This is a genomic window from Rickettsia endosymbiont of Oedothorax gibbosus, from assembly GCF_936269705.1.
Lineage (GTDB): Bacteria > Pseudomonadota > Alphaproteobacteria > Rickettsiales > Rickettsiaceae > Tisiphia.
Map to the genome: position 1 here is coordinate 1590172 of NZ_OW370493.1, position 57671 is coordinate 1647842.

A 57671-nucleotide genomic window follows, 5' to 3' on the forward strand; every position below is an offset into this window, starting at 1 on the left:
AGCAAAAAATAGTATGCACTTGGTGCAAGTCGATCAAAATGGCAAAAAAATAGGTTATCAAAAAGTTACAAGAGATGAGTTAATAGCCTATTTAAGCAATCTCGATAAAAGTTCATTGGCAGCTATGGAAGCATGTGGAGGAGCTAATTATTGGTCACAGGAAATTGCTAAGCTTGGTTTGCAAGTCAAACTAATGAAAACAAAAGATGTAAAAGTTTATGCTACATCGAAACAGAAAAATGATTATAACGATGCGTTAGCAATATGCAAAGCGGCTCGTGATCCAGAATTAAAAACTATGCTGCCAAAAAGCAAAGAGGAACAAGATATAAAATTTTTGCATAAAATTAGAAGTAATACGATCAGAGATCGTGTGCAAAAAACTAATTCTACAATATCAAGTTTATGTGAATATGGCTATAATACAAAATTAAGTAAAAATAAATTTTGCAAATCATGTAGGCTGGAGGTAGAGTTAGCGTATAGTAAAGGTTATATAAATTCTGGGATACGGTCAATTTTACTTTTAGAATGTAAAGAAATTGAGGATTTATGTGACAAAGAGAAAACTTTAGAAAAGCTGATTATCAGCAATAATAAGCAAAGTGAGAAAGCTACTAGGTTGCAGACAATTTTTGGCATTGGAGCAATCAATGCTAGTTGTTTGAGTGTAGCCCCAATGGAAAGTTATCCAACCCCGAGGGATTTTGCTGCTTCGCTTGGTTTGGTACCAAAGCAACATAGCTCAGGAGATAAGATAGTTTTAGGAGGGATTACCAAACAGGGAGATAGATATGCCAGAACTATGTTGATTCAAGCCGCAAGGACAATAGCAATAAGAGCAAAAAGTGGTAAGGAATCAAAGATAAACTAGTGCAGTGGGCAGTGAAGAAACTTGCTGAAAATAAATCATATAATATTATATGTGTTGGTTTAGCAAATAAGTTAGCAAGGATTGCTTATGCAGTAGTCACCAATGGTAGCGAATATGTTGCAAATTAGTTTAGTTGAGAAAAAAGAAGAAACTATGTCAACTAAATAAAAATTGGTAATTGATAAATATTGCGAGTAAAGAATAGTAACAATAAAGAGAACGAAAGTTAAAGAGTTAATGAATAAGTATTCTGAATAAAATCCGTAATTATGTCGAGGCTCTAGAAGCCGTGAGAATGAGAGGTCACTCAAGGATATTTATAAGAATGCAGAAACCATTATGGCACTCGATGCCGAATATATGACCGCTTCCTTTGTGGCTCTATTTTTTTATTTTCTTTGTTGACAAATTCACTCGTCCATATATGACAATTGTCATTGTAAGGAACCGCTTTGTTGTGGCGAAGCGGTTTATAGAATTAGTAAATTAAAGATATGAAACATTATATTTGGTTAACAATCATAAGTTGTTTAGTAATTAACTACGGCTCAACTATTTATGCGTCTGATACTAATGTTGGCAATAGATTTGACGCAAAAATTGCTATTGTAGACGTACAATCAGTTTTAGAACATTCTGCAGCAATCCAGTCTATAAGAAAGGCTGTAGAGCAGATAGGTAAACAAATTCGACAAGATTTATCAAAAAAGGATATAGAACTTAAAAAAATAGATAATTTATTAATGGAAAAACGTAATTCTGTAAGTGAGTCAGCTTTTGAACAAGAAGTTAATGCTTTTAATAAAAAAGTAAATATAGCACAAAAAGAAATACAAGATAGGAAAGCCCGCCTTGAACAGTCTCATGCTGAGGGCATAGGTAAGGTACAAGAAACAATCATAAAAATTATAAATGATTTAGCCGAAAAGCATAATCTTGATTTGGTTATACCTAATACTCAAATTTTATTTGCTAAAAATACCTTAAATATTACCCAAGAAGTAATAGCGGAGCTAAATAATCAATTAAAACATGTTATAATTAAATACGAATAATATAACTAGTATAGGTATATGCATCTCAAGCGTCATTGCGAGGAACCGCAAAGCGGTGACGCGGCAATCCATATTATATTAATTTTTATGGATTGCTTCGTCGGCTACGCCTCCTCGCAATGACGTATAAACCTACAACCCGTCATCCTCGTAATGACGTTTTGGTAAAAATGCTCGTCATTGCGAGCGAACGTATGTGAGCGTGGCAATCTACATTCATTAGATTGCTTAGTAGGCTAACTCCTCCTCGCAATGACGTCAGTTTGATACGAATGAATGTTAATCTAATTTGATAGAGGCTATAATGAAAGAATTAACGCCTATTACAGTGGCTTATGGTGATGGTATAGGTCCAGAAATCATGCAAGCGGTATTATATATTTTAAAGGAAGCTTCTGCTAGAATACGTATAGAAGTAGTGGAAGTAGGAGAAAAATTATACCAGAAGCATTATACTTCAGGGATAGCACAAGATACTTGGCAATCATTGGCAAGAACTAAGATACTTCTAAAGGCACCTATTACCACCCCTCTAGGCGGCGGGTATAAAAGCTTAAATGTAACTCTTAGAAAAGCCCTATCTCTTTATGCTAATGTTCGCCCTGCTATTTCTTATGCTCCTTTTGTTAAAACACTACATCCACATCTAAACGTAGTGATAGTACGGGAAAATGTTGAAGATTTATATGCAGGAATTGAATATCGCCAAACTCACAATGTTTATGAGTCTCTTAAGCTAATCAGCCGAGTTGGTAGCGAAAGAATTATTAGATATGCCTTTGAGTATGCAATAAAAAATAATCGTAAAAAGGTCACATGTTTCAGTAAAGATAATATTATGAAAATGTCTGACGGGATTTTTCATAAGGTTTTTGAGGAAATTGCTAATGAATATAAGCAGATTCAAGGTGACTATTATCTTATAGATATCGGCACTGCCAGGCTAGCAGCTCAGCCAGAATTATTTGACGTCATTGTAACTTCAAATCTGTATGGTGATATTATATCTGACGTATCTGCAGAAATTTCTGGTTCAGTAGGACTCGCTGGCTCTGCTAATATAGGGCAGAATTATGCTTTATTTGAAGCTGTACATGGCTCTGCCCCGGATATTGCCGGTCGTAATATAGCTAATCCTTCTGGTTTGCTTAACGCCGCAATTATGATGCTAGTTCACATCGGACAACATGATATTGCTGCATTAATAGAAAATGCCTGGAAAAAAACCATTGAGGATGGGGTTCATACTGGAGATATCTACAATGACAAAATATCTAGCAGAAAAGTTGGTACTACGGAATTTGCCGATGAAGTAGTGAAAAGGCTAGGTACTGAACCTTCTACCCTCAAAGCAGCCGCATATTCCTCAGTAGTTGCTCAACAACAAACTATTGAACAGATATATTCGATTAATAATAAAGAAGTTAAAGAATTGGTAGGTAGTGATGTATTCATACAGATGGTGGCATTGACTGCCCATGAGGTAGCAGAAAAAATTCAAACTATCAGTTTAGGTGACTTAGAATTAAAAACCGTATCTTCCATGGGACTTAAATTATGGCCCAGAGATGAGAGATTTGAATTATTATCTGATCATTGGTGTTGTCGCTTTATGGCAAGGAAGGATGGAGAAAGAATAACCCATTTATCTATAGCCCATTTACTTGAATCTTTAAGCAAGGCAGAAATAGATTTTATTAAAATTGAGAATCTCTTTGAATTTGATGGGAAAGCAGGGTATTCGCTTGCTCAAGGAGAATAGCATTTGTTGATATAGCTAAACATTATTCTATCATTACTAAGGGACGTGAAGCCACAACTGTTGAAAGTTAGAAGAGGAAGCAGTTTTAGACAGGGAAGTTTAAAAGTTGTATGTGATCAACGTCTATTAGCGAGGAAGACCGTAGGTCGACGAAGCAATCCAGAAAAGTGATTAGAAAATTATTTATAAGCTATGGTATATGAAATGAAGAAGAGTGGCTTAATTAAACTAGTGCATTTGGTCATTATATCTTACGATAATAAGATTCTTTTGATGAAGCGTATGAATACAATTGCCTTTGCTGGTTATTTTGCCCTTCCAGGAGGCAAGATAAACAAAAATGAATCTCCAAAAATTGCCGCACAAAGAGAAGCCAGAGAGGAAATTGGAATACTAACACAATTAGATAATATGAATTTAATTTTAAATCCATATTATAGTCAAAATTTAGATAATAAAGAAACGTATTTAAATTATTGTTTTAAAATAAATAAATTTAAAGGTATTATTTCAAATAAAGAGCCTCATTTATCTGAAAAACTTGATTTTTTTTCTTTTGATAATATGCCAGAACCTGTTGTGCCTTTTATAAAACCCTATTTAAAAAAGTTAATGCACATACTATAATACTGACGAGGAATCAAATATAGTTCCTAGGCTCTGTGAACAAAATTTAAATTCTGAGGATATTTATGATATTTATTATTGGTTATGGATTAACCCTACTTGGAATTATAGCAATATTTTCCGGCATTGTTGGGCTTTTTCGATTTCCTGACTTTTATACAAAAATTCATGCTGCCAGTGTAATTGAATGTTGTGGAGTACCTTTATCACTTGTTGGGCTTGCTTTTTTACAACATGATTTTACTAGCTCTTTTAAATTAGTTTTTGCAGCTATATTGATTTTAATATTAAATCCGGTATCTACTCATGCAATTGGCAAGGCTTCCCTATTAAGCCCAAATAACTCAAAAGAATTAAAATGATTGATCGCTTATTTGTTATACCAGACATAATAAATTTCCAACTAGCTAGCTGGTTGCTTGTGGGAATCTTGATATTACTTGTTGTCGTATCAATTAAGCTGATATTTTGTAACTCTTTATTAGAAACAGTAATAATAAACTCTATGTTTAGCTTACTTATTGGTTTATCTTATCTACTGATGGATGCTCCCGACGTAGCAATGACTGAAGTCGCTCTTGGTGCTTGTTTATCTAGCTGTGTATTTTTAGGATTTCTAAGCAAATTACCAGCCATACAAAACGACAATCTTAAACCAACACGAGTAATAAGTTCATCAATTATATGCATAATTTTTATAGTAGTACTCGCCTTCGCAGGGATTGATTTATTAGAATATGGAGCGATAGATTCTCCATTGCAAAACCATCTAACCAAATATTATATTGAACATACTAAAAGTGACATTGGCATTCCATCTTTTGTTGCAGCCCTATTGGCTAGCTATAGAGGGTATGATACTCTTGGAGAAACTGCCGTTATTTTAATTGCTGGAATATCGGTATTATTACTATTCTCACAAAAAAATACTAAAGATGCTTAAAAATTTTGTTATTATAAAACATATTACTCTTTTTATCTTACCTTATATATTTTTATACGGTTTATATATTCAAATTAATGGTGATGCATCACCAGGGGGCGGATTCCAGGCTGGCACTATATTTGCTTCTACGATAATTGGTTTTGATTTAGTTCATGGTCAATTTAAATTACGGCAATATTTCTCTACTGATTTACTAGTTGGTATGGCTACTATCGGAGTATTGATCTATGCCCTAACCGGTATGGTATCAATATTATTTGACGATAATTATTTAAATTATTATTCTTTGGCAGATGATAAATTGCTAGCTCAACATATTGGTATTTTTACCATTGAGATTGGTGTTGGACTTTGTGTTGCATCGGTTATGTGTTTGATATATTCTATTATTACTGCAATATAATGGTTCCAATATTTTGGACAGAAAAATAAGAAAAATGAGATAGAATTCTTTAGCAAACAAGGAGAGCTAGAGATGAAAAAACAAGTAAGGCAATATAGTGCTGAGGAGAAAGCCAAAATTGTCATAGAAGCAATTAAGGGAGAGCTAACAATAGCCCAGATAACCAGTAAGTATGGTGTTCATGCAACACAGATAAGTAACTGGAAAAAACAAGGTCTTGAGTTGTTAGTACAAGGTTTTAAGAATAAAACACAGAGTGCTGATCCAAATCAGCAGGGGTTAATCAAGAATCTATATGAGCAAATTGGTCAGTTAAGCGTTGAGTGTGACTGGCTCAAAAAAAAATCTGCATTGTTTGGAATTAAAGGTTAGGTGTAATATGATAGAGCCTAATCATAATAAGTTAACAATTGTACAACAGTGTAAGTTATTGGATATTAGCAGGTCAACCTATTACTATCAACCTACTGGTATTAGTGAACAAGATATCAAGATTATGGCAATAATTGATGAGACCTATACTATGCATCCATATTATGGTATGCGGCGGATGGCTAAATATTTACAAGCCCAAGGTTTTTCGGTAGGTCGTAAAGCTGTTAGACGTTACTACAAGATAATGGGTCTTGAAGCTGTTTATCCTAAAATAAATTTAAGCAAGAGGAATCAAGCGCATAAAATATATCCTTATTTACTAAAAGGATTAGAAATAGTATTGCCAAACCAGGTTTGGAGTGCAGATATAACGTATATAAGACTGAGCCAAGGGTTCGTATATTTAGTAGCTATTATTGACTGGTATAGTCGTTATATTCTAAGTTGGCGAATCTCCATTAGTTTGGAAAGTGAATTTTGTGTAACAGCCCTTGAAGACGCTATAGAAAAATATGGTATGCCAAAAATATTTAATACTGATCAAGGAGTACAATTTACCTCGGAGAATTTTATTAGTATGCTAAAGCTACATAATATCTTGATTAGTATGGATGGTAAGGGACGAGCCTTAGATAATATTTTTATTGAACGTTTTTGGCGATCATTAAAACAGGAAAAAATTTATCGGATTATTCTAACAACAGTAAAGGAGGCAAAGACAGCAATTAACGAATATATGGACTTTTATAATAGACAAAGGATGCATCAAGCTTTGGATTATAAAACTCCAGAATGTGTATATTTTGAAAAAAATATTGTATAAAAACAACAATTTAATTTTTGTGAATTATATCTCTATTTATCTAAATTTTTGTCTAGACAAAGGGGACCACCTTAAAACCCTTGTAATACTATATAATATCAGTGTTAAAAGAAGATTACATAGAGGGTTTTGCCATGACAAATTGTACAGGATTAATTTACCAATCGAAAGTAAAAAATCGTCAAATAGAAATAAATTTCACAGGAGGTAATATTAGTAGCGATGGAGGTGTATTATTGCTAAGAGAAGCAGATAAAAGACTTGGTCTAACTAATGAACTGGCTAAGATTTTTCCTGATAAGCGAGATTCTGATAAAATTACTCATACTATTTTAACAATGCTCAAACAGCGTATTTATGGTATTGCTCTTGGTTATGAAGATTTAAATGATCACGATAATTTAAGAAAATGTCCAGCTTTGCAAACAAGTATAGACACACTGGACGATATGGCTAGTAGCTCTACTTTATGCCGTTTAGAAAATAAAGCAGATCGTGGATTTGCTCTTAAAGCTCATAAGGTGATGATTGACAAGTTTGTCGAATCTCATAAAACCGTGCCGAAACAATTAACACTTGATTTTGATGCCACTGATGATGAAATTTATGGCAATCAAGAGGGGAAGTTTTATCATGGATATTATCGTCATAATTGCTTTCTACCTTTATATGTTTTTGTGGAAAAAAGCTGTTAGTAAGCAATCTTCGCAGCTCAAAGCTAGAACAAGCAAAGCATAGCTGGGCAATATTATCTCTATTAGTCAAGCGTTTTTGTCAATCGTGGCCTGAAGTAGAGATTATTTTTCGTGGTGATGGTGGATTTTGTCGTCATCAGATGCTGGATTGGTGTGATGAAAATAATGTAAAATATATAGTCGGAATAGCCCAAAATACTAGACTCAACAAGCTGCTTGAGCCATTGATGCAACAATCTAACGAAGCCTTCACAATTAGCAAAGAGAAGCAACGCTTTTTTAGTGAATTTAAATATAAAGCTGATAGCTGGATAGTACAATACATAATTGTACTATAGTACTCGGGAATACACTGCTTATAGCTTCTGGAAAGCCCTTTAAACCCCACACAAGCAACATAAATTTGTTCAATTCCTCGATTCTTTAACTCAGTAACTACTTGCATCCAAAATTTAGCACCTTCATTTTTGCCTATCCAAATGCCAAGTAACTCCTTTTTCCCTTCTATATTTACAGCAAGTGCTAAATATACTGCTTTATTTATTACTATGTGATTGTCTCTAGATTTTACATAGATACAGTCCAAGTATAATATTGGATACACCCTATCTAAACAACGATTTTGCCACCTAGTTACTTCTTCTATTACCCCATCTGTTATGGTGGATATCAAGTCACCAGATACATCAGTTTGATATATTTCTTCTAAATGCCCTCGGATCTCGCTGACTGTCATACCGCGACCATAAAGGGATATCACTTTCTCATCAAATCCATTAAATCTCCTCAGCCCTTTTGGTATTAATTGAGGATTATACTCTCCTTCCCGATCTCTTGGTACTTCTACTGTCAGCTTACGACCATCCCCATCAATTACTGTCTTCTCATAGCTACCATTACGACGATTATTATCTACTTTTGGCATCTTGCTATGTTTTGAATATCCTAATTCATGATCCAACTCACTTGCTAATATTTTCTCAACTATTTGCTTCTTTAGCTGTTGAAATAAACCATCTCGACCAAATAACTCCGATGGATCTGCTTTTGATAATAATTCTTCTACTAGCTGATTACTGATGTTTAATGTATCTTTATCTGTATCTAATTTTTTAGCCATAATTCCTCCTTGCTTGCTTAAGTTACTTTTTTTACAGTAATCTCTTACTGCTTTCTTTGCAACTTACACAAACTATAGGACAGACTCATTAGATTAGGTTATGCAAGAGGTCTATTCTATTATTACTGTTAAAACATAATAAGATAGTGAACAGAATTCTTTATAGTGCATTCTCTGCCATTAATGGAACATTTATATCATTATTTTGATTAGTTGATACGTCACCATTTATTACACCGCCATTTATAAGTTGTAAGGGAACTTCTGCTAACTGATCCAGCCCTGCTTCAGTATGGACCAGTGTTAAGAACAAGCTCTTTTGCCGCCACTTACAGTTCCTAAAAAAATAATGTTTACACTTTTTTATTGTTAGAGCAAAAAATATATTGCAAAATAATTGTAATATGAATAAAATCGAGTAAATCAATACCGACACTGTGATTTCTAGGAACAGATAAAAATGCAATATAATTTATCATTAGAGGATTTAAATTTATGCAAGAAAAAGAAAGGTCAATCAAATCAGTTAACTTTTGCAATAATGTTAGTGTATTTCAAAAAATACATACAATTTCCCTCTAATAAAGCTAACACAGTTTCGATGCAATTATTGTTACAGGTTGCCAAACATTTAGATATTGATCCAACACAAATTATTACATTTGACTGGGATACACGTACTGGAGAAAGGTATCGTCAGGATATCAGACAGTATTTAGGATATCGTGTAGCAAATGCCAAGGATATTACATTAATAATGAATTATCTTGTAGATGACTTGATACCGCGTCATTTCTCAGATTCAGTGCTACTTGAACAAATACGTACATATTTCATCAAAGATAGAATAGAAATTGTTAATACCAAACAATTAGAAAATTACATTTCGTTAGCTAAACAAAAATTTGAACAACAATTTTTTAGAAAAATATTTGATAATTTAAGTCAAGGAAATCTTCTTTTAATAGATCGCATTCTTAGTAAAAATAGTGATGAGGATAATAACATTATAGAATTATCAGAACTTAAAAAAGATATCTCTGGAGCTAAAATTAAGAATATTCAATGTGCCATAAATAAAATCAATTTACTAGGTCAAATCAAATTATCTGACTGCATAATAGAGTCAGTAGACAGAAAATTATTATTAAAATATTATGAACGTGTGATGGTTTTTGCACCTAGCAATATTCTAGATTTTGCCCCGACTATAAAATATGCCACCATGGCAATATTCTGTAGTGTAAGACTGGAGCTATTGTTGGATGCCTTAATAGATACCATGATTAAACTAATTAAAAAGATGCGAGCCGGAGCAGAGAAGCATGTAGACCGTCATATTCTTCAGGAAGTTAAGCGTGTTGACGGAAAGTTTGATATTCTAGAAAAGTTGGCTATACTAAATGCAAAAAATCCTAAAAGCATTATTGAGGACAAAGTTTATCCGGTAGTGCCTCAGGAGAAGCTGGAAGAAGTAATTGAAGATCTACAACATCGTGGTAGTAAGTGGTATCAGGCTCAGGTGCGAGAAAAAATGCATACCACCTATGCTTATGGCAATAGAGGTAGTCTACTTGCGATAATAAGAATATTACAAATTTCTGAAGATCATATTGATTATCAACCTATCTTAAAGGCAATTCGTTTTATCAACCAATACTGGAATGAATCAGATTTAGCTTACTATATTAATATCCCACCAATCAATAGAGCTATCCCACAGAACTGGTATAGCATGATCTTTAAAATAGAAAAAGGTCAATTGCGAATAAATAAATATAATTATGAACTAGCCATATTAGAACAGATTAAAGAACTTCTTGGTTTTAAAGCTATTTGGGTTAATAAAAGTTACCGTTATAGAGATCCGAATAAGGACTTACCGAAGGACTTTATTGAGAAACGAGAATCATATTATGAGTTACTTGGGTTACCGCTAAAATTCGAGGAGTTCGTAGAAAAATTAAAGACTTCACTTACTAACAGCTTAGATGCATTAAATGCAAATATTCCTAATAATCAGTTTGTAAAGATCCAACAAAGTAAAGTTGGTAACAATATAAAGCTTACTCCCTTAGACTCACAGGATGAACCTGATAATATTATTAAGTTACAGCAAGAAATCAATAATAAGTGGTCAAGTATACACTTAATTGATATTTTAAAAGAGTGCGATCTAAGAATCAATTTTACTAAGGAACTTGAAACTGTTGGTAAAAGCAGCAATATCAATAGTTCTGATCTACAAAGAAGACTATTACTATGTATATTTGGCATTGGTAGCAACACCGGATTAAAAAGAATCAGCATTGCTAATGATAATGTTAATTATAGTGATTTACGTTATGTAAAAAAACGCCATATTAATGCTACAAACATTAGAAATGCTATTCGTACAATGGTTAATAACGTTTTAAAAACACGAAATCCTGATGTTTGGGGAGAGGCTACTACAACAGTGGCCTGTGACTCAACTCATCTGTTTGCTTGGGATCAAAATCTAATGAGCGAATGGCATTTTCGTTATGGTAAGAAAGGAGTAATGATTTATTGGCATGTTGACAAGAAATCATTATGTATTTACTCGCAGTTAAAGGATTGCACCTCATCAGAGGTAGGTAGCATGATAAAAGGCATTATTGACCATGATACGGACATGGACATGAATCGTGTATTTGTCGATACCCATGGACAAAGTGTAATAGGTTTTGCCGTGAGTTATTTACTAGATTTCTCCTTATGCCCGAGACTAAAGGCAATCAATAAGCAAAAATTGTATTACGTTGATTCTAGAGATAGAAATAAATATAAAAATATTTCAGAGATCCTAAAGGGAAGTATAAATTGGGAGTTATTAGAAGATAATTACGATGAGACTGTCAAACATATGGTTGCCCTAAAACTAGGAATAGTTACACCATCCGTATTAATCAAAAGATTTAGTAATAATAATTACGCTCATCCGGTATATAAGGCACTGGTAGAACTAGGCAAAGCCAATAAAACCATATTTTTGTGTAAATATTTATCCTCGGAAGAATTACGTATTGAAGTCAGAACGCCCTCGCAAAGCGAGGGGCTTGACGGTTATGAGCAGCCCAAAGGGCTGCCATTGTTAATTAAAATTCTCCTGATTCGTCAGAGCCTAAACTATCAAGTTGCTCTTGATTCTTAATGTAGTGTTTGATCTGATTCTCTTCAAATCCTACAGTTGAGACCGCATAACCTCTAGCCCACAACTTTTCTCCATTAAAATTACGTTTTCGTCCACCAAACTGCCTAGCAACGGCTATAGCACTTTTCCCCTTGATATAGCCTATTACTTCAGCTACAGAATATTTAGGAGGAATCTTGATGAGCATATGCACATGATCTTGTACCATATGCCCCTCTATGATCTTGCTCCCACGTTGAAAAGCTAACTCATGGAATACGTTCCCAAGATATTTTCTAACCTTCCCGTACAATTCTTTTTTACGACACTTTGGAATAAACACAATATGATATTTGCAATCCCATTTAGAATGATTTAAACTTTCGTATGTTGTCATATATTTTCTCCTTTGACCGTCAAGCCAAAGAAGTTATATATGATAACTTTTTATTTTATACTAAATCTAAAGGCCAAGCCTTGATGGTCTCACTAGTCAAACTAGTGGCTTACCTATCATTGAGTTAATGAAGGACTAAATATTGTTGAACGCCTTAATAATGTAATGGATTTTATTTTTTACGGTAAACTAGGTCACATTGCAACGAACAATATTGAAGATCAGGAATTATCGGTATTATGTTTACATCTGTTGCAGGTATGTATGGTTTATATCAATACCTTGATTATTCAACAAATATTATCACAGCCACATTGGCAGAACAGGTTTATGCCTGAAGACTATAGAGCATTAACACCGTTATTCTCAGGTCATATAAATCCTTATGGTCTTTTTCCGTTAGATTTTAATAAACGCTTGTTAATCGGGATAACTATTTAATTGCTTATTATGATATTAGAACGTACGCCAGTTAGAGAAAAAGCTAAATATTTTTGCAAACATCTGAAAAAAGAAAAGCCTGATTATAATTACTTAAGAGAATTATTCAGGCATATAAGAAAAAATCTTGATGTAGAAGTAAAGAGTGGTAAGGAAAGGAAGTTGCCGTATGTGCCTACGGAAGAGGAAATAAATAAATATTACAACACGGTATGGAAATCTAGAAATATGAAGCATATAGTAATGATTAAAACATTGCTTTATACCGGGGTGAGAGTTTCTGAGTTAGTAAATATAAAAATATCTGACATAGATTTAGATAATTGTCAGATAAAAGTTGTGCAAGGTAAGGGAAAGAAGGACAGAATAGTTCCGTTTCCTGATAGTTTTAAGGAAATATTAGCTGTTCATCTAGAAAATATGAAAAGAAATGATTCAAAATATTTATTTGAATCAAGTTTGAAGATGGCATATTCTGATCGAGGCATTAGAAAAATATTAATGAACTATACAAAAGAAGCGGGTATTGAGCATTCAATATCTCCTCATACATTAAGACATTTTCTTTTTACTTGGATGAAGAAAAAAGGCGTAGATGACGCATTAATTCAGCCATATTCAGGACATGAGAGTCGTCAATCATTGGAGATGTATTCAAAATTATCACTCGGAGATTGCCAATCTGAGTATGAAAAAAGGATTAAAGATTTTCCAATTTAATTCTAAGTGGCGGCAAAAGAGCTTGTTCTTAACACTAGTCCCTATAACTTTTATAGAAAATTTAAAATTCTTAGCATAGGATGTATGAAACATAATTATTATTGTTAACATTTCACTTAGACTCATGCTACAACAGCGATTTCTTTGCTTATTTGATGGTAATAACTTTCTCTGTTCATACTCCAAATAAATTTTACAAAAATCATCTATAAAACTATATAATTCTGTGATATCTTTTTTCATGCCTGTAGTTTGTTTTTTTGTTTAAAAATATAAATACTGCAGGCACTCCTTTTTGACAATCCTTTTATCTATTACTATTTCATCTATATCTTATCCCGAACTGACGTTACTAGCAAAAAAATTAGATAGTGTTACGCAGTTTTGCTGCAAGTATACGTAGAATATATACGTGATACCAATTGCAATAATTAACACGGTGTGTTTATCCAGTCTCTATACATAATTGATTTTACTAAATCTACATTATGAGCAAATTGATTCCAAGCGTAACAAGCCATAGTGACGATATCTTCATATACACCATAACATTGGTTAGACAAGAAATGATTTTTGATCCATTCCCAAACTTGTTCCATTGCATTAAGTTCCGGTGCATAGGGCGGAAGCGGTATCAAAGTGATATTGCTTGGCACAGTTAGTTTTTTGGCTGTGTGCCAACCTGCATTATCCGTTAGTAAAGCTATATGTCGGTTGCCTTGAATACTGCGAGAAAGCTCTTCTAAGAATTTATTCATTGCCTGTGTGTTTGCATATGGTAAAATTAATGCAAAAGCTTCTCCTGTATCATGGCAAGCAGCTCCATAAATATATGTTGAAATGAATTGCTGTTGCCGAACTTTACGGGGTCTAGTGCCACGCTTAGCCCATATACGAGTTAAGCTACCTTGTTGCCCAACTCGAGTTTCATCCTGAGACCATATATCAACTTTACATCTATCGATATTTTTTGGTAATAATTTTGTTAACATGTCTGGGAAGTTTTTTTATATGTATTTTGAGTCTCTTGATTTGACTTTGGATGCATTGAACGAGAAGTAATCCAGCTAAAACCAAGGCGGTGCATAGTATTGTAGACTGTTTTTAAAGCGCATTTAGCACCATATTCCTCAAGTAACATGATATGTAGCTCCTTTCCAGTTATATACCCACCAGTTTTACTTTCACTGAGCGTATTGATTTTATCAAAAAGAGCAGACTCTTGTATAGTGTTAATCTTCCTAGGGGCACCGCTTCTTTGTGATTCAAATAATCCTTCAAAACCATGATTCCTAAATCTTCTGAGCCATGATTGCACAGTTTTCCAGTGTGACTTCACTATTTCAGATATGGCTTTTAAAGATTTGCCTAATTGAAGGTGATACATCGCCAATAAACGTATACGATTTCGACCATGCGGCTCATGTTTCATCATTTTTATAAAATCATGACCATGAAAACCTTGTGGTAATATTAACCTAGCCATTTGAGTACCTTTATCAGTTAAAAACCCATTTTACACCACTGCGTTAATTATTGCAATTGGTATGATAAGTTTTTACAAGGTACTGAATTAGCTAAAGCCTTGGTAGGAACGGTGCGTTTAAAATTGTTCAAAATTGGAGCAGTAATTATTAGAAATACTAGGAGCATTAAATTCTTGTTGTCTTCATCTTATCCTTACCAACATATATGGGATAGTGTTATGAAAAAATTAGCTATAGAATAAGCTAATATGGTACTGTCCCCGGTACAATAAAAAATGGGGGTAAGGGGGTATAGTACCCTACAATTTTGAGAAGATGAAGAAGAATGGTTGATTTAGAGCGGTGTGAAGTAGTATAAGGTAGGTATTTTTATAACAAAATGCATAATATAATACTTCAAGAATTGATTTTATATATAGACGGAAATAAATCAAGATTAAAATGTTTGGTTGGTATGGTAATTAGTTTGCTGACGGGCAGCTCAATTTATCAAAAAGGTTTAGCACTTGGTATTTTAGGTGATGCTAAAGCGACGTCAAAAACTCATAGAATTTATCGTTTTTTAAAAGATTTTAATTTTGATTATATGAAGGTTGGCTATTTGCTATTAAGCTTTTTTGCTTCAAAAAATTATGTCGTAGCAATGGATAGGACAAGTTGGAAATTTGGTAAATCCGATATTAATATTTTATTTTTAGTAATGGTAATTGGTAAAATATCGGTGCCAATATTCTGGAAGACTTTGTCGCATGGTGGTGGGTGTTCTGCAGAATTTATGAAGGAATTTTTACAGAAATTTATTAATAATTTTGGCGTTGAAAGAATAAAATATTTGCTTGCTGATAGAGAATTTATGAATAAAGAATGGTTAGACTTTCTGATAAATAACCATCTAAAGTTTGTTATTCCATTAAAAATGGATCATAAAATTCGTCTTACAAAAGGTTTAAGAACTTTAACCATTGAAAGAATATTTAGTGATGTTAAAGCCTTAGAGTATAGGGCTTGTAGTGGTATATTATGGAATAGAAAGGTTAATTTTACCGCATATAGAAATGATAAGAGCGAGCTGATGGTTCTGGTGTCTTCAATTGAAATAGAGCAAGATATTTTTGCTTTATATAAATTTCGTTGGAGTGTTGAACGACTATTTTTGCACCTAAAAAGCGGTGGTTTTGATATTGAAAAAAGTCACATTGTAAAATTGGATAGATTTGAAAAATTATTAGTGATAACTGCTATTGCTTCAGCTTTAATAGTCAAAAATGGAATAATACAAAATGCCTTAAATCCCATCCGAATAAAACGGTACAAAACCATTGAAAGACAATTGTTTTCATTATTTACCTATGGCTTTGATCATATCAAAAATGCTTTTTATCAATCTACAACAGCCATAACGCAGCTAATATCCACATTATTAATACCTCCCAAACAAAAACTTTTTTCTATCCTAATACCATCTTTACAAAAATTGTAGGGTACTATGGGTAATGTCACTGATGATATAATCAATAACTACATTAACAATCATTCAGATGCACATCAGCCTAATAATGTAATGAATATCTCTTTAGAGTAAATCCGTGACTTCTAGTCGCAACTTCAACCTACCAGCTTCAGCTGGTTAGTTATTGAGTTTCTTTGTTGACAAATTCACTCGTCCATATATGACAAATTTTGCGTTTAAAGATAGATGTTGTGACTCGGATATATTCAAATTTCCTTCAAACAACCTACTATTTATAAGCTCTGCAAAAAACTTGATTATCGAGTATAAGTATTAAACAGCATAAAACGTCATTGCGAGAGGTGCGGAAACCGCCCGACGAAGCAATCCATCTAGTCTTGATGTATCATACTAATTCTTATGAGTTGCTTCGTTGTGCTTTAGCACTCCTCGCAATGACGTTTGGGGTGCATATACGTCATTGCGAGACCATGTAATGGTCGAAGCAATCCGTTTTTAATTACTTTCTGGATTACTTTGTCGGCTCATGCCTCCTCGCAATCTGATGTATCCCCACGAAATTAAGCACGACAAAGCTCCGTCTTTATAATAGATGCCAGGGGTTCTACCAATGGTTTTATGGCATGCAAATAATTAAATTCAATAATAAATTTCCCAAGGGTAAAATACGAATAAATCTTTTTATCTTTTACTGTGTTAGGTTGGAAAATTCTTTGCATACCTTGGCTATAGCCTACCACACCTATAACCCAATATGTTATAATAACAATGGCAGATAGTAACATTAAAACTCCCCATCTATTCACATCTAAAGTTCGAATATATCTTCCAGCAAGACCAAATTGATGACTTTTTATCCATAATACCCTACAATTTTTGTAAAGATGGTATTAGGATAGAAAAAAGTTTTTGTTTGGGAGGTATTAATAATGTGGATATTAGCTGCGTTATGGCTGTTGTAGATTGATAAAAAGCATTTTTGATATGATCAAAGCCATAGGTAAATAATGAAAACAATTGTCTTTCAATGGTTTTGTACCGTTTTATTCGGATGGGATTTAAGGCATTTTGTATTATTCCATTTTTGACTATTAAAGCTGAAGCAATAGCAGTTATCACTAATAATTTTTCAAATCTATCCAATTTTACAATGTGACTTTTTTCAATATCAAAACCACCGCTTTTTAGGTGCAAAAATAGTCGTTCAACACTCCAACAAAATTTATATAAAGCAAAAATATCTTGCTCTATTTCAATTGAAGACACCAGAACCATCAGCTCGCTCTTATCATTTCTATATGCGGTAAAATTAACCTTTCTATTCCATAATATACCACTACAAGCCCTATACTCTAAGGCTTTAACATCACTAAATATTCTTTCAATGGTTAAAGTTCTTAAACCTTTTGTAAGACGAATTTTATGATCCATTTTTATGGAATAACAAACTTTAGATGGTTATTTATCAGAAAGTCTAACCATTCTTTATTCATAAATTCTCTATCAGCAAGCAAATATTTTATTCTTTCAACGCCAAAATTATTAATAAATTTCTGTAAAAATTCCTTCATAAATTCTGCAGAACACCCGCCACCATGCGACAAAGTCTTCCAGAATATTGGCACCGATATTTTACCAATTACCATTACTAAAAATAAAATATTAATATCGGATTTACCAAATTTCCAACTTGTCCTATCCATTGCTACGACATAATTTTTTGAAGCAAAAAAGCTTAATAGCAAATAGCCAACCTTCATATAATCAAAATTAAAATCTTTTAAAAAACGATAAATTCTATGAGTTTTTGACGTCGCTTTAGCATCACCTAAAATACCAAGTGCTAAACCTTTTTGATAAATTGAGCTGCCCGTCAGCAAACTAATTACCATACCAACCAAACATTTTAATCTTGATTTATTTCCGTCTATATATAAAATCAATTCTTGAAGTATTATATTATGCATTTTGTTATAAAAATACCTACCTTATACTACTTCACACCACTCTAAATCAACCATTCTTCTTCATCTTCTCAAAATTGTAGGGTACTATAGTAAGGGGGAGTCAATCATTTAAAAAGCATACCCCTTTACCAGAGCCATGTGGTGCTAGTAATAAAATATGTTGATAACCTTCGGCATATAGAGGTTTGCCATTTTCATGGTTACCTAAAAATATTGCATTTTCAGAGGATATTTTGTAAACCGGAATTAAAGATTGCAAGTAAGTAAAAATATCATACGAATTTTATTCGTCTATCCAAATATCTTAGGATATAAACTCGGGGGATAAAAAGCAATCATAATCATGATCATGATATATCACGATTTAATGATTTGATCTTCCTTATTTTTTATAGTTTTGACTGCTGATATTGGAGTTATTTTTTTTATATTACTATTATCATTCTTTACTTGATAATCTTTGCGGAGTTTTTGTAATTCAGTTATAATATTCTTGTCATTTAATATATTTTTAAATTTTTGTTCTCTCTTGTTAAAAAAGATTTTTGGCAATGCGTCCTTTATAATATCACCTATTTCTGCAATTTTCTGTTTCCAATCTAATTTTTTATCAGCAATTTTAGCAGACTTTCTAACTATCGATCCGGCAACTTCTGTAATATCATCATATTTTCCATTTTTTGTAATCATAGGGGATAATATCGCTATTACATCCTTTCTCATTTCATTCTGATGAGCCGTAGTAATAACTTCCTTACCTTCCATCTGTGTTTTAAAGTATTTTGCTAATTGTTCTTTAGCTGATTCAAAATATTCTTTCTCTAGAATATTAGCTGCTAAATTGTTGCCACGTCTGTTAGCAACTTCTAAAGGAGTATCACCGTTAAAGTCTTTTTTGGTTAAAAGCTCACGTCCTACAGGATATTTTAGTATTTCAGTTATTATATCAGTATTACCAAATGCGGCTGATATATGCAAGACAGTCGGTATTAAGTTAGATGGTTGTTGTTTTAAAGATTCCTGCATATTAGGATTATTAAGCATTGTTTTTACAATATCTGTTTTACCTTGAGAAACGGCATAATCTAAAGGTCTCATTTCATAAAATTCTTTTCTATTGGTAATCCCAGAGTCCAATAATTTTTGCATAGAATCTGCTCTACCAGAATTTAGAATCGAAATTGTTAGCTCAGATACACTATAAACTTTAGGCTTCTGTTCAGAATCGATCACGGATAGGTTAACCATTGGCTGCTTTAGCCCTTCTACTAATTCTTGTTGTTTTTCTTTAGTTAAGTTTGCTATAATATTTGGTAAATTCGCTTCATCACTAACAATCTTTATAGAAACAGCATTTTTTAGATTTTCTGTATATTCTTTTATTTGTTTAATTCTTTCATTTCTAAGTTCTTGATTTAGCGGTATACCATTAATAGTAGGTTTCTCCATCATTTCTAAAAATTCACTCATTTTCATATTATGAGTAGTTTTATCATAATAGTTAATTTTAGAATCTGGAGTAAAAATTTCTGGCATTAATTTTTGTAATTTTTTAATTCCTCGGTACATATCTAATGGTTCAGGGGCATAATGACCACTATCGCTACTAATCATATCTATCTTACCATTCTCATTAATACTAATCATTCCTGCCAATTCTGCTGGTCTACCACCTAAAAATGAAGCATGCGTTAGAGTAGGCTCTATTGGACTATATTGTCCTTTGTGGGTACCAATATAAAGCGATCCATCTTTTGCCATTACAAAAGCTTGAATGTTTTTAGTATGTTTACTTTCCTTACCAAGGGTAGTGGCGGTTTGATTGCTATTATCAACTAAACTATTCGATTGTGTATCATAAAATAGTTGATGATTTTTTAACTCAGTTTTGTTCATTCGTAGAATTGGATATTCATTACCACCAAGAGTTTGCTTAGCTTGAGCAATTTCTTCAAGATATGGTTTAATACTATCTTGCTGTATAGTACCTGACACCCTTACTCTAACACAGTCAACTAATCCATTGTGATCATGTTCCTCAGGTATTATTGCTCGTTTAAACTTCCCTATTGCATCTTTCCAGCGTTGTTTAGGATTTGTTTTAATAGTATCTGCCATATTGTACCTGTTAATCAGTAATTATATTAGGCCTCTTGCATAACCTAATCTAATTGGTAATTTTGTTGTCAAAACTCGTCTCCATTCCTCACGTACATCTTAGTACGCTGCGGTACTCGACTTCGTTTTTCCTAAAAATTCCTCAATTATCTTTAGGTTATGCAAAAGGTCTATTGAATTAAGTATAGCTAACCCGATTAGGGTTGTACCAAGTTCACAAACTTTATTGTGAGGAGGCACAAAGCTAGAGCTAAGCACTCCATAAAAGTGACTAGAAATGGACTGCCACGCTCACATACGTTCGCTCGCAATGACGAGTTATAGGCTTATACTTCATTGCGAGGAGACCGTAGGTCGACGAAGCAATCTATAAATTGTCATTTCCATTCGTCCCTTTGTTATTCCCGCATAGGCGGGAATCTGGATCCCACACCGAAGCAGAGATGACATCTTTTTATAAAAATATAAAATCTAATTTGTTACCGGTAAAGCTATAAACATAGAAACGCCCCTTCTCTGTACCAATAAGATTATATTTTGTTTCTTCATAGTTCTGGCATTTTCATACAACAAATTTAATTGCTCTACTGAAATTATTGGTTGTTGATTGCATGCTATTACTAAATCACCAACTTTAAATTTATAATTTTTTCCATTATTTACAATGTCCGTTACAATAATACCATTGGCTTTACTGCCAATGGTAAATTTTCGTTTTAAATTGTCAGTTAAATTACTGAAAGTAATATTATTCTTTACAACAGAAGTTTTATTATCATAAGCTTTATCACTCGCCTTATCATTATCACCTAGTTTTTCAGACTCTATATCCTCTTCTTTAATCTTACCACTTAGCTCATGGTTTTTGCCATCGCGTACAACGACAATTTTTACTTCTTGCTCAACGGCAGTTTCAGCAACCATTACCTGTAACCTTCTTGAACTCTTTACTGGCTGTCCAGCAAACTCTATTATTACATCTCCAGGCTTTATACCAAATTTCTCACCTGAGCCATCTTTTTGCACTTCCACTACTAATGCTCCCGAGGTTTCTTTTAGCCCAAATCCTTCAGCTATTTCATTAGTTACTTCTTGAATTATTACCCCAAGACCACCACGATTAATTTTTCCATTTTGCCTTAGTTGGTTGATAATTGATTTGGTGGTATTAGATGGAATGGCAAATCCAATACCAATATTAGTCCCAGAAGGAGAGAACATTACGGTATTGACTCCTATAACTTCACCATCAATATTAAACATTGGTCCACCGGAATTACCATTATTGATAGCCGCATCAGTTTGTATAAAATCATCTACTATACCACTATCAATATCACGTCCTTTTGAAGATATGATACCAGCAGTGACAGTTCCTCCAAGTCTACCAAAAGGATTACCGATAGCAATAACCCAATCCCCTACCCTAGCTTTACCAGAATCACCAAATTTTACAAAAGGCAAAGGACTTTCTGCCTCAATTTTTAAAAGAGCAAGATCGGTTTTTTGATCACTACCTACTAATTTAGCTAACATTTCTCTATTATCAGTTAATTTTACGTGAATCTCATCTGCATTGGCAACTACATGATGGTTAGTAACAATAAAACCAGCCGCATCTATAATAAAACCAGAACCAAGCGGAACAGATTTAGGGTTTGAATACATTTCATCAAAATTAAAAGGTAAATTAAAACGCTCCAAAAGTTCATTTAAATAATCAAACGGAAAATATTCAGAAGATTTTTTATGAAAATCTTCTGATTTTTGACTATATTGTACGGTATAAACATTTACCACAGCTGGAATAAGTGGCTCAACAATATCTGCAAAACTATATTTATAAGATTCAGGTTTTATTGGCACCAACTGTAAATTACTAGATTCTTCAGGAGTAGCGGCACCCTTAGTTAATGGAATTTGATTTGACGGAATATTTTCAGCAAAAACAGAAGATGCCAGCCATAGGTTCATCAGAAGAGCTATAACCAAATATTTCAGTAAATTATTACACTTAACAATATTTTGAACCATATCATCTATTTAATTAACTGTAAAACGTCATTGCGAGGAAAACGCAAGGTCGACGAAGCAATCCAGGAAAGTGATTTAAAATAGATTGCTTCGACCATTACATGGTCTCGCAATGACATATATAGTAACCCAAACGTCATCAATTAACTATTATTTCCCCAAATTTAAATATTTAAATAACTCGGCTTCTGGAGACAACACAAAAGAAGTATCCTCTTTCTTTAAAGTATTTTTATATACTTCCAATGATCTATAAAATTTATAAAATTCTGGATCAACAGAATAAGCAAGATTATATATCTTGGCTGACTCCCTATCTCCCTCTCCTTTAATGATTTGAGATTGCATGTAAGCTTCAGCAAGCAATATTTTACTTTCTTTGTCAGCTCTTGATCTTATGCGAGCTCCTTCTTCTTGCCCTTCAGCTCTTATTTGAGTTGCCTCTTTTTCACGAGCAGTTTGCATACGGCGATAAATTGCCGCACTATTTTCTTTTGGTAAATCAGCTCTTAAAATTCTAACATCAATTACATCAAGTCCAAAGTTTCTTGCCTCTTGATTAACTTGATTTAAGATATTTGACATTATCTCAGACCTCTCATTGGTAAGAAGGCTAGTTAAAGGTAATCTACCTATAACTTTTCTCATTGAAGATTCTAGGTTTTTATTAAGCCTAATTTTAACTCCCTGATAGTTATGAACAGTTTTATAAAACATCACAGGATCAGTAATACGAAATTTGGCAAAAGCATCAACGATTACCCTTTTTCCATCAGAAGCAGTCAGCTCCTTTGCCTCTGCCTCTACATTTAAGATACGTTTATCAAAAAATTCAACATTTTGAATGAATGGAATTTTGATATTTAATCCAGGGCTTTCAATTGTCCTTACTGCTTCACCGAATTGAAATACCACAGCAGAATAACGTTGATCAACAGTAAACAAAGCACTAATAACTGCTAAGAATAATCCAAGAGCTACAAAACTTATATAATAAATTGTCTTCATCCAGTACTACTCCTTAATTTTATTTTGCTGAATTGCCATATGCGGCAAAACGCCATTAGTACCCATAATAACCTTACTGGTATCCGTTAGAATTTTTTCTATAGCTTCTAAATAAAGACGATCCTTAGTTATCGATTTATTAGCAACATATTGTGTATAGACAGCAGCAAACCTCTTACTATCCCCTTCAGCCTTTGAGATAACTTCTTGCCTGTAACCTTCCGCTTCTTGCAATATTCTAGCAGCTTCACCCCTTGCTTTAGGCAAAATATCATTATTATAGGATAGTGCCTGATTTATTTCCCGTTCTTTATCAGCTTTAGAAGTTTGTACATCCCTATAAGCATCGATTACTTCAATTGGTGGCTCAGCTTTTAGTAGCTGTACTTTTTCAATTTCAACACCAGCATTATAATGAACAAGGATTTCCCTGGTTAAAGCCTCAATTTTATTAGTAATTTCTTGTTTTTGGTCTGATAATATTGAGGAGATAGGGGTATTGCCGATCACTTCTCTTATCGCACTTTCAGCAACTATTTTTACCGACTCTTCTGGATTGACAATATTAAAAATATATTTTTCCAAATCGCTAATATGCCACATTACGTCACAATTTAGTGCAACAATATTCTCATCACCCGTAAGCATAGTGCTTTCAGCCGTTATAGCTTTTGTATTATCAATATTAGATCTAAGGTTATTTGCCGATCTATAACCAATCTCAATTCTCCGAGATTGGTTTACCTTCTCAACTACTACCTGTTCAAATGGTAGAGGAAGGTGATAATTCAAACCAGGAGACCCTTTGCGAACAAATTGACCAAACCTCATTACGGCAGCTTCTTCGCCCTCCTTAACTTCATAAACTCCGGAAGCAAACCAAATGGCAACTAATGATAAACACACTAATATCATTATGTTGTTGTTGAAACCAAACTTATTAAAAAATCCCTGGAAATTAAACTTATTTTTTTTCCTTGGTTTAGTAAATATATTATATTCACTTTTTTCATCCTCTTCAGAATCTCCCCAAGGGGATTTTTTTAAAATTTGATTAAACATTTTATGCTATTGCTATTTTGTTAATTTGTATATTATATCACTAAATATAGTTAGCACTAATACCTTATAAAATAAATCTATGAGATTGTCTGTGATAACTAATTAATTATATCTTGTATCTCTAACTGCGTCAAGTTCGTTACCAAAAAAAACAGCAATTATAAATTCAAAAGTAAAGAGTGGATCATAATATATTTGAAATTAAATCTTGACTTCTATATAAAAAAGCTATTTTATCAATTTTAATAGTTTATGTTAACTGTTTTGTTAAATAAAACATTAATTAGTATTTACAAATAGGACGCGATTTTTATGAAATATTTTTCCCTTAGTTATCTTATCACCTTCTGTGCTGCTGCAAGTGCTTTTGCCGAAAGGCTTTCTAACAATTCTAGTAATTTTACCAATAATACAACCCCAAACAATTATAGCCTTAATGCCATAGCTGAAGCTGCTAATAGCCCTTACTTACCAGTTACGTCTAATAAAACTACTAATAAACCACTTATTAAAGCGAAACCTTCAGCAGATAATGATTGGCTATTTCATCAATCAGGAGATCATACCATAATTATTAGAGAGAGTGGATTTGATATAGATATTTTTACAAAGGAAGTAAAAAATAACACTTTTAATAAGTTGGTTTTATTGGAGAATCGTATACTTGCAGCAAAACTGCGTAACACTATCTAATTTTTTTGCTAGTACGAATTTATTGTATAAATTTGGGTTTCTACTATGCAAATATCACCGATTAATAAAAACTAGTTGAAAAAGTACCAGTTATATTATAACATTTGAAATATTAATAATAATGATAATTAATCAAATGAAAAAACCAAAAGTAGCGACCTTAAGTGCTGAAGAACGAGAAGAACTAATACAACACGTCAAGGAAAGTTCATTAACGGGAGATGAACAGCAAACGATAGTAGAACTTGTGAAATTTTGTAATGAGCTAATAGACAAGCTAGCATCATCAAATATCAGTATAAATAAGCTTAAGGAAATGCTGATTGGTTTTAAGGCAGATAACAAAAAAAAGATAGTTCAGATTCATTAAAAGAACCGCCAAGTGAATCTGATAACGGGAATGGTGGTAATGAAGAAGAGTGCGATAAGCCCAAAAAGATAGATCGTAGTAATTGGCAAGGTAAATATGGGTTTGATGATTATAAGGATGCGAATACCAGCTATTTAACTCCTGAGAATTTTTGTAGTGGTGATAGCTGTCCTCACTGTTGTAATGGCAAACTATATAATAGTGAAGCTAGAAAATTGCTACAATTTACAGGTAATGCTCCAATTACAGTCAACAGATATGTAAAGAAAACGCTACGTTGTAATGCTTGTGATTATATAGTTATGAACAATAAAAATATCAACAAATGGACAAATAGTAGCAGAAGTGCAATAGTGTTACAAAAGACCTATGGCACTCCTTTCTACCGTTTATCTAGGCTGCAAAGTTTAAGTGGTGTTCCTGTGGCATATAGCTCGCTCTGGCAACAATATTTAGATGTTTGGCAAGAAGGTGGTGGAGCTGAAATTTACGGGGTATTATTGGAAATGGCTGCCGAATGTAGTTCACTGAACCTTGATGATACTAGAGCTAGGATTTTAGAAATTACTATAGCCAATAAGAAATTACGTACTCAAAATAAGAAAGGACGCAGCTGTTATACTACTACAATATGTGCTAAGACTGCAAATAATGAGGTGATAGTTTTATATTTTACCGGTAATAGGCATGGTGGAGAAAATATAGGTAACGTACTAAAGAATCGTAAGAATAGAACAGATTCTATCCAATTAATGACTGACGCAAGTAATAATAATAACCCGGTATTATCAGAAGCAGATCAAGAATTACTGGCAATAATAGTGATGATCAATTGTTTGTCACATGGTCAGAGAAAATTTACAGAGAATGAACTATATTACCCTGAAGAATGCGGATATTTTCTCAAACAAACACGAGGGATTTACCACAATGAACATCAATGTAAAGAGATGAGTCCTGAAGAAAAACTTTGGTATCATCAGGAACATAGCAGTAAATATATAGAAAACATCATAGCAATTATCTTTTATCTAAATTTTCAAAAAAATATTTATCTAAATAATAAAACAACGTTTTTGTTGAATAAGTTTATGGCAAACTTCAAGTAGCTTACGCATACAAGCAACTATCGCAACTTTCTTAGGTTTAAAATTATTAACAAGCCTATTGTATAAAGTTTTTAAATATTGAAAACCATTTTTGCCAGTTAATACCGCCATGTATAAAGCATCCCGTGGTATTTTTCTGCCTCCCCTAATAAATCTTCGTCCTTGCTTATTACCACTATCACGGGCGTACGGAGCTATCCCCACAATTGCTGACAATTCATTACTACTATAATTTTTATCCCCTAATTCAGGTACAAAACTAATTAGTTTTGTAGCCAAACATTTACCAATACCAGGTACAGTCTCTAATATTTTTACCTTCTCTTTTAACTCTTCTGACTCATCTATTGTAAGGTGGTCCCCTTTGTCTAGACAAAAATTTAGATAAATAGAGATATAATTCACAAAAATTAAATTGTTGTTTTTATACAATATTTTTTTCAAAATATACACATTCTGGAGTTTTATAATCCAAAGCTTGATGCATCCTTTGTCTATTATAAAAGTCCATATATTCGTTAATTGCTGTCTTTGCCTCCTTTACTGTTGTTAAAATAATCCGATAAATTTTTTCCTGTTTTAATGATCGCCAAAAACGTTCAATAAAAATATTATCTAAGGCTCGTCCCTTACCATCCATACTAATCAAGATATTATGTAGCTTTAGCATACTAATAAAATTCTCCGAGGTAAATTGTACTCCTTGATCAGTATTAAATATTTTTGGCATACCATATTTTTCTATAGCGTCTTCAAGGGCTGTTACACAAAATTCACTTTCCAAACTAATGGAGATTCGCCAACTTAGAATATAACGACTATACCAGTCAATAATAGCTACTAAATATACGAACCCTTGGCTCAGTCTTATATACGTTATATCTGCACTCCAAACCTGGTTTGGCAATACTATTTCTAATCCTTTTAGTAAATAAGGATATATTTTATGCACTTGATTCCTTATAATGGTTCCAATATTTTGGACAGAAAAATAAGAAAAATGAGATAGAATTCTTTAGCAAACAAGGAGAGCTAGAGATGAAAAAACAAGTAAGGCAATATAGTGCTGAGGAGAAAGCCAAAATTGTCATAGAAGCAATTAAGGGAGAGCTAACAATAGCCCAGATAACCAGTAAGTATGGTGTTCATGCAACACAGATCAGTAACTGGAAAAAACAAGGTCTTGAGTTGTTAGTACAAGGTTTTAAGAATAAAACACAGAGTGCTGATCCAAATCAGCAGGGGTTAATCAAGAATCTATATGAGCAAATTGGTCAGTTAAGCGTTGAGTGTGACTGGCTCAAAAAAAAATCTGCATTGTTTGGAATTAAAGGTTAGGTGTAATATGATAGAGCCTAATCATAATAAGTTAACAATTGTACAACAGTGTAAGTTATTGGATATTAGCAGGTCAACCTATTACTATCAACCTACTGGTATTAGTGAACAAGATATCAAGATTATGGCAATAATTGATGAGACCTATACTATGCATCCATATTATGGTATGCGGCGGATGGCTAAATAACCTCAGTTTGATGTAAAAGGAAGGTTGAGATTGTTTAATTTTCCAAAAGCTACAGAAATTTTATTAGGCTTAAAAACATAGGCAAGCAGTCCAGCTAATACGTTAGTTTGAAAATTCATAACAGATCTATGCCTTGTATGGTCTATATGACAAAGGTTTTTTAGTTGATCATTAATGGTTTCAATAATATACCTTTTATTTAAAAACCGCTTTTTAATAGGATCTATTATTCTTTCTTTCATATTACTTTTAATTTTTGTTATTAGTTCTAAACCTTGATTAGCAAGGGATTGAGTGAGTTTTTTACTGATATACCCACGATCACCAAAAAGCCAGCCTTGTAATTTATCTACTAAATTTTCTACCACTGCTCTATCATCAACATTTCCTGGAGTTAAAGAAAAACTCATAATCTCTCCGCAACTGTTAATGACAATATGTAGCTTACAACCAAAGAACCACCCAGTGGAAGTCTTACCTCTTTTTGCTATGTCTTTGAATACTTTATGTCTATTAATTCTTAAATTATGGCAAGCAGGAAGTTTAGTAGAGTCGATATAATATTGACCAGTTTGTTTTCCTGATAGGCTTTTTAGCAGTAATACCATGGGCATGAAGCTCATTGGCATTAACTGAACAAAACGACTATAGCTCACAAGTTTTGGAAATTCCTTTCTATAACTTTGACATAAGCAGCATAAATAAAAATCTTTAAAGGTACGGTAGTGATTCAAGTGAAACATTACTATAATAGTAATAATCTCTGAGAGTCCTATACTGCAAACTACTTTACGCTTACGGTTAGGATTTGGTAATATATATTTATTTTGCTCCGTATCAAAATGCTTGCAAAAATCATCAATTAAGCAGAAAATCTCCGTAAGAGGGATCATAATATATTTTCCAATTTTGTTGTTATTATTCGAGAACTTTATAATCCCTCCCTTCTTACTTTTCAAATATTCTTTCTAACAAACTGGTTTGAAAGAAGGTTTTATTTTTACCATAGCTCACCACCAACAGTTTGTTTATGTTATTACATAATGCTTAGCATTTTGTTTGGTGCTTACGTCAAACTCAGGTTAAATATTTACAAGCCCAAGGTTTTTCGGTAGGTCGTAAAGCTGTTAGACGTTACTACAAGATAATGGGTCTTGAAGCTGTTTATCCTAAAATAAATTTAAGCAAGAGGAATCAAGCGCATAAAATATATCCTTATTTACTAAAAGGATTAGAAATAGTATTGCCAAACCAGGTTTGGAGTGCAGATATAACGTATATAAGACTGAGCCAAGGGTTCGTATATTTAGTAGCTATTATTGACTGGTATAGTCGTTATATTCTAAGTTGGCGAATCTCCATTAGTTTGGAAAGTGAATTTTGTGTAACAGCCCTTGAAGACGCTATAGAAAAATATGGTATGCCAAAAATATTTAATACTGATCAAGGAGTACAATTTACCTCGGAGAATTTTATTAGTATGCTAAAGCTACATAATATCTTGATTAGTATGGATGGTAAGGGACGAGCCTTAGATAATATTTTTATTGAACGTTTTTGGCGATCATTAAAACAGGAAAAAATTTATCGGATTATTTTAACAACAGTAAAGGAGGCAAAGACAGCAATTAACGAATATATGGACTTTTATAATAGACAAAGGATGCATCAAGCTTTGGATTATAAAACTCCAGAATGTGTATATTTTGAAAAAAATATTGTATAAAAACAACAATTTAATTTTTGTGAATTATATCTCTATTTATCTAAATTTTTGTCTAGACAAAGGGGACCACCTTAATTCCTCTTGCTTAAATTTATTTTAGGATAAACAGCTTCAAGACCCATTATCTTGTAGTAACGTCTAACAGCTTTACGACCTACCGAAAAACCTTGGGCTTGTAAATATTTAGCCATCCGCCGCATACCATAATATGGATGCATAGTATAGGTCTCATCAATTATTGCCATAATCTTGATATCTTGTTCACTAATACCAGTAGGTTGATAGTAATAGGTTGACCTGCTAATATCCAATAACTTACACTGTTGTACAATTGTTAACTTATTATGATTAGGCTCTATCATACCAATTGCAATAATTAACGCAGTGGTGTAAAATGGGTTTTTAACTGATAAAGGTACTCAAATGGCTAGGTTAATATTACCACAAGGTTTTCATGGTCATGATTTTATAAAAATGATGAAACATGAGCCGCATGGTCGAAATCGTATACGTTTATTGGCGATGTATCACCTTCAATTAGGCAAATCTTTAAAAGCCATATCTGAAATAGTGAAGTCACACTGGAAAACTGTGCAATCATGGCTCAGAAGATTTAGGAATCATGGTTTTGAAGGATTATTTGAATCACAAAGAAGCGGCGCCCCTAGGAAGATTAACACTATACAAGAGTCTGCTCTTTTTGATAAAATCAATACGCTCAGTGAAAGTAAAACTGGTGGGTATATAACTGGAAAGGAGCTACATATCATGTTACTTGAGGAATATGGTGCTAAATGCGCTTTAAAAACAGTCTACAATACTATGCACCGCCTTGGTTTTAGCTGGATTACTTCTCGTTCAATGCATCCAAAGTCAAATCAAGAGACTCAAAATACATATAAAAAAACTTCCCAGACATGTTAACAAAATTATTACCAAAAAATATCGATAGATGTAAAGTTGATATATGGTCTCAGGATGAAACTCGAGTTGGGCAACAAGGTAGCTTAACTCGTATATGGGCTAAGCGTGGCACTAGACCCCGTAAAGTTCGGCAACAGCAATTCATTTCAACATATATTTATGGAGCTGCTTGCCATGATACAGGAGAAGCTTTTGCATTAATTTTACCATATGCAAACACACAGGCAATGAATAAATTCTTAGAAGAGCTTTCTCGCAGTATTCAAGGCAACCGACATATAGCTTTACTAACGGATAATGCAGGTTGGCACACAGCCAAAAAACTAACTGTGCCAAGCAATATCACTTTGATACCGCTTCCGCCCTATGCACCGGAACTTAATGCAATGGAACAAGTTTGGGAATGGATCAAAAATCATTTCTTGTCTAACCAATGTTATGGTGTATATGAAGATATCGTCACTATGGCTTGTTACGCTTGGAATCAATTTGCTCATAATGTAGATTTAGTAAAATCAATTATGTATAGAGACTGGATAAACACACCGTGTTAATTATTGCAATTGGTATCATATTACACCTAACCTTTAATTCCAAACAATGCAGATTTTTTTTTGAGCCAGTCACACTCAACGCTTAACTGACCAATTTGCTCATATAGATTCTTGATTAACCCCTGCTGATTTGGATCAGCACTCTGTGTTTTATTCTTAAAACCTTGTACTAACAACTCAAGACCTTGTTTTTTCCAGTTACTGATCTGTGTTGCATGAACACCATACTTACTGGTTATCTGGGCTATTGTTAGCTCTCCCTTAATTGCTTCTATGACAATTTTGGCTTTCTCCTCAGCACTATATTGCCTTACTTGTTTTTTCATCTCTAGCTCTCCTTGTTTGCTAAAGAATTCTATCTCATTTTTCTTATTTTTCTGTCCAAAATATTGGAACCATTATAGTTGCTTTATTAATATTAAGATGTTTAGCTATCTCTTGGTAAGAATAATGATGGAGTAATTGGTAAACTAATTCCTTTAGATGGTTTGGTATAGGATCAAACTTATTAGTTTTAGTTTGACGCCAGGCTTTAAATTGCTGAGCTACTTGCTCAATAGTAATTGATGGTATTTGCATAGTATGGAATCCAAATGTATAAAAAATTCATACTAGCAAAAACATTAGATAAAGTTATGCAGTTTTGCTGCAGGTATACAATGAAACTAACAAAATACCAAAGACTGAGATGGTGATATTCTTGTTCTAAAATGCTTGTGAAAAAATTAAGAGTTAATTTGTAGTTTCTCAGGATCATCGCACCGAATAGCAGAGTTATTTTTAAGATACTCTACTATTAGATGCAAATCAAGCAATCTATTCCCTCATTTCACCATGAATATATAAATCATAAGCTATCTGATAAAAACTAATAGCTTCTTCTACTAGACTAGGAATATTATCAATCTCTATTTTATCTTCATCAACTAATTTATAAGTTTTTGGTTGCTCCTGTGGGCGTAAGATAACTAAATGATTATCCTTCATAAATCCAAGCAATTGGTAAGTACTGATAAAAGCCCTGTTTGCTGGCGTGTTCAATATATCTTGACCAAAAAACTTACTATTATACGAAAAATTTAATAATCCCAAAATAGTAGGGGCAATATCAATTTGACTTGCTAAATTATCAACTATCTGTGGTTTTAATATATTAGGAGCATATATTAATAGAGGTATGTGATATTTATTAATTGGTAAATCAGTTTTACCAGCACTTGACGCACAATGGTCAGCCGTGATAACAAAGATAGTATTATCAAACCAAGGGTGAGTTTTGGCTAATTCAAGAAACCTACCTATAGCATAGTCGGTGTATTTAACTGCTGCATTACGCCCACTACCAGACGGCAAATCAATTCTACCTTCGGTGAAAGTATAAGGGCGATGATTAGAGGTAGTCATAATTAATGAGAAAAAGGCTTTGCCTTGATGGTAATTTTGATCAGCTAACTCCAGTGATTTTATTAGTATATCCTCATCAGCTACTCCCCAAATATTAGCAAAACTTATCTCATTGGATTTTAGGTTGCCTCGATCAACTATATTATAACCATTACCGTGAAAATAATTTTGTAAATTATCAAAGTAGCTATAGCCACCAAATAGGAAATTAGTAACATAGCCTTGATTCCTAAAAACAGTAGCTATATTAAATAGTGACTGATTCTCAGGGCGGCGGATAATGGATGAGCCAGGAGTTGGTGGTACTGATAAAGTAATAGCCTCTAAACCTCTTACTGTTCTAGTGCCTACTGCATATAAATTGGTAAAAAATATGCTTTGCTCAGCTAATCTATCTAAATTTGGTGTAATATTTTGTTGATTGCCAAATTTACCCATGAATTCGCTACTAAGACTTTCCACGGTAATAAATATAATATTATATTTTTTATTATTAGAAGAATTAGCTTTGATATAACGTGCTATAGTAGAGTCATCTGAGTATAGTTCTTCATTTTTTGATAAACTGTTGCGAACAATATCTAAAGCCCGTTTTTTATCAATTACTGGATAAAAACTATTATAATCCAAACTATTATTAAAAAAGGCAGAGAAAAACTGATAATGACCATTTCTAGCAAGTTCGATAGCATATTTATTAGAATTTATATCAATTTTATTAGGGTTATAAAAATTAAAAGCCAGTAGGCTAAAGAAAAATAGCATTATCGTGCAGAGAATATATTTCTTACTATTTATTATAGTACTTGCTTGATTAATTATATATTTTCTCAAGTAAAAATTAATCAATAGTGCAATCACTATAATAGCTAGTAATATTTCTATATAGGGTAAAGATTCTTTTACAGTACCAATAATCTCATTGGTATAAATTAAATAATCTACCGCAATAAAATTAAATCTGACACCGAACTCATCCCAAAAAGTAATCTCGGCAATGGTAATAAATATTAATAGAGTAATAGTACAGAAATAACCAATAAAGCAACAGCTTAAATACAACAATTTATGCTGAGCCAATAATTTATGCAAACCAATGATCAGCAGTAAAATTATCGGTAAAAAATAACAAAGAGATATTAGATCATTGAGAGTACCAATAACAAAAATTGACACTAGATCAGATATGGTTATTTGTTGTTGCCATAAAGCGTATGAGCTTAATAGGACGCGGGTAATAAACTGAAATATTAGATAAATTCTAACAATAGGAAAATTGAACAATGTTTTTATCATCTAATAAGAGTAAGAAAGTCTGGGAGGCTTATAAATACTGCTATCCCCTCTGGTTAATTAAATCAGATTTTAATAGTATAGAAAATTTTATTACTTGTCAATTTATAGCTAATCAGATTAGTACCAGGGCTATTTAAAAGACACAACTTTAAGTTGTCATAACCTTAAATATACCCATCTGAAATGAAAAATTATAATGGTTCCAATATTTTGGACAGAAAAATAAGAAAAATGAGATAGAATTCTTTAGCAAACAAGGAGAGCTAGAGATGAAAAAACAAGTAAGGCAATATAGTGCTGAGGAGAAAGCCAAAATTGTCATAGAAGCAATTAAGGGAGAGCTAACAATAGCCCAGATAACCAGTAAGTATGGTGTTCATGCAACACAGATAAGTAACTGGAAAAAACAAGGTCTTGAGTTGTTAGTACAAGGTTTTAAGAATAAAACACAGAGTGCTGATCCAAATCAGCAGGGGTTAATCAAGAATCTATATGAGCAAATTGGTCAGTTAAGCGTTGAGTGTGACTGGCTCAAAAAAAAATCTGCATTGTTTGGAATTAAAGGTTAGGTGTAATATGATAGAGCCTAATCATAATAAGTTAACAATTGTACAACAGTGTAAGTTATTGGATATTAGCAGGTCAACCTATTACTATCAACCTACTGGTATTAGTGAACAAGATATCAAGATTATGGCAATAATTGATGAGACCTATACTATGCATCCATATTATGGTATGCGGCGGATGGCTAAATATTTACAAGCCCAAGGTTTTTCGGTAGGTCGTAAAGCTGTTAGACGTTACTACAAGATAATGGGTCTTGAAGCTGTTTATCCTAAAATAAATTTAAGCAAGAGGAATCAAGTGCATAAAATATATCCTTATTTACTAAAAGGATTAGAAATAGTATTGCCAAACCAGGTTTGGAGTGCAGATATAACGTATATAAGACTGAGCCAAGGGTTCGTATATTTAGTAGCTATTATTGACTGGTATAGTCGTTATATTCTAAGTTGGCGAATCTCCATTAGTTTGGAAAGTGAATTTTGTGTAACAGCCCTTGAAGACGCTATAGAAAAATATGGTATGCCAAAAATATTTAATACTGATCAAGGAGTACAATTTACCTCGGAGAATTTTATTAGTATGCTAAAGCTACATAATATCTTGATTAGTATGGATGGTAAGGGACGAGCCTTAGATAATATTTTTATTGAACGTTTTTGGCGATCATTAAAACAGGAAAAAATTTATCGGATTATTTTAACAACAGTAAAGGAGGCAAAGACAGCAATTAACGAATATATGGACTTTTATAATAGACAAAGGATGCATCAAGCTTTGGATTATAAAACTCCAGAATGTGTATATTTTGAAAAAAATATTGTATAAAAACAACAATTTAATTTTTGTGAATTATATCTCTATTTATCTAAATTTTTGTCTAGACAAAGGGGACCACCTTAGTTTTTAAGCCTAATAAAATTTCTGTAGCTTTTGGAAAATTAGAGCCTTTCTAATTAAGTGTGTAAATTTTTCATAGGGCTTAAATTCTACCTTCAAATTTTATCAAAAAGTGAGCCATAGCTGCGTTCCAGTTCGGAATCGGCATAACCCATTTCTTGGTCATATAATCAATTGCCAAATATAAGGTCTTAAAAACGGCATTATCATTTGGAAAAACCCTTTTATTCTTAGTAACCTTACGTAATTGGCTATTGACAGATTCTATACTATTAGTTGTGTATATTACTTTCCTTATCGCCTCAGGGTATTCTAGAAAAACCATTAAATTTTCCCAATGAACATACCAAGATTTAGCAATTTGTGGATACTGTTTACTCCATTTAGCTTCAAAAGATTCTAAAGCAAGATGTGCTTCTTCCTCTGTGCTAGCAGTATATATAGGCTTTAAATCAGCCGCTAATTCTTTTCGGTCTTTATATGATACATATTTTAAACTATTTCTAATCTGATGTACAATACATAATTGATGTTCGGTTTTCGGAAAAACTGCTTCTATTGCCTCAGACATACCGGTTAAATTATCACTGCAAGCAATAAGCATGTCTTGCATACCTCTGTTCTTCATCTCAGTAAAATTACCAAGCCAAAATTTAGCTCCTTCATTTTCACTGTTCCACAATCCTAAAATATCCTTCCTTCCAGATAAATCAATACCTAATGCTACATATACAGACTTATTGATAATTCGTTTATCTTGACGTACTTTTACTACTAAACAGTCAAAAAATACTATAGCATATACTCGATCCAATGGTCGGCTTTGCCATATCTTGACATCCTCAATTACATCATCAGTAATTTGACTTATCAAACTTTCGCTAACGTCAGCTCCATACAATTCTTGCATTTGAATCTTAATATCAGATAAGCTCATTCCTTTAGCGTATAACGATATTATTTTATCATCAAATCCTTCAATACGTCTTTGACGCTTCGGAATTAATGCAGGTTCAAATGTACTACTTCTATCCCTTGGAACCTCAATCTCTACAACTCCATTATTTGTTACTAGATTCTTTACTTTACTACCATTACGAACATTATTGCTATCAGTATGACAATATTTATCATATCCTAAGTGATTATTCATCTCTGACTGCAATGCCTTCTCTACAAGCCTTTTGGTTAATTGTTTTAATAAACCATCCTCTTTAAATAAAGTTGATATATCTGTATCATTATTTATTAATAAATCTATTGCTTGATTCATTGCTTCATTTTGTTTGTGACGCATTATAATTTCTCCTTTTGTTATATTATATTTTTATATAACCTTTGAAAAATTTACACACTTATTTGTACAGAGCCGAAAATTAAACAATCTCAACCTTCCTCTTACATCAAACTGAGGTTATATATAGATGTGTTTTTTTTTTGATTTTTTTACAGTTGAGTGGTAATTTTTTTCCGGTTGAAGTGAAATATTTTTATGGCTATATTGAATATTTATACAATCAGAGTGATAAGAATTATCATTAGCTTTACGAAAACTTATAAAATTTTTAAGAATTCTGATACATAAAATATTGCGACATTTTAGGTTATGTTTAATCGTAGTAATTAAAGAGTGATCAATGAACCCACTTGTTTGTAATTCTGTTAGACATTGTTTAACCCGTTTTTGACAAACTCCTAGCTCTTTTTCGAAAAAATGATAGCCTTCTTGTAATTCTTCTGATAGTTTATCTTTTTGATAAATTTGTAGGCGAGAAACTATCAAAGACAGAAGTTGACGAGAAGTTTTACTTAATTGCTTACCACAATTATTAGTAAGGTTTCGCCATTCAGGTGGGACGAAATTACCGACTATATTATAAAAGATAGTATCGGAATTTTCAGCTAAACCGTCGGGAAAAATTAACGATTCTGTCATATCCCCCCGTGAAAAACGGTCAAAAACAGACTGTTTTGTAGGTCAAGTTTGGAGGATTTTGGCAAAAAAACACTATAAATGTTATATAGCAACTTTTGAAGGAATGTATAAAGTAGTTGAAACGATAATATATATACGGGTTGGGAAGAATTTTTTAAACCCCACTCTTCACTCTTGCGAGGAGCCGCTAAAAGCGACGACGCGGCAATCCAAGAAAAAGTGAATAGAAATGGATTGCTTCGTCGGTCTGGCGACCTCCTCGCAATGACGGGTTTGTATGGTATAGTCAATTGATGAGAAGTTGGGGACGTCGTCCATAGTACCCTACAATTTTTGTAAAGATGGTATTAGGATAGAAAAAAGTTTTTGTTTGGGAGGTATTAATAATGTGGATATTAGCTGCGTTATGGCTGTTGTAGATTGATAAAAAGCATTTTTGATATGATCAAAGCCATAGGTAAATAATGAAAACAATTGTCTTTCAATGGTTTTGTACCGTTTTATTCGGATGGGATTTAAGGCATTTTGTATTATTCCATTTTTGACTATTAAAGCTGAAGCAATAGCAGTTATCACTAATAATTTTTCAAATCTATCCAATTTTACAATGTGACTTTTTTCAATATCAAAACCACCGCTTTTTAGGTGCAAAAATAGTCGTTCAACACTCCAACGAAATTTATATAAAGCAAAAATATCTTGCTCTATTTCAATTGAAGACACCAGAACCATCAGCTCGCTCTTATCATTTCTATATGCGGTAAAATTAACCTTTCTATTCCATAATATACCACTACAAGCCCTATACTCTAAGGCTTTAACATCACTAAATATTCTTTCAATGGTTAAAGTTCTTAAACCTTTTGTAAGACGAATTTTATGATCCATTTTTAATGGAATAACAAACTTTAGATGGTTATTTATCAGAAAGTCTAACCATTCTTTATTCATAAATTCTCTATCAGCAAGCAAATATTTTATTCTTTCAACGCCAAAATTATTAATAAATTTCTGTAAAAATTCCTTCATAAATTCTGCAGAACACCCGCCACCATGCGACAAAGTCTTCCAGAATATTGGCACCGATATTTTACCAATTACCATTACTAAAAATAAAATATTAATATCGGATTTACCAAATTTCCAACTTGTCCTATCCATTGCTACGACATAATTTTTTGAAGCAAAAAAGCTTAATAGCAAATAGCCAACCTTCATATAATCAAAATTAAAATCTTTTAAAAAACGATAAATTCTATGAGTTTTTGACGTCGCTTTAGCATCACCTAAAATACCAAGTGCTAAACCTTTTTGATAAATTGAGCTGCCCGTCAGCAAACTAATTACCATACCAACCAAACATTTTAATCTTGATTTATTTCCGTCTATATATAAAATCAATTCTTGAAGTATTATATTATGCATTTTGTTATAAAAATACCTACCTTATACTACTTCATACCACTCTAAATCAACCATTCTTCTTCATCTTCTCAAAATTGTAGGGTACTATAATTACTTATAGGCGTCGCTCCATCGCTCCTAGCCCCAAATTCTCTTGAATTGACTATAATTACCCTGAGTTTATATTTATACACAACCTTTAGTTATAATTTAGCTCTCTTTTTAACTTTCAACAGTTATGGTCTAGATTCCGCACCGAAGCGAGAATGATGGTATGGACGAGTGAAGCGAAATATGCTTTACTTGTACGGAGTCAGCTGAAAAATAGTTTTCAGCTGCTCCAAATTAAATAATAATTTAATTAATAGGTCCATACCATGATAAATAATAGCATAAAAAATACTATAATAGGAATAGATTTAGCAAAAAATAGTATGCACTTGGTGCAAGTCGATCAAAATGGCAAAAAAATAGGTTATCAAAAAGTTACAAGAGATGAGTTAATAGCCTATTTAAGCAATCTCGATAAAAGTTCATTGGTAGCTATGGAAGCATGTGGAGGAGCTAATTATTGGTCACAGGAAATTGCTAAGCTTGGTTTGCAAGTCACGTCAATTCGGGATAAGGATATTGTGAACATGTAGATTAAAATCAAATTTTGTTGAAGGTTTATTTTTCTTTAATGAGTAAGCAACAAGAGTAGATAATATATGGACAAAGGCATTTATTGGTGATCTATGTCTAGTATGTTCAAGGTTCATTTTATTTTTTAGATAATCAAAAACTGTTTCAATTAAGTTACGCTTTCGAAGTAAGATTTTTTCTTTCAAATCCATTAATTTATTTTCCATATTCTTCTTAATTCCATGAATCATTTTTAAGCCTCTTTCATATAAATTTAAGAACAAATTTTGCTTAATATAACCTTTATCAGCTGCTATAATTCCAGTTAATCTTTTTGTTAACTCCGGTACTGGAACCCTATCATCTACATTGCCTTTGGTCACTTTTAATGCCATAAACTCCCCTTTATTATTGATTATTACATGTAATTTAAAACCATAAAAATACCCCATAGAGGATTTACTATGTTTGGCTAATCCTTTAAAAACTTTATTGCTATAACGCCTTTTATTGTGACAAGCTTTAATCGTTGTAGAGTCAATAAAATAAATACCTGTTTCCTCACCAAACAACAAATGAATCAACATATTTAGCGGTATGAATAATCGTGCCATTAATTCAACAAATCTATTATAACTCAAGGCTTTGGGAAAATCATCCTTATGCATGCACTCTATATAACTTTTATAGAAAAATTTAAAATTCTTAGCATAGGATGTATGAAACATAATTATTATTGTTAACATTTCACTTAGACTCATGCTACAACAGCGATTTCTTTGCTTATTTGATGGTAATAACTTTCTCTGTTCATACTCCAAATAAATTTTACAAAAATCATCTATAAAACTATATAATTCTGTGATATCTTTTTTCATGCCTGTAGTTTGTTTTTTTGTTTAAAAATATAAATACTGCAGGCACTCCTTTTTGACAATCCTTTTATCTATTACTATTTCATCTATATCTTATCCCGAACTGACGTAAGTCAAACTAATGAAAACAAAAGATGTAAAAGTTTATGCTACATCGAAACAGAAAAATGATTATAACGATGCGTTAGCAATATGCAAAGCGGCTCGTGATCCAGAATTAAAAACTGTGCTTCCAAAAAGCAAAGAGGAACAAGATATAAAATTTTTGCATAAAATTAGAAGTAATACGATCAGAGATCGTGTGCAAAAAACTAATTCTACAATATCAAGTTTATGTGAATATGGCTATAATACAAAATTAAGTAAAAATAAATTTTGCAAATCATGTAGGCTGGAGGTAGAGTTAGCGTATAGTAAAGGTTATATAAATTCTGGGATACGGTCAATTTTACTTTTAGAATGTAAAGAAATTGAGGATTTATGTGACAAAGAGAAAACTTTAGAAAAGCTGATTATCAGCAATAATAAGCAAAGTGAGAAAGCTACTAGGTTGCAGACAATTTTTGGCATTGGAGCAATCAATGCTAGTTGTTTGAGTGTAGCCCCAATGGAAAGTTATCCAACCCCGAGGGATTTTGCTGCTTCGCTTGGTTTGGTACCAAAGCAACATAGCTCAGGAGATAAGATAGTTTTAGGAGGGATTACCAAACAGGGAGATAGATATGCCAGAACTATGTTGATTCAAGCTGCAAGGACAATAGCAATAAGAGCAAAAAGTGGTAAGGAATCGAAAGATAAACTAGTGCAGTGGGCAGTGAAGAAATTTGCTGAAAATAAATCATATAATATTATATGTGTTGGTTTAGCAAATAAGTTAGCAAGGATTGCTTATGCAGTAGTCACCAATGGTAGCGAATATGTTGCAAATTAGTTTAGTTGAGAAAAAAGAAGAAACTATGTCAACTAAATAAAAATTGGTAATTGATAAATATTGCGAGTAAAGAATAGTAACAATAAAGAGAACGAAAGTTAAAGAGTTAATGAATAAGTATTCTGAATAAAATCCGTAATTATGTCGAGGCTCTAGAAGCCGTGGGAATGAGAGGTCACTCAAGGATATTTATAAGTAAGGTGGTCCCCTTTGTCTAGACAAAAATTTAGATAAATAGAGATATAATTCACAAAAATTAAATTGTTGTTTTTATACAATATTTTTTTCAAAATATACACATTCTGGAGTTTTATAATCCAAAGCTTGATGTATCCTTTGTCTATTATAAAAGTCCATATATTCGTTAATTGCTGTCTTTGCCTCCTTTACTGTTGTTAGAATAATCCGATAAATTTTTTCCTGTTTTAATGATCGCTAAAAACGTTCAATAAAAATATTATCTAAGGCTCGTCCCTTACCATCCATACTAATCAAGATATTATGTAGCTTTAGCATACTAATAAAATTCTCCGAGGTAAATTGTACTCCTTGATCAGTATTAAATATTTTTGGCATACCATATTTTTCTATAGCGTCTTCAAGGGCTGTTACACAAAATTCACTTTCCAAACTAATGGAGATTCGCCAACTTAGAATATAACGACTATACCAGTCAATAATAGCTACTAAATATACGAACCCTTGGCTCAGTCTTATATACGTTATATCTGCACTCCAAACCTGGTTTGGCAATACTATTTCTAATCCTTTTAGTAAATAAGGATATATTTTATGCACTTGATTCCTCTTGCTTAAATTTATTTTAGGATAAACAGCTTCAAGACCCATTATCTTGTAGTAACGTCTAACAGCTTTACGACCTACCGAAAAACCTTGAGCTTGTAAATATTTAGCCATCCGCCGCATACCATAATATGGATGCATAGTATAGGTCTAATCAATTATTGCCATAATCTTGATATCTTGTTCACTAATACCAGTAGGTTGATAGTAATAGGTTGACCTGCTAATATCCAATAACTCAATGATAGGTAAGCCACTAGTTTGACTAGTGAGACCATCAAGGCTTGGCCTTTAGATTTAGTATAAAATAAAAAGTTATCATATATAACTTCTTTGGCTTGACGGTCAAAGGAGAAAATATATGACAACATACGAAAGTTTAAATCATTCTAAATGGGATTGCAAATATCATATTGTGTTTATTCCAAAGTGTCGTAAAAAAGAATTGTACGGGAAGGTTAGAAAATATCTTGGGAACGTATTCCATGAGTTAGCTTTTCAACGTGGGAGCAAGATCATAGAGGGGCATATGGTACAAGATCATGTGCATATGCTCATCAAGATTCCTCCTAAATATTCTGTAGCTGAAGTAATAGGCTATATCAAGGGGAAAAGTGCTATAGCCGTTGCTAGGCAGTTTGGTGGACGAAAACGTAATTTTAATGGAGAAAAGTTGTGGGCTAGAGGTTATGCGGTCTCAACTGTAGGATTTGAAGAGAATCAGATCAAACACTACATTAAGAATCAAGAGCAACTTGATAGTTTAGGCTCTGACGAATCAGGAGAATTTTAATTAACAATGGCAGCCCTTTGGGCTGCTCATAACCGTCAAGCCCCTCGCTTTGCGAGGGCGTTCTGACTTACACTGTTGTACAATTGTTAACTTATTATGATTAGGCTCTATCATATTACACCTAACCTTTAATTCCAAACAATGCAGATTTTTTTTTGAGCCAGTCACACTCAACGCTTAACTGACCAATTTGCTCATATAGATTCTTGATTAACCCCTGCTGATTTGGATCAGCACTCTGTGTTTTATTCTTAAAACCTTGTACTAACAACTCAAGACCTTGTTTTTTCCAGTTACTTATCTGTGTTGCATGAACACCATACTTACTGGTTATCTGGGCTATTGTTAGCTCTCCCTTAATTGCTTCTATGACAATTTTGGCTTTCTCCTCAGCACTATATTGCCTTACTTGTTTTTTCATCTCTAGCTCTCCTTGTTTGCTAAAGAATTCTATCTCATTTTTCTTATTTTTCTGTCCAAAATATTGGAACCATTATAAAGTTCATTTTTTATTTTCCAATAAATCATATTTAAAATCTCCACAAAGTATTTCAAATTGATTTAAAGCTAAAGACCAATCTTTAATAGGCATGGTCCATTTTTTGGCTGCATTTTGTAGGGATAAAAATATTATTTTTTGAATTGACTTATCATCTGGAAACACCCCCTTATTTTTGATAATTTTTCTAATTTGACGATTTACAGATTCTATAGTGTTAGTAGTATAAATTACCTTTCTGTTCTCTTCAGGAAAGGCAAAAAACGGTATTATCCCAGACCAATTACGTTGCCAAATATCAGAAATTACCGGATATTTTTTATCCCATTTTACACCAAATTGCTGAAGTTTTAAACGTGCCATTTCGTCATTATTAGCTGTATAAATTTGTTTTAGATCTGATGTGACCTCTTTTAAATCTTTATATGACACATACTTTACTGAATTGCGAACCATATGTACAATACATAATTGTACTATAGTACTCGGGAATACACTGCTTATAGCTTCTGGAAAGCCCTTTAAACCCCACACAAGCAACATAAATTTGTTCAATTCCTCGATTCTTTAACTCAGTAACTACTTGCATCCAAAATTTAGCACCTTCATTTTTGCCTATCCAAATGCCAAGTAACTCCTTTTTCCCTTCTATATTTACAGCAAGTGCTAAATATACTGCTTTATTTATTACTATGTGATTGTCTCTAGATTTTACATAGATACAGTCCAAGTATAATATTGGATACACCCTATCTAAACAACGATTTTGCCACCTAGTTACTTCTTCTATTACCCCATCTGTTATGGTGGATATCAAGTCACCAGATACATCAGTTTGATATATTTCTTCTAAATGCCCTCGGATCTCGCTGACTGTCATACCGCGACCATAAAGGGATATCACTTTCTCATCAAATCCATTAAATCTCCTCAGCCCTTTTGGTATTAATTGAGGATTATACTCTCCTTCCCGATCTCTTGGTACTTCTACTGTCAGCTTACGACCATCCCCATCAATTACTGTCTTCTCATAGCTACCATTACGACGATTATTATCTACTTTTGGCATCTTGCTATGTTTTGAATATCCTAATTCATGATCCAACTCACTTGCTAATATTTTCTCAACTATTTGCTTCTTTAGCTGTTGAAATAAACCATCTCGACCAAATAACTCCGATGGATCTGCTTTTGATAATAATTCTTCTACTAGCTGATTACTGATGTTTAATGTATCTTTATCTGTATCTAATTTTTTAGCCATAATTCCTCCTTGCTTGCTTAAGTTACTTTTTTTACAGTAATCTCTTACTGCTTTCTTTGCAACTTACACAAACTATAGGACAGACTCGCCGAATATATGACCGCTTCCTTTGTGGCTCTATTTTTTTATTTTCTTTGTTGACAAATTCACTCGTCCATATATGACAACTTATCACTCCCCTCACCTATTATGATCATTATTTATGACTGTTAGCAAATAGTTTTTTAAAGCAAGAGCATTTTTATTATATTTTCTAATAAACTTCGGTAGTTTAGAACGTATTATATCAATATTTTGTTGAACCTTTTCTATTGCTTTAAATATGGTCAGCGGACAATCAACGCGATTAACAGTTAACATATCACGTAAAAATTGATCATCATAAATATCTGCTGTAGGACCAACTAAGCAAGGCACTCCTAAACTTAGACTCTCTAAAACTATCATAGGTGAACATTCTGAATTAGTAATGTATAAAGTTAAATTAGTATTGGCAATAAGTTTTATTAGTTCTTGATGTGGTAATTGCTTAGGAAAAACTTTAAGCTCTACATCCTGCATCATCCAACAAGCATGTTTATTGTCATTAAAATGGCAATTAGTATAACAAGAAACCTTATCTTTCAACATACTTATTGCGGCAAATTGAGGATAGAGATTTTTTATCCATATGCTAGAAGCACTCCATATACCAATTGTAAATTTACTATTCTCTATAGCTATCACCTTTTTTTCAGGCATTGATGGTATGAAGTTTTGTAATAAATAAGATTGAATACCATTAGCTATCAAAAATTGTTCTAGACCTTTCTTCAGGGTGATAATAGCCTTAATCTTATTTTGTTTATATAAATTTAACCATTTATAAAAATCTTGGCAATGATGAGAATCTACCCATTGGGCAGGAGAACCATGCCATAAAAAGTAAATATCTAAATAATTATCAGCCTTAAGCTGATGCAACTTTTCTACTAATTGAGCATGAACATCAAGCCCACCCGATATAACTAATTTTTTAATGCCTGTTTTGATAATTAACTGAGCTATTTTAGTGATAATTTTGTTAGGTAAATATGCATTAATATAACTTAGCAAAATATTTCCTTTGCCTATAGGAAAAGGAATTATTTGGTCAAATAATTCTTTAGTGGAGTTAGCGACTCCAGGAAAAGTACTAGAATATATTACGTAGATATCGTTATAGTCAATTGATGGGAAGTTGGTGACGTTGTCGCTCAATGCTCGCCTATTACTTATAGGCGTCGCTCCATCGTTCCTGCTACCTAATTCCCCTGAATTGACTATATCCTTTTGCTGTCCTTGGTATTTGATTATAAAATTTTTAAAATTATCATAATCATTTTCTGAAGAACAAGAATAAAGCATTGTAATTATTCGTCTAGCAAGCAATCTAACCCAATAATATCTTAGAAGAGGTTGTGCTATCTTTTTTAACAAACGAATAGAACGGATTTTATCAATTATCGATGGAGCTTCGCCCTTACTAACAAGATTAATATCTCTTAAAATTTGTTGCTTTATTTGTAAATTTTGTTTTTTGTTATGATTTTTTACTGAAATATCTATAAACGAAAGCCATAAATTTTGCAAATTGGTTTTATCGGCAAAGATTTTTTGATAAGCAAGAAAATTTTGCTGTTTAATTTTTGTTAGTAAATCTCGGTCAACATCTAATTTTTTTATTACCTCCGTAAGATACGGATGATCTCTATTGATTATAAACTGATTTTGTATATCAGGTAGCACCTCCCGGACAATCCCCACGTCAGTAGTAATAATTGCACAATCAAATGCCATCGCTTCAATAAGCGTCAACGGTGTTCCTTCTTGCACGGAGGCTATTAGCAAAATGTCTGTTTCTTTTAGAGTATCCCAAACTTCTTGTTTTGAGTGTAATCGCTTATTTTTATCTATTATACATTTTTTGATATGAATTTTCTCATGCTCAAGCTGTTCTAGGGCTGGTATAATTACTGTTTTTAGACCTTTGTAATCGTCAATAGTACTATACCAACTTTCCCAAGCACTATTACCGATCCATGTGATAACTAGCTGACTAGAGGCTAAACCAATTTTAGGATCAGGGGGAATTTGTGAATCTGGAATTAATACATTATCATAAATTACTTGCCACGGTTTTGGATATTCTGGGATATTTGCATAAATATCATACAATCTTTTAGAGCTAGTGTAGTAGTTGTCAATAAATCGGAAAGTTGGTAGATTTTTTAGTATGTCAGATTCATTTTCAATAAATAAATGATCAGGTATGCTAATGGTAATGGCAATATTTAATAATTTTTCAATATTACTATTAGTGTTAATACCATTATCTGCTATAATTTGCAGTAAGTGCGTTAAATACCCGCGATGAAAAAAATGTATTAATTTAATAGAATTATATTGGTTTAAATTAATTAAAAACTCCTCCGATGTTTTATAATCACCGCTATAAATTATATGACAATCATATTGATCATTTAACAAAGATTGAACAAACGAAGCAACGCTATCAAAAGCCCACCCCCTAATATCCGCTACTAAAATCAGGGTTTCTTTGGAATTCATAAATTTACGCTAAATAACTCTAATAATCCAGTTGCTAACTCATATGTTGCTTTATAATTTAAAATCTGCTGAGCCAATTCTGGGCTGCCAACAGAAGTATTTATACTACCAACTTGAGGTGGTAGATATTTTATTCCTTTGATAACAGCGATTTTATCAATTAATTGAATAAGTTCATTTATAGAATAGGCACGTCCTGTGCAAACATTTAGTACTGGTGCCGATGATGCCGCCATAGATAAGGCTCTAACACACATATTTGTTACATCTGAAACATGTATAAAGTCCCGACTTTGATTTCCATCACCAAAAATCACCAACTCTTTACCATCTTTCACTTGTTCTCTAAATATTGATATTACACCAGAATAATCAGAATTTTTAGGTTGTCCTGTACCATAAACATTAAAAAAGCGTAAACCACAGCTTTTAAGAGATTTAACCTCGCCAAAAGCCTTAGCTTGTAGCTCGCAGGCATATTTATCCGCCGCATAAGGAGAAAGTGGACTCACTTTGCCATTTTCTTGTAGAGGAAAATCACTGATCTTCCCGTAAACAGCAGCAGATGACGCATATACCACAGGAATATTTTGTTTACTTGCCTGAAGTAAGATATTAATGGTTCCTGTTAAATTTACTTGATGGCTATAGTGCCAATTATTAATTGATTCCTGCACGTTTGCTACTGCTGCAAGATGAAAACAACCCTCGATATTTCTAAATACTTTCTTCACAATATCTTGATCTAAAATATTTCCTTGAATAAATTCAATATTTTTATCAAGTGAACTATTAAAGGTACCAGTTGAAAGATCATCCAATATGACAACTTGGTGTCCTTCTTTTGTTAATAATTTAACAAGGTGCGAACCAATGAAACCAGCCCCACCAGTGACTAAATATCTTGACATATACTATATAATAAGTTTAATTCAATTATACTTAAATGATTTGAAGAGTTTGCTCCGCAAGACTGTAGGTAATTCACGTATTCACCCTTTGCTTATTGTCCCCATTTCCCAAATCATTTGAGTATGATTTTATGTTTATATTATAGAGTTATTATAAAGAAAAATAAATGAAAAAAATCATTATTTTTACAAATACAGATTGGCACTTTTATCACCATCTTCTGCCAATTGCTTTGACTGCTAAAATTAAAGGATATGAAGTTAAAGTACTAACAGATATTAGTGAATTTAAAGATAAAATAGAACGGCATAATTTACCAGTAATTCCAATTTCAATAAAGCGTGGGAGTATTAACCTTTTTACTGATTTACTATTATTAATCAAGCTAATCAGAATATTAAATAAGGAAAAACCTGATATATTACATAATTTCACTATAAAACCAATTTTTTATGGAAGTATCAGTGCTTTTCTGTGCAATACACCACAAATCATTAACACTTTTGTTGGTATGGGTTTATTGTTTATCAGCAATAAATTTTTACTAAAATGCCTTAGGAAGATCATAGTTAAAATATTATCCCTAATAAGCTATTATAAAAGCATGTTATTTGTTGTACAAAATGATGATGATTTAGCTTTAGTGGTGAAATTAGGTATAGCAAACTCTATTATAGTTAATTCAGGAGAATTAGGTAGCAGGAACGATGGAGCGACGAGTGACGATGTCACCAATTTCCAATCAATTGACTATAGCATTACAGCAAATTCACAAACGTCATTGCGAGGAGCCGCTTTGCGGCGACGCGGCAATCCCAAAATGGTCAAGAATGGATTGCTTCGTTGGCTCACTCCTCCTCGCAATGACACCAGTTTGCTATGGATAGATACTAATCAGGTTAGCCATATTGCTCCACCAAATTTAGTCATTAAACAATGTAGTGTTGGTATAGAAACCAAGAAATTCCCTCTCCTACCAGAACCGTTAGGTAATAAAATAGTAGTTGCCTTAGTAGCTAGAATGCTTATTGATAAAGGTGTATATGAATTTATATATGCCGCAAAAATATTAAAACAGAAAAATATCGATGCTGAATTCTGGTTAGTTGGTCAGCCTGAGCAAAATAATAAACAATCAATAGCACAATCCATATTGGAAGACTACCAAAATCTAGGATATATCAAATATCTTGGATATCAGAAAGATATAGAAGAAATATGGAAAAAAGCCCATATCGCCGTATTGCCCTCCTATCGTGAAGGACTAAGCCGCTCCCTTTTAGAGGCTGGGGCATATGGTAGAGCGATTATTACTACTGACGCTCCAGGTGGCAGAGAATTAATACAAGACAAAATAAATGGGTTATTAGTCAAACCTCAAAATATAGAAGATTTAGCAATAGCTATGGAGCTGCTAATCACTATGCCTTCGTTACGAAAACATCTTGGTGTGCAAATTCGACAAGATATTTTAGAAAAATATGACAACCAATTAATCTCTGAGAAGATGGTTAACTTTTATGGCTAACCCTTAGGCTTTATAGCAAATTTACCTCATTGCAAGCGAATGAATGTGAACGTGGCAATAACCTATATTTTAACTAAAAAGATTATAATTATGGCAAAACAACAAGATACTCGATCATTTAGAATTTCTGAATCATTAATGTACGCTGAAATACAAAATTCTAAGATGATACTTAAAACTGTAAAAATTTTGAATATTCCAAATCCCAATATTCTAGCCTGAATATTGCATGAAAGAATAGAGACAAAACCCTTGTAATACTATATAATATCAGTGTTAAAAGAAGATTACATAGAGGGTTTTGCCATGACAAATTGTACAGGATTAATTTACCAATCGAAAGTAAAAAATCGTCAAATAGAAATAAATTTCACAGGAGGTAATATTAGTAGTGATGGAGGTGTATTATTGCTAAGAGAAGCAGATAAAAGACTTGGTCTAACTAATGAACTGGCTAAGATTTTTCCTGATAAGCGAGATTCTGATAAAATTACTCATACTATTTTAACAATGCTCAAACAGCGTATTTATGGTATTGCTCTTGGTTATGAAGATTTAAATGATCACGATAATTTAAGAAAATGTCCAGCTTTGCAAACAAGTATAGACACACTGGACGATATGGCTAGTAGCTCTACTTTATGCCGTTTAGAAAATAAAGCAGATCGTGGATTTGCTCTTAAAGCTCATAAGGTGATGATTGACAAGTTTGTCGAATCTCATAAAACCGTGCCGAAACAATTAATACTTGATTTTGATGCCACTGATGATGAAATTTATGGCAATCAAGAGGGGAAGTTTTATCATGGATATTATCGTCATAATTGCTTTCTACCTTTATATGTTTTTTGTGGAAAAAAGCTGTTAGTAAGCAATCTTCGCAGCTCAAAGCTAGAACAAGCAAAGCATAGCTGGGCAATATTATCTCTATTAGTCAAGCGTTTTTGTCAATCGTGGCCTGAAGTAGAGATTATTTTTCGTGGTGATGGTGGATTTTGTCGTCATCAGATGCTGGATTGGTGTGATGAAAATAATGTAAAATATATAGTCGGAATAGCCCAAAATACTAGACTCAACAAGCTGCTTGAGCCATTGATGCAACAATCTAACGAAGCCTTCACAATTAGCAAAGAGAAGCAACGCTTTTTTAGTGAATTTAAATATAACCTCAGTTTGATGTAAGAGGAAGGTTGAGATTGTTTAATTTTCCAAAAGCTACAGAAATTTTATTAGGCTTAAAAACATAGGCAAGCAGTCCAGCTAATACGTTAGTTTGAAAATTCATAACAGATCTGTGCCTTGTATGGTCTATATGACAAAGGTTTTTTAGTTGATCGTTAATGGTTTCAATAATATACCTTTTATTTAAAAACCGCTTTTTAATAGGATCTATTATTCTTTCTTTCATATTACTTTTAATTTTTGTTATTAGTTCTAAAGCTTGATTAGCAAGGGATTGAGTGAGTTTTTTACTGATATACCCACGATCACCAAAAAGCCAGCCTTGTAATTTATCTACTAAATTTTCTACCACTGCTCTATCATCAACATTTCCTGGAGTTAAAGAAAAACTCATAATCTCTCCGCAACTGTTAATGACAATATGTAGCTTACAACCAAAGAACCACCCAGTGGAAGTCTTACCTCTTTTTGCTATGTCTTTGAATACTTTATGTCTATTAATTCTTAAATTAGGGCAAGCAGGAAGTTTAGTAGAGTCGATATAATATTGACCAGTTTGTTTTCCTGATAGGCTTTTTAGCAGTAATACCATGGGCATGAAGCTCATTGGCATTAACTGAACAAAACGACTATAGCTCACAAGTTTTGGAAATTCCTTTCTATAACTTTGACATAGGCAGCATAAATAAAAATCTTTAAAGGTACGGTAGTGACTCAAGTGAAACATTACTATAATAGTAATAATCTCTGAGAGTCCTATACTGCAAACTACTTTACGCTTACGGTTAGGATTTGGTAATATATATTTATTTTGCTCCGTATCAAAATGCTTGCAAAAATCATCAATTAAGCAGAAAATCTCCGTAAGAGGGATCATAATATATTCTCCAATTTTGTTGTTATTATTCGAGAACTTTATAATCCCTCCCTTCTTACTTTTCAAATATTCTTTCTCCTAACACACTAGTTTGAAAGAAGGTTTTATTTTTACCATAGCTCACCACCAACTATAATTCGCTGAAAGCTGCATCTTATCACCATAATATGCTAATTTAAATGCATCCTTCCTATCAGTTTTACACAAATTTACCGATTTACTAAAAGAATTAAAACTATATGTATTGACCTTATGTATTTGTTGCTTATTATTATACAGCTTTTGACAAATCTCAGCTTCGTATCCTCCAGTGGGTTCACATATTATTAGCTTAATCTCTTGCTCTTTTGCTAATTTAATCACCTCTTCATGACCAGCTGCATCATTGGCAAAACGATGATATTTAGGTTTATCGCTTGTATTATATACACATATATCAAGCCATTGTTTACTTACATCTAGACCTATTATTTTACTCATGATATAATCTCCTTCGTCTTATTGTGCAAGGCTGCTACTTCCAACACCTTCTGCAATTTGTTCAAAGCAAACTTTGTAAGAGGGTACTTATTCTATGCTCGATTATCTCAATCAAGTACCCCTCAAATCACCCTCTTACCATTACTTATATCATAATTTAAAGATATAAGTACCCCACAGTTATTGTTGAAGTTGAAAAGCAATCATAATGTGTTTTCGTAGTAATGAAAACAACATAGCAGGGGTATCACTTAACGAGTTATAAAAATAATCTTTTATCCAATCAAATCCATAAGTAAATAATGAGTAGAGTCTGTCCTATAGTTTGTGTAAGTTGCAAAGAAAGCAGTAAGAGATTACTGTAAAAAAAGTAACTTAAGCAAGCAAGGAGGAATTATGGCTAAAAAATTAGATACAGATAAAGATACATTAAACATCAGTAATCAGCTAGTAGAAGAATTATTATCAAAAGCAGATCCATCGGAGTTATTTGGTCGAGATGGTTTATTTCAACAGCTAAAGAAGCAAATAGTTGAGAAAATATTAGCAAGTGAGTTGGATCATGAATTAGGATATTCAAAACATAGCAAGATGCCAAAAGTAGATAATAATCGTCGTAATGGTAGCTATGAGAAGACAGTAATTGATGGGGATGGTCGTAAGCTGACAGTAGAAGTACCAAGAGATCGGGAAGGAGAGTATAATCCTCAATTAATACCAAAAGGGCTGAGGAGATTTAATGGATTTGATGAGAAAGTGATATCCCTTTATGGTCGCGGTATGACAGTCAGCGAGATCCGAGGGCATTTAGAAGAAATATATCAAACTGATGTATCTGGTGACTTGATATCCACCATAACAGATGGGGTAATAGAAGAAGTAACTAGGTGGCAAAATCGTTGTTTAGATAGGGTGTATCCAATATTATACTTGGACTGTATCTATGTAAAATCTAGAGACAATCACATAGTAATAAATAAAGCAGTATATTTAGCACTTGCTGTAAATATAGAAGGGAAAAAGGAGTTACTTGGCATTTGGATAGGCAAAAATGAAGGTGCTAAATTTTGGATGCAAGTAGTTACTGAGTTAAAGAATCGAGGAATTGAACAAATTTATGTTGCTTGTGTGGGGTTTAAAGGGCTTTCCAGAAGCTATAAGCAGTGTATTCCCGAGTACTATAGTACAATTATGTATTGTACATATGGTTCGCAATTCAGTAAAGTATGTGTCATATAAAGATTTAAAAGAGGTCACATCAGATCTAAAACAAATTTATACAGCTAATAATGACGAAATGGCACGTTTAAAACTTCAGCAATTTGGTGTAAAATGGGATAAAAAATATCCGGTAATTTCTGATATTTGGCAACGTAATTGGTCTGGGATAATACCGTTTTTTGCCTTTCCTGAAGAGAACAGAAAGGTAATTTATACTACTAACACTATAGAATCTGTAAATCGTCAAATTAGAAAAATTATCAAAAATAAGGGGGTGTTTCCAGATGATAAGTCAATTCAAAAAATAATATTTTTATCCCTACAAAATGCAGCCAAAAAATGGACCATGCCTATTAAAGATTGGTCTTTAGCTTTAAATCAATTTGAAATACTTTGTGGAGATTTTAAATATGATTTATTGGAAAATAAAAAATGAACTTTGTGAGTAGACCTAACCAATTGCTTGGTTAAGCCCCTCCTCAGAACCGGACATGCAGAGCTACCGCATCCGGCTCCCGAAAGGTAAGATAGGCTTGTACCCTATTTTTTTTTGTTGGTTTTAGAACATTGAAATGGTCTTCCACTTATTTGGAAAGTCGACCCTTTTGAGTATTTCAGCTAATCTTTGCCAATTCATCTTACGCTTCCCACCCATTCTATTAAACCACCCATATATTGCTCGCCTAGTTTGGTGAATAAATGAACTTACTCGTCTTTGATTATCTGATATACCATGATAATTGATCCACCCCTTTGTAGCTCTAATGACTTGCAATAATATCTGTTCTTTGCCCCTCTCATTAAGGTGACTTCGTAGATATTCTCTTAGCCCTTTAAGCTTCTCGGTAAATCGATCTTTCCTTGTGGTATATTTTAATCTCCATATGTTACCAAACCTTGATTTACCCCAATAGCAAGTAAAGCCAAGAAAATTATAACTCTTGATCTTCTTACCTTGCTTAGCTAAGTCCTCAGCATGGTATCTACCGGACTGAATCATCTGCGATTTAGCTTCATTGATGTTCAAGCCATACTTGTTTAATCTTTTGGGCAAAACCTCATAAAACTTCCTCGCGTCTTCTTCATTCTCAAAGACGAACACCATATCGTCACAATACCTCACCATTCCAGTTTGCCCTCTTATGTTTTCCTTGCTGATTTTAGCAAACCAACAGTCAATAACATAATGTAGGAAGACATTTGCCAAAATTGGTGATGTTTTAGACCCTTGGCGGCATCCTTCCTTGTTAGTAACTGTAATGCCGTTTTCTATAATTGGTGTTTCCATCAGTTTCATAACTAGTCTTAGGAATCTTTTGTCAGATATTCTCTTTCTTAGGAATCCCATCAACTCAGAATGTTTGATTGAATTGAAGCACTTAGTTATATCAATTTCAACTACAGCTCCTTTATTGAAGTTATACGTAAGTCTATTCAACTCCTTAAGTGCATCATGGGCGTTTAATTTAGGTCGAAACCCGTAAGAACATTTTAAGAATATTGGCTCGAACACTGAGTTTAATATCTTGCTTACTGCCGACTCGATTATCTTGTCTTCAAAGCATGATATTACCAAAGGTCTTTTGCCTCCATCTTCTTTTGGAATCAATGTAATTCGTGCAGGTTTAGCTTGATATTGCCCCTTGCGAATTTTAGTAAGGAGCGAGAGCAAATTTGCTTCCAACTTCTTACCATAAACCGCTTTGGTTATACCATCTATTCCTACAGCTTTCTTGCTATCAAGTTCCTTATATTGTTCTTCTAACATCTTTAAATCAATAATATGTCCAAGATTATTAAACTTTATGTCTTGATTTTGTGATGATAGCAACTTTATACGCTCAAGTTTCGTTGACCATGTATTTCCGTCTATGCTGTGTACGGTCATTGTTTCCCTCTTACGTTCTTACCTTTCTGTCAGCCCTTCGCTCCACTCCCATTACGAAGCTTCATCACTACTACAACTGACTCAGCCATCCTTAACACCATCTCCAAAGCCTTATGTTTCGGCACTTGTACTTTGAATACTTACTTAACTCAGTAAGAGTTATAAGGACTTCTCAAGTTGTGTCATTAATCTCTACAAACTCGCTGACGCCTGAGACCCCGATGGTTGAAAACTTTCGGATTTTCGCTAGTTTGACCTCTAGTTTTCTCTTGTCTACTGCGTTGTGTAGCACATCGACTTCCACTACCAATATCATTTCAGGGCTATCACGTTCACCATTTGGTTTCGGCTCGGATGTTTCGCTGTCTACGCTTTACTACTGTCGTTACCTTCAGCAGCACAAGACTCGCTATATGGTGGAGCTAGCTACTCCTTCCATAACAGGACTTTCACCCGTAAGATTAATGCACCTTATCTTGACGCACACACAAATTAAATGATTGACTCTTTTTATACAATATTTTTTTCAAAATATACACATTCTGGAGTTTTATAATCCAAAGCTTGATGCATCCTTTGTCTATTATAAAAGTCCATATATTCGTTAATTGCTGTCTTTGCCTCCTTTACTGTTGTTAAAATAATCCGATAAATTTTTTCCTGTTTTAATGATCGCCAAAAACGTTCAATAAAAATATTATCTAAGGCTCGTCCCTTACCATCCATACTAATCAAGATATTATGTAGCTTTAGCATACTAATAAAATTCTCCGAGGTAAATTGTACTCCTTGATCAGTATTAAATATTTTTGGCATACCATATTTTTCTATAGCGTCTTCAAGGGCTGTTACACAAAATTCACTTTCCAAACTAATGGAGATTCGCCAACTTAGAATATAACGACTATACCAGTCAATAATAGCTACTAAATATACGAACCCTTGGCTCAGTCTTATACCAATTGCAATAATTAACACGGTGTGTTTATCCAGTCTCTATACATAATTGATTTTACTAAATCTACATTATGAGCAAATTGATTCCAAGCGTAACAAGCCATAGTGACGATATCTTCATATACACCATAACATTGGTTAGACAAGAAATGATTTTTGATCCATTCCCAAACTTGTTCCATTGCATTAAGTTCCGGTGCATAGGGCGGAAGCGGTATCAAAGTGATATTGCTTGGCACAGTTAGTTTTTTGGCTGTGTGCCAACCTGCATTATCCGTTAGTAAAGCTATATGTCGGTTGCCTTGAATACTGCGAGAAAGCTCTTCTAAGAATTTATTCATTGCCTGTGTGTTTGCATATGGTAAAATTAATGCAAAAGCTTCTCCTGTATCATGGCAAGCAGCTCCATAAATATATGTTGAAATGAATTGCTGTTGCCGAACTTTACGGGGTCTAGTGCCACGCTTAGCCCATATACGAGTTAAGCTACCTTGTTGCCCAACTCGAGTTTCATCCTGAGACCATATATCAACTTTACATCTATCGATATTTTTTGGTAATAATTTTGTTAACATGTCTGGGAAGTTTTTTTATATGTATTTTGAGTCTCTTGATTTGACTTTGGATGCATTGAACGAGAAGTAATCCAGCTAAAACCAAGGCGGTGCATAGTATTGTAGACTGTTTTTAAAGCGCATTTAGCACCATATTCCTCAAGTAACATGATATGTAGCTCCTTTCCAGTTATATACCCACCAGTTTTACTTTCACTGAGCGTATTGATTTTATCAAAAAGAGCAGACTCTTGTATAGTGTTAATCTTCCTAGGGGCGCCGCTTCTTTGTGATTCAAATAATCCTTCAAAACCATGATTCCTAAATCTTCTGAGCCATGATTGCACAGTTTTCCAGTGTGACTTCACTATTTCAGATATGGCTTTTAAAGATTTGCCTAATTGAAGGTGATACATCGCCAATAAACGTATACGATTTCGACCATGCGGCTCATGTTTCATCATTTTTATAAAATCATGACCATGAAAACCTTGTGGTAATATTAACCTAGCCATTTGAGTACCTTTATCAGTTAAAAACCCATTTTATACCACTGCGTTAATTATTGCAATTGGTATGATATACGTTATATCTGCACTCCAAACCTGGTTTGGCAATACTATTTCTAATCCTTTTAGTAAATAAGGATATATTTTATGCGCTTGATTCCTCTTGCTTAAATTTATTTTAGGATAAACAGCTTCAAGACCCATTATCTTGTAGTAACGTCTAACAGCTTTACG

Annotated in this window: 54 protein-coding genes and 9 pseudogenes (2 of these 63 only partly in view); 29 read left to right on the forward strand and 34 right to left on the reverse strand. The window is 33.0% G+C overall.

All coding sequences use genetic code 11. The annotated features are described in order from the left end of the window. The 10 genes and pseudogenes from NBW66_RS08590 to NBW66_RS15025 all read left to right on the forward strand — a co-directional run. Positions 1 to 874 carry the 3' portion of an IS110 family RNA-guided transposase gene (locus NBW66_RS08590; RefSeq protein ID WP_250310721.1) on the forward strand. Its footprint begins 44 nt before the window's first position, so the window shows 874 of its 918 coding nt (coding positions 45-918); its start codon lies beyond the left edge, outside the window; its stop codon occupies positions 872 to 874. Further along, positions 874 to 1002: a hypothetical protein gene (locus NBW66_RS14570; RefSeq protein ID WP_284346678.1), complete on the forward strand. Its 129-nt coding sequence runs from the start codon at positions 874 to 876 to the stop codon at positions 1000 to 1002. The genes NBW66_RS08590 and NBW66_RS14570 overlap by 1 nt, the downstream gene beginning before the upstream one ends. A gap of 366 nt (positions 1003 to 1368) precedes the next feature. Further along, complete coding sequence (locus NBW66_RS08595; RefSeq protein ID WP_250310722.1) at positions 1369 to 1929, forward strand: OmpH/Skp family outer membrane protein; 561 nt, start codon at positions 1369 to 1371, stop codon at positions 1927 to 1929. Between the two features lie 304 nt (positions 1930 to 2233). Beyond that, a complete protein-coding gene (locus tag NBW66_RS08600) occupies positions 2234 to 3691 on the forward strand; it encodes an NADP-dependent isocitrate dehydrogenase (RefSeq protein WP_250310723.1) in 1458 nt (485 codons plus the stop codon). Positions 3692 to 3922: 231 nt separating this feature from the next. Then, positions 3923 to 4318 (forward strand): NUDIX domain-containing protein, encoded by a 396-nt coding sequence (locus tag NBW66_RS08605; RefSeq protein WP_250310724.1) that lies wholly within the window; start codon positions 3923 to 3925, stop codon positions 4316 to 4318. Between the two features lie 65 nt (positions 4319 to 4383). Beyond that, entirely contained in the window at positions 4384 to 4680 is a 297-nt protein-coding gene (locus NBW66_RS08610) for a Na+/H+ antiporter subunit G (protein WP_250310725.1), read from the forward strand. Then, a pseudogene (locus NBW66_RS08615) lies at positions 4677 to 5667 on the forward strand (DUF4040 domain-containing protein). Before NBW66_RS08610 ends, NBW66_RS08615 begins: the two are co-directional and overlap by 4 nt. A gap of 72 nt (positions 5668 to 5739) precedes the next feature. Continuing rightward, positions 5740 to 6039 (forward strand): transposase, encoded by a 300-nt coding sequence (locus NBW66_RS08620; protein WP_094649795.1) that lies wholly within the window; start codon positions 5740 to 5742, stop codon positions 6037 to 6039. Between the two features lie 7 nt (positions 6040 to 6046). After that, positions 6047 to 6865, forward strand: a complete 819-nt coding sequence (locus NBW66_RS08625; protein WP_250310664.1) for an IS3 family transposase — start codon at positions 6047 to 6049, stop codon at positions 6863 to 6865. A gap of 134 nt (positions 6866 to 6999) precedes the next feature. Beyond that, positions 7000 to 7898: pseudogene (locus NBW66_RS15025) on the forward strand (IS1380 family transposase). Here NBW66_RS15025 and NBW66_RS08635 read toward each other — a convergent pair. Then, a pseudogene (locus tag NBW66_RS08635) lies at positions 7847 to 8680 on the reverse strand (IS256 family transposase); the annotation flags it as partial. The pseudogenes NBW66_RS15025 and NBW66_RS08635 overlap by 52 nt on opposite strands. A 460-nt stretch (positions 8681 to 9140) precedes the next feature. Between NBW66_RS08635 and NBW66_RS08640 the strand changes: the two are divergent. Beyond that, a complete protein-coding gene (locus tag NBW66_RS08640; protein ID WP_250310728.1) occupies positions 9141 to 11855 on the forward strand; it encodes a Tn3 family transposase in 2715 nt (904 codons plus the stop codon). Here the strand turns inward: NBW66_RS08640 and tnpA (NBW66_RS08645) are convergent. Further along, on the reverse strand, positions 11800 to 12231 hold the full coding sequence (gene tnpA / locus NBW66_RS08645; RefSeq protein WP_250310729.1) for an IS200/IS605 family transposase: 432 nt from the start codon (positions 12229 to 12231) through the stop codon (positions 11800 to 11802). The two genes, NBW66_RS08640 and tnpA (NBW66_RS08645), sit on opposite strands and share 56 nt — an antisense overlap. 123 nt (positions 12232 to 12354) lie before the next feature. Between tnpA (NBW66_RS08645) and NBW66_RS08650 the strand changes: the two are divergent. Beyond that, positions 12355 to 12672, forward strand: a pseudogene (locus NBW66_RS08650) (Tn3 family transposase); the annotation flags it as partial. Between the two features lie 9 nt (positions 12673 to 12681). Beyond that, on the forward strand, positions 12682 to 13392 hold the full coding sequence (locus NBW66_RS08655) for a tyrosine-type recombinase/integrase (RefSeq protein ID WP_250310731.1): 711 nt from the start codon (positions 12682 to 12684) through the stop codon (positions 13390 to 13392). A gap of 48 nt (positions 13393 to 13440) precedes the next feature. On the opposite strand, the pseudogene NBW66_RS08660 reads toward NBW66_RS08655, so the two are convergent. The 3 genes and pseudogenes from NBW66_RS08660 to NBW66_RS08670 form a co-directional block, all read right to left on the reverse strand. Beyond that, positions 13441 to 13635 (reverse strand): annotated as a pseudogene (locus tag NBW66_RS08660) (IS982 family transposase); the annotation flags it as partial. A gap of 188 nt (positions 13636 to 13823) precedes the next feature. Beyond that, positions 13824 to 14384, reverse strand: a complete 561-nt coding sequence (locus NBW66_RS08665; RefSeq protein WP_250310543.1) for an IS630 family transposase — start codon at positions 14382 to 14384, stop codon at positions 13824 to 13826. After that, entirely contained in the window at positions 14378 to 14878 is a 501-nt protein-coding gene (locus NBW66_RS08670) for a helix-turn-helix domain-containing protein (protein ID WP_250310542.1), read from the reverse strand. Before NBW66_RS08670 ends, NBW66_RS08665 begins: the two co-directional genes overlap by 7 nt. A 27-nt stretch (positions 14879 to 14905) precedes the next feature. Between NBW66_RS08670 and NBW66_RS14575 the strand changes: the two genes are divergently transcribed. Together NBW66_RS14575 and NBW66_RS08680 are read left to right on the forward strand one after the other, a co-directional pair. Continuing rightward, positions 14906 to 15121, forward strand: coding sequence for a transposase (locus NBW66_RS14575; protein WP_284346747.1), 216 nt, complete (start codon positions 14906 to 14908; stop codon positions 15119 to 15121). A 137-nt stretch (positions 15122 to 15258) separates the two neighbouring features. Continuing rightward, positions 15259 to 16359, forward strand: coding sequence for a transposase (locus NBW66_RS08680; protein ID WP_250310546.1), 1101 nt, complete (start codon positions 15259 to 15261; stop codon positions 16357 to 16359). Between the two features lie 551 nt (positions 16360 to 16910). Here the strand turns inward: NBW66_RS08680 and NBW66_RS08685 are convergent. The 7 genes from NBW66_RS08685 to hflK form a co-directional block, all read right to left on the reverse strand. Beyond that, complete coding sequence (locus NBW66_RS08685; RefSeq protein WP_250310733.1) at positions 16911 to 17156, reverse strand: hypothetical protein; 246 nt, start codon at positions 17154 to 17156, stop codon at positions 16911 to 16913. Positions 17157 to 17217: 61 nt separating this feature from the next. Beyond that, positions 17218 to 17781, reverse strand: coding sequence for a hypothetical protein (locus tag NBW66_RS08690; RefSeq protein WP_250310734.1), 564 nt, complete (start codon positions 17779 to 17781; stop codon positions 17218 to 17220). Positions 17782 to 17783: 2 nt separating this feature from the next. Further along, positions 17784 to 18317 (reverse strand): hypothetical protein, encoded by a 534-nt coding sequence (locus NBW66_RS08695; RefSeq protein ID WP_250310735.1) that lies wholly within the window; start codon positions 18315 to 18317, stop codon positions 17784 to 17786. A gap of 357 nt (positions 18318 to 18674) precedes the next feature. Then, entirely contained in the window at positions 18675 to 20435 is a 1761-nt protein-coding gene (locus NBW66_RS08700; protein WP_250310736.1) for an ankyrin repeat domain-containing protein, read from the reverse strand. A 471-nt stretch (positions 20436 to 20906) separates the two neighbouring features. Further along, positions 20907 to 22469, reverse strand: a complete 1563-nt coding sequence (locus NBW66_RS08705; RefSeq protein WP_250310737.1) for a Do family serine endopeptidase — start codon at positions 22467 to 22469, stop codon at positions 20907 to 20909. 150 nt (positions 22470 to 22619) lie between these two features. Further along, a complete protein-coding gene (hflC, locus tag NBW66_RS08710) occupies positions 22620 to 23477 on the reverse strand; it encodes a protease modulator HflC (protein ID WP_250310738.1) in 858 nt (285 codons plus the stop codon). A gap of 6 nt (positions 23478 to 23483) precedes the next feature. Continuing rightward, positions 23484 to 24539 carry an FtsH protease activity modulator HflK gene (gene hflK / locus NBW66_RS08715; RefSeq protein WP_250310739.1) on the reverse strand — a complete coding sequence of 352 codons (1056 nt, stop codon included), beginning with the start codon at positions 24537 to 24539 and terminating at the stop codon, positions 23484 to 23486. A 312-nt stretch (positions 24540 to 24851) separates the two neighbouring features. Here hflK and NBW66_RS08720 point away from each other — a divergent pair, with 312 nt between their 5' ends. The 3 genes from NBW66_RS08720 (at position 24852) to NBW66_RS08730 (ending at position 26711) form a co-directional block, all read left to right on the forward strand. After that, positions 24852 to 25232, forward strand: a complete 381-nt coding sequence (locus NBW66_RS08720) for a hypothetical protein (RefSeq protein ID WP_250310740.1) — start codon at positions 24852 to 24854, stop codon at positions 25230 to 25232. 136 nt (positions 25233 to 25368) lie between these two features. After that, positions 25369 to 25602 carry a hypothetical protein gene (locus NBW66_RS08725; RefSeq protein WP_250310741.1) on the forward strand — a complete coding sequence of 78 codons (234 nt, stop codon included), beginning with the start codon at positions 25369 to 25371 and terminating at the stop codon, positions 25600 to 25602. A 302-nt stretch (positions 25603 to 25904) separates the two neighbouring features. Then, positions 25905 to 26711, forward strand: a complete 807-nt coding sequence (locus NBW66_RS08730; RefSeq protein ID WP_250310742.1) for an IS66 family transposase — start codon at positions 25905 to 25907, stop codon at positions 26709 to 26711. Here NBW66_RS08730 and NBW66_RS08735 read toward each other — a convergent pair. Then, positions 26658 to 27116 (reverse strand): transposase, encoded by a 459-nt coding sequence (locus NBW66_RS08735; RefSeq protein WP_250310743.1) that lies wholly within the window; start codon positions 27114 to 27116, stop codon positions 26658 to 26660. The two genes, NBW66_RS08730 and NBW66_RS08735, sit on opposite strands and share 54 nt — an antisense overlap. 19 nt (positions 27117 to 27135) lie before the next feature. Next, a pseudogene (locus NBW66_RS08740) lies at positions 27136 to 27660 on the reverse strand (IS3 family transposase); the annotation flags it as partial. Between the two features lie 89 nt (positions 27661 to 27749). Between NBW66_RS08740 and NBW66_RS08745 the strand changes: the two are divergent. After that, the gene (locus NBW66_RS08745) at positions 27750 to 28049 is read left to right on the forward strand and encodes a transposase (RefSeq protein ID WP_094649795.1); all 300 of its coding nucleotides are present in this window, start codon (positions 27750 to 27752) and stop codon (positions 28047 to 28049) included. 7 nt (positions 28050 to 28056) lie between these two features. Then, positions 28057 to 28239, forward strand: coding sequence for a hypothetical protein (locus NBW66_RS08750; protein WP_250310744.1), 183 nt, complete (start codon positions 28057 to 28059; stop codon positions 28237 to 28239). 3230 nt (positions 28240 to 31469) lie between these two features. Here NBW66_RS08750 and NBW66_RS08780 read toward each other — a convergent pair. The 3 genes from NBW66_RS08780 to NBW66_RS08790 all read right to left on the reverse strand — a co-directional run bounded on the left by NBW66_RS08780 (position 31470) and on the right by NBW66_RS08790 (position 34023). Next, positions 31470 to 31769 carry a transposase gene (locus NBW66_RS08780; protein ID WP_094649795.1) on the reverse strand — a complete coding sequence of 100 codons (300 nt, stop codon included), beginning with the start codon at positions 31767 to 31769 and terminating at the stop codon, positions 31470 to 31472. 43 nt (positions 31770 to 31812) lie between these two features. Beyond that, positions 31813 to 32022, reverse strand: a complete 210-nt coding sequence (locus tag NBW66_RS08785) for a hypothetical protein (RefSeq protein ID WP_250310747.1) — start codon at positions 32020 to 32022, stop codon at positions 31813 to 31815. Positions 32023 to 32259: 237 nt separating this feature from the next. Further along, on the reverse strand, positions 32260 to 34023 hold the full coding sequence (locus NBW66_RS08790; protein WP_250310748.1) for an LTA synthase family protein: 1764 nt from the start codon (positions 34021 to 34023) through the stop codon (positions 32260 to 32262). A gap of 389 nt (positions 34024 to 34412) precedes the next feature. Between NBW66_RS08790 and NBW66_RS08795 the strand changes: the two genes are divergently transcribed. Then, positions 34413 to 34712 carry a transposase gene (locus tag NBW66_RS08795; RefSeq protein ID WP_094649795.1) on the forward strand — a complete coding sequence of 100 codons (300 nt, stop codon included), beginning with the start codon at positions 34413 to 34415 and terminating at the stop codon, positions 34710 to 34712. A 7-nt stretch (positions 34713 to 34719) separates the two neighbouring features. Continuing rightward, positions 34720 to 35538 carry an IS3 family transposase gene (locus tag NBW66_RS08800; RefSeq protein WP_250310686.1) on the forward strand — a complete coding sequence of 273 codons (819 nt, stop codon included), beginning with the start codon at positions 34720 to 34722 and terminating at the stop codon, positions 35536 to 35538. A 154-nt stretch (positions 35539 to 35692) separates the two neighbouring features. Here the strand turns inward: NBW66_RS08800 and NBW66_RS08805 are convergent, their stop codons facing one another. The 3 genes from NBW66_RS08805 to NBW66_RS08815 all read right to left on the reverse strand — a co-directional run bounded on the left by NBW66_RS08805 (position 35693) and on the right by NBW66_RS08815 (position 38971). After that, on the reverse strand, positions 35693 to 36907 hold the full coding sequence (locus NBW66_RS08805; protein ID WP_250310568.1) for an IS256 family transposase: 1215 nt from the start codon (positions 36905 to 36907) through the stop codon (positions 35693 to 35695). Between the two features lie 117 nt (positions 36908 to 37024). Beyond that, the gene (locus tag NBW66_RS08810) at positions 37025 to 37546 is read right to left on the reverse strand and encodes a hypothetical protein (RefSeq protein ID WP_250310749.1); all 522 of its coding nucleotides are present in this window, start codon (positions 37544 to 37546) and stop codon (positions 37025 to 37027) included. Between the two features lie 324 nt (positions 37547 to 37870). Next, the gene (locus tag NBW66_RS08815; RefSeq protein WP_250310546.1) at positions 37871 to 38971 is read right to left on the reverse strand and encodes a transposase; all 1101 of its coding nucleotides are present in this window, start codon (positions 38969 to 38971) and stop codon (positions 37871 to 37873) included. Between the two features lie 356 nt (positions 38972 to 39327). Here NBW66_RS08815 and NBW66_RS08820 point away from each other — a divergent pair, with 356 nt between their 5' ends. Further along, a complete protein-coding gene (locus NBW66_RS08820) occupies positions 39328 to 39594 on the forward strand; it encodes a hypothetical protein (RefSeq protein WP_250310750.1) in 267 nt (88 codons plus the stop codon). Here the strand turns inward: NBW66_RS08820 and NBW66_RS08825 are convergent. Beyond that, the gene (locus tag NBW66_RS08825) at positions 39562 to 40452 is read right to left on the reverse strand and encodes an IS982 family transposase (RefSeq protein ID WP_250310582.1); all 891 of its coding nucleotides are present in this window, start codon (positions 40450 to 40452) and stop codon (positions 39562 to 39564) included. The genes NBW66_RS08820 and NBW66_RS08825 overlap by 33 nt on opposite strands. Before the next feature lie 118 nt (positions 40453 to 40570). Here NBW66_RS08825 and NBW66_RS08830 point away from each other — a divergent pair, with 118 nt between their 5' ends. Further along, the gene (locus tag NBW66_RS08830) at positions 40571 to 41380 is read left to right on the forward strand and encodes an IS110 family RNA-guided transposase (protein WP_250310720.1); all 810 of its coding nucleotides are present in this window, start codon (positions 40571 to 40573) and stop codon (positions 41378 to 41380) included. Positions 41381 to 41650: 270 nt separating this feature from the next. Here NBW66_RS08830 and NBW66_RS15055 read toward each other — a convergent pair. Both NBW66_RS15055 and NBW66_RS08835 read right to left on the reverse strand, forming a co-directional pair. Continuing rightward, positions 41651 to 41800: pseudogene (locus tag NBW66_RS15055) on the reverse strand (IS3 family transposase); the annotation flags it as partial. Between the two features lie 15 nt (positions 41801 to 41815). Continuing rightward, positions 41816 to 42325, reverse strand: coding sequence for an IS3 family transposase (locus NBW66_RS08835; protein ID WP_250310751.1), 510 nt, complete (start codon positions 42323 to 42325; stop codon positions 41816 to 41818). Between the two features lie 220 nt (positions 42326 to 42545). On the opposite strand from NBW66_RS08835, the gene tnpA (NBW66_RS08840) reads away from it, so the two are divergent. After that, on the forward strand, positions 42546 to 42977 hold the full coding sequence (gene tnpA / locus NBW66_RS08840) for an IS200/IS605 family transposase (RefSeq protein WP_250310729.1): 432 nt from the start codon (positions 42546 to 42548) through the stop codon (positions 42975 to 42977). 121 nt (positions 42978 to 43098) lie between these two features. On the opposite strand, the gene NBW66_RS08845 is transcribed toward tnpA (NBW66_RS08840), so the two are convergent. From NBW66_RS08845 to NBW66_RS08860, 4 genes and pseudogenes are all read right to left on the reverse strand, one after another. Further along, on the reverse strand, positions 43099 to 43398 hold the full coding sequence (locus NBW66_RS08845) for a transposase (RefSeq protein WP_094649795.1): 300 nt from the start codon (positions 43396 to 43398) through the stop codon (positions 43099 to 43101). 81 nt (positions 43399 to 43479) lie between these two features. Beyond that, a pseudogene (locus tag NBW66_RS08850) lies at positions 43480 to 44740 on the reverse strand (IS256 family transposase). Between the two features lie 180 nt (positions 44741 to 44920). Then, positions 44921 to 47329, reverse strand: a complete 2409-nt coding sequence (locus tag NBW66_RS08855) for a glycosyltransferase (protein ID WP_250310752.1) — start codon at positions 47327 to 47329, stop codon at positions 44921 to 44923. Continuing rightward, the gene (locus tag NBW66_RS08860; RefSeq protein ID WP_250310753.1) at positions 47326 to 48240 is read right to left on the reverse strand and encodes an NAD-dependent epimerase/dehydratase family protein; all 915 of its coding nucleotides are present in this window, start codon (positions 48238 to 48240) and stop codon (positions 47326 to 47328) included. The genes NBW66_RS08855 and NBW66_RS08860 overlap by 4 nt, the downstream gene beginning before the upstream one ends. Positions 48241 to 48407: 167 nt before the next feature. Here NBW66_RS08860 and NBW66_RS08865 point away from each other — a divergent pair, with 167 nt between their 5' ends. The 3 genes from NBW66_RS08865 (at position 48408) to NBW66_RS08870 (ending at position 50951) form a co-directional block, all read left to right on the forward strand. After that, a complete protein-coding gene (locus NBW66_RS08865) occupies positions 48408 to 49769 on the forward strand; it encodes a glycosyltransferase family 4 protein (protein ID WP_250310754.1) in 1362 nt (453 codons plus the stop codon). Positions 49770 to 49859: 90 nt separating this feature from the next. After that, the gene (locus tag NBW66_RS14580) at positions 49860 to 49991 is read left to right on the forward strand and encodes a hypothetical protein (protein ID WP_284346679.1); all 132 of its coding nucleotides are present in this window, start codon (positions 49860 to 49862) and stop codon (positions 49989 to 49991) included. A gap of 51 nt (positions 49992 to 50042) precedes the next feature. After that, the gene (locus NBW66_RS08870) at positions 50043 to 50951 is read left to right on the forward strand and encodes an IS1380 family transposase (protein ID WP_250310755.1); all 909 of its coding nucleotides are present in this window, start codon (positions 50043 to 50045) and stop codon (positions 50949 to 50951) included. Here the strand turns inward: NBW66_RS08870 and NBW66_RS08875 are convergent. Next, on the reverse strand, positions 50938 to 51828 hold the full coding sequence (locus tag NBW66_RS08875) for an IS982 family transposase (RefSeq protein ID WP_250310756.1): 891 nt from the start codon (positions 51826 to 51828) through the stop codon (positions 50938 to 50940). The two genes, NBW66_RS08870 and NBW66_RS08875, sit on opposite strands and share 14 nt — an antisense overlap. 120 nt (positions 51829 to 51948) lie before the next feature. Next, positions 51949 to 52308 (reverse strand): IS110 family transposase, encoded by a 360-nt coding sequence (locus tag NBW66_RS08880; protein WP_250310757.1) that lies wholly within the window; start codon positions 52306 to 52308, stop codon positions 51949 to 51951. A gap of 396 nt (positions 52309 to 52704) precedes the next feature. Between NBW66_RS08880 and NBW66_RS08885 the strand changes: the two are divergent. Next, a pseudogene (locus NBW66_RS08885) lies at positions 52705 to 53965 on the forward strand (IS256 family transposase). Positions 53966 to 54088: 123 nt separating this feature from the next. Here NBW66_RS08885 and NBW66_RS08890 read toward each other — a convergent pair. The 5 genes from NBW66_RS08890 to NBW66_RS08910 all read right to left on the reverse strand — a co-directional run. Beyond that, positions 54089 to 55417, reverse strand: coding sequence for a reverse transcriptase domain-containing protein (locus NBW66_RS08890; RefSeq protein WP_250310618.1), 1329 nt, complete (start codon positions 55415 to 55417; stop codon positions 54089 to 54091). Between the two features lie 510 nt (positions 55418 to 55927). Then, positions 55928 to 56395 carry an IS3 family transposase gene (locus tag NBW66_RS08895; protein WP_250310758.1) on the reverse strand — a complete coding sequence of 156 codons (468 nt, stop codon included), beginning with the start codon at positions 56393 to 56395 and terminating at the stop codon, positions 55928 to 55930. Continuing rightward, positions 56389 to 56949, reverse strand: a complete 561-nt coding sequence (locus tag NBW66_RS08900; protein ID WP_250310543.1) for an IS630 family transposase — start codon at positions 56947 to 56949, stop codon at positions 56389 to 56391. The genes NBW66_RS08895 and NBW66_RS08900 overlap by 7 nt, the downstream gene beginning before the upstream one ends. After that, positions 56943 to 57443 carry a helix-turn-helix domain-containing protein gene (locus NBW66_RS08905; protein ID WP_250310542.1) on the reverse strand — a complete coding sequence of 167 codons (501 nt, stop codon included), beginning with the start codon at positions 57441 to 57443 and terminating at the stop codon, positions 56943 to 56945. The genes NBW66_RS08900 and NBW66_RS08905 overlap by 7 nt, the downstream gene beginning before the upstream one ends. 30 nt (positions 57444 to 57473) lie before the next feature. Further along, positions 57474 to 57671, reverse strand: partial view of an IS3 family transposase gene (locus tag NBW66_RS08910; RefSeq protein WP_250310759.1) — the 3' end only. 210 nt of this gene lie beyond the right edge of the window; the window shows 198 of its 408 coding nt (coding positions 211-408); the start codon falls outside the window, past its right edge — the gene reads right to left on this strand; the stop codon is at positions 57474 to 57476.

Bases quoted from the DNA above. Each gene is read 5' to 3' on its own strand.
- NBW66_RS08595 (WP_250310722.1), top strand. From the start codon at position 1,369: ATGAAACATTATATTTGGTTAACAATCATAAGTTGTTTAGTAATTAAC.
- NBW66_RS08600 (WP_250310723.1), top strand. From the start codon at position 2,234: ATGAAAGAATTAACGCCTATTACAGTGGCTTATGGTGATGGTATAGGT.
- NBW66_RS08610 (WP_250310725.1), top strand. From the start codon at position 4,384: ATGATATTTATTATTGGTTATGGATTAACCCTACTTGGAATTATAGCA.
- NBW66_RS08620 (WP_094649795.1), top strand. From the start codon at position 5,740: ATGAAAAAACAAGTAAGGCAATATAGTGCTGAGGAGAAAGCCAAAATT.
- NBW66_RS08625 (WP_250310664.1), top strand. From the start codon at position 6,047: ATGATAGAGCCTAATCATAATAAGTTAACAATTGTACAACAGTGTAAG.
- NBW66_RS08640 (WP_250310728.1), top strand. From the start codon at position 9,141: ATGCAATATAATTTATCATTAGAGGATTTAAATTTATGCAAGAAAAAG.
- tnpA (WP_250310729.1), bottom strand. From the start codon at position 12,231: ATGACAACATACGAAAGTTTAAATCATTCTAAATGGGATTGCAAATAT.
- NBW66_RS08655 (WP_250310731.1), top strand. From the start codon at position 12,682: ATGATATTAGAACGTACGCCAGTTAGAGAAAAAGCTAAATATTTTTGC.
- NBW66_RS08665 (WP_250310543.1), bottom strand. From the start codon at position 14,384: ATGTTAACAAAATTATTACCAAAAAATATCGATAGATGTAAAGTTGAT.
- NBW66_RS08670 (WP_250310542.1), bottom strand. From the start codon at position 14,878: ATGGCTAGGTTAATATTACCACAAGGTTTTCATGGTCATGATTTTATA.
- NBW66_RS08680 (WP_250310546.1), top strand. From the start codon at position 15,259: ATGCATAATATAATACTTCAAGAATTGATTTTATATATAGACGGAAAT.
- NBW66_RS08690 (WP_250310734.1), bottom strand. From the start codon at position 17,781: ATGGATCATAAAATTCGTCTTACAAAAGGTTTAAGAACTTTAACCATT.
- NBW66_RS08695 (WP_250310735.1), bottom strand. From the start codon at position 18,317: ATGCATAATATAATACTTCAAGAATTGATTTTATATATAGACGGAAAT.
- NBW66_RS08700 (WP_250310736.1), bottom strand. From the start codon at position 20,435: ATGGCAGATACTATTAAAACAAATCCTAAACAACGCTGGAAAGATGCA.
- NBW66_RS08705 (WP_250310737.1), bottom strand. From the start codon at position 22,469: ATGGTTCAAAATATTGTTAAGTGTAATAATTTACTGAAATATTTGGTT.
- hflC (WP_250310738.1), bottom strand. From the start codon at position 23,477: ATGAAGACAATTTATTATATAAGTTTTGTAGCTCTTGGATTATTCTTA.
- hflK (WP_250310739.1), bottom strand. From the start codon at position 24,539: ATGTTTAATCAAATTTTAAAAAAATCCCCTTGGGGAGATTCTGAAGAG.
- NBW66_RS08720 (WP_250310740.1), top strand. From the start codon at position 24,852: ATGAAATATTTTTCCCTTAGTTATCTTATCACCTTCTGTGCTGCTGCA.
- NBW66_RS08725 (WP_250310741.1), top strand. From the start codon at position 25,369: ATGAAAAAACCAAAAGTAGCGACCTTAAGTGCTGAAGAACGAGAAGAA.
- NBW66_RS08730 (WP_250310742.1), top strand. From the start codon at position 25,905: ATGAACAATAAAAATATCAACAAATGGACAAATAGTAGCAGAAGTGCA.
- NBW66_RS08745 (WP_094649795.1), top strand. From the start codon at position 27,750: ATGAAAAAACAAGTAAGGCAATATAGTGCTGAGGAGAAAGCCAAAATT.
- NBW66_RS08750 (WP_250310744.1), top strand. From the start codon at position 28,057: ATGATAGAGCCTAATCATAATAAGTTAACAATTGTACAACAGTGTAAG.
- NBW66_RS08780 (WP_094649795.1), bottom strand. From the start codon at position 31,769: ATGAAAAAACAAGTAAGGCAATATAGTGCTGAGGAGAAAGCCAAAATT.
- NBW66_RS08785 (WP_250310747.1), bottom strand. From the start codon at position 32,022: ATGCAAATACCATCAATTACTATTGAGCAAGTAGCTCAGCAATTTAAA.
- NBW66_RS08795 (WP_094649795.1), top strand. From the start codon at position 34,413: ATGAAAAAACAAGTAAGGCAATATAGTGCTGAGGAGAAAGCCAAAATT.
- NBW66_RS08800 (WP_250310686.1), top strand. From the start codon at position 34,720: ATGATAGAGCCTAATCATAATAAGTTAACAATTGTACAACAGTGTAAG.
- NBW66_RS08805 (WP_250310568.1), bottom strand. From the start codon at position 36,907: ATGCGTCACAAACAAAATGAAGCAATGAATCAAGCAATAGATTTATTA.
- NBW66_RS08810 (WP_250310749.1), bottom strand. From the start codon at position 37,546: ATGACAGAATCGTTAATTTTTCCCGACGGTTTAGCTGAAAATTCCGAT.
- NBW66_RS08815 (WP_250310546.1), bottom strand. From the start codon at position 38,971: ATGCATAATATAATACTTCAAGAATTGATTTTATATATAGACGGAAAT.
- NBW66_RS08820 (WP_250310750.1), top strand. From the start codon at position 39,328: ATGATAAATAATAGCATAAAAAATACTATAATAGGAATAGATTTAGCA.
- NBW66_RS08825 (WP_250310582.1), bottom strand. From the start codon at position 40,452: ATGAAAAAAGATATCACAGAATTATATAGTTTTATAGATGATTTTTGT.
- NBW66_RS08830 (WP_250310720.1), top strand. From the start codon at position 40,571: ATGAAAACAAAAGATGTAAAAGTTTATGCTACATCGAAACAGAAAAAT.
- NBW66_RS08835 (WP_250310751.1), bottom strand. From the start codon at position 42,325: ATGCATCCATATTATGGTATGCGGCGGATGGCTAAATATTTACAAGCT.
- tnpA (WP_250310729.1), top strand. From the start codon at position 42,546: ATGACAACATACGAAAGTTTAAATCATTCTAAATGGGATTGCAAATAT.
- NBW66_RS08845 (WP_094649795.1), bottom strand. From the start codon at position 43,398: ATGAAAAAACAAGTAAGGCAATATAGTGCTGAGGAGAAAGCCAAAATT.
- NBW66_RS08855 (WP_250310752.1), bottom strand. From the start codon at position 47,329: ATGAATTCCAAAGAAACCCTGATTTTAGTAGCGGATATTAGGGGGTGG.
- NBW66_RS08860 (WP_250310753.1), bottom strand. From the start codon at position 48,240: ATGTCAAGATATTTAGTCACTGGTGGGGCTGGTTTCATTGGTTCGCAC.
- NBW66_RS08865 (WP_250310754.1), top strand. From the start codon at position 48,408: ATGAAAAAAATCATTATTTTTACAAATACAGATTGGCACTTTTATCAC.
- NBW66_RS14580 (WP_284346679.1), top strand. From the start codon at position 49,860: ATGGCAAAACAACAAGATACTCGATCATTTAGAATTTCTGAATCATTA.
- NBW66_RS08875 (WP_250310756.1), bottom strand. From the start codon at position 51,828: ATGATCCCTCTTACGGAGATTTTCTGCTTAATTGATGATTTTTGCAAG.
- NBW66_RS08880 (WP_250310757.1), bottom strand. From the start codon at position 52,308: ATGAGTAAAATAATAGGTCTAGATGTAAGTAAACAATGGCTTGATATA.
- NBW66_RS08890 (WP_250310618.1), bottom strand. From the start codon at position 55,417: ATGACCGTACACAGCATAGACGGAAATACATGGTCAACGAAACTTGAG.
- NBW66_RS08900 (WP_250310543.1), bottom strand. From the start codon at position 56,949: ATGTTAACAAAATTATTACCAAAAAATATCGATAGATGTAAAGTTGAT.
- NBW66_RS08905 (WP_250310542.1), bottom strand. From the start codon at position 57,443: ATGGCTAGGTTAATATTACCACAAGGTTTTCATGGTCATGATTTTATA.